Origin of the sequence: Flavobacterium sp., from assembly GCF_040402895.1 — a bacterium.
GTDB lineage: Bacteria > Bacteroidota > Bacteroidia > Flavobacteriales > Flavobacteriaceae > Flavobacterium.
In genome coordinates this window covers 346,029-403,699 of sequence record NZ_JBBALR010000002.1, presented here as the reverse complement: position 1 = coordinate 403,699, position 57,671 = coordinate 346,029, and the positions used below count along the sequence as shown (strand labels likewise).

Annotated in this window: 56 protein-coding genes and 1 tRNA gene (2 of these 57 cut by a window edge); 41 read left to right on the top strand and 16 right to left on the bottom strand. The window is 28.8% G+C overall.

Annotated features, from left to right (window positions below; genetic code table 11):
* The 10 genes from ABWP60_RS03945 to ABWP60_RS03900 all read left to right on the top strand — a co-directional run.
* Nucleotides 1-2,645, top strand: the 3' portion of a protein-coding gene (locus tag ABWP60_RS03945) for a DUF7619 domain-containing protein (protein ID WP_353148795.1). 13 nt of this gene lie to the left of the window's left edge; only the last 2,645 of its 2,658 coding nucleotides appear in the window; the start codon falls outside the window, past its left edge; the stop codon is at nucleotides 2,643-2,645.
* An 84-nt stretch (nucleotides 2,646-2,729) separates the two neighbouring features.
* Nucleotides 2,730-3,347 (top strand): RDD family protein, encoded by a 618-nt coding sequence (locus tag ABWP60_RS03940; protein WP_353148792.1) that lies wholly within the window; start codon nucleotides 2,730-2,732, stop codon nucleotides 3,345-3,347.
* A gap of 80 nt (nucleotides 3,348-3,427) precedes the next feature.
* Nucleotides 3,428-3,724: a GldL-related protein gene (locus ABWP60_RS03935; protein WP_353148789.1), complete on the top strand. Its 297-nt coding sequence runs from the start codon at nucleotides 3,428-3,430 to the stop codon at nucleotides 3,722-3,724.
* A gap of 10 nt (nucleotides 3,725-3,734) precedes the next feature.
* A complete protein-coding gene (locus ABWP60_RS03930; RefSeq protein ID WP_353148786.1) occupies nucleotides 3,735-4,034 on the top strand; it encodes a hypothetical protein in 300 nt (99 codons plus the stop codon).
* 171 nt (nucleotides 4,035-4,205) lie between these two features.
* Complete coding sequence (locus tag ABWP60_RS03925) at nucleotides 4,206-4,796, top strand: Riean_0653 family protein (protein WP_353148783.1); 591 nt, start codon at nucleotides 4,206-4,208, stop codon at nucleotides 4,794-4,796.
* Between the two features lie 99 nt (nucleotides 4,797-4,895).
* Nucleotides 4,896-5,378, top strand: a complete 483-nt coding sequence (locus tag ABWP60_RS03920; protein WP_353148781.1) for a hypothetical protein — start codon at nucleotides 4,896-4,898, stop codon at nucleotides 5,376-5,378.
* A gap of 310 nt (nucleotides 5,379-5,688) precedes the next feature.
* Entirely contained in the window at nucleotides 5,689-6,558 is an 870-nt protein-coding gene (locus tag ABWP60_RS03915) for a peptidase associated/transthyretin-like domain-containing protein (RefSeq protein WP_353148778.1), read from the top strand.
* 87 nt (nucleotides 6,559-6,645) lie between these two features.
* Complete coding sequence (locus ABWP60_RS03910) at nucleotides 6,646-7,197, top strand: hypothetical protein (RefSeq protein WP_353148775.1); 552 nt, start codon at nucleotides 6,646-6,648, stop codon at nucleotides 7,195-7,197.
* 185 nt (nucleotides 7,198-7,382) lie between these two features.
* Entirely contained in the window at nucleotides 7,383-8,264 is an 882-nt protein-coding gene (locus tag ABWP60_RS03905) for a hypothetical protein (protein ID WP_353148772.1), read from the top strand.
* A gap of 155 nt (nucleotides 8,265-8,419) precedes the next feature.
* Nucleotides 8,420-8,875: a hypothetical protein gene (locus tag ABWP60_RS03900; protein ID WP_353148769.1), complete on the top strand. Its 456-nt coding sequence runs from the start codon at nucleotides 8,420-8,422 to the stop codon at nucleotides 8,873-8,875.
* Nucleotides 8,876-9,041: 166 nt separating this feature from the next.
* Here the strand turns inward: ABWP60_RS03900 and ABWP60_RS03895 are convergent, their stop codons facing one another.
* A complete protein-coding gene (locus ABWP60_RS03895) occupies nucleotides 9,042-10,871 on the bottom strand; it encodes an ATP-binding protein (RefSeq protein WP_353148766.1) in 1,830 nt (609 codons plus the stop codon).
* A gap of 532 nt (nucleotides 10,872-11,403) precedes the next feature.
* On the opposite strand from ABWP60_RS03895, the gene ABWP60_RS03890 reads away from it, so the two are divergent.
* The 16 genes from ABWP60_RS03890 to ABWP60_RS03815 all read left to right on the top strand — a co-directional run bounded on the left by ABWP60_RS03890 (nucleotide 11,404) and on the right by ABWP60_RS03815 (nucleotide 27,756).
* Nucleotides 11,404-12,078 carry a response regulator gene (locus ABWP60_RS03890; RefSeq protein WP_353148763.1) on the top strand — a complete coding sequence of 225 codons (675 nt, stop codon included), beginning with the start codon at nucleotides 11,404-11,406 and terminating at the stop codon, nucleotides 12,076-12,078.
* A 160-nt stretch (nucleotides 12,079-12,238) separates the two neighbouring features.
* Nucleotides 12,239-12,871 (top strand): Riean_0653 family protein, encoded by a 633-nt coding sequence (locus tag ABWP60_RS03885; RefSeq protein ID WP_353148760.1) that lies wholly within the window; start codon nucleotides 12,239-12,241, stop codon nucleotides 12,869-12,871.
* Nucleotides 12,872-13,321: 450 nt separating this feature from the next.
* Nucleotides 13,322-13,702 (top strand): hypothetical protein, encoded by a 381-nt coding sequence (locus ABWP60_RS03880; RefSeq protein ID WP_353148758.1) that lies wholly within the window; start codon nucleotides 13,322-13,324, stop codon nucleotides 13,700-13,702.
* Nucleotides 13,703-13,734: 32 nt separating this feature from the next.
* Complete coding sequence (locus ABWP60_RS03875) at nucleotides 13,735-14,343, top strand: DUF1684 domain-containing protein (protein ID WP_353148756.1); 609 nt, start codon at nucleotides 13,735-13,737, stop codon at nucleotides 14,341-14,343.
* A gap of 144 nt (nucleotides 14,344-14,487) precedes the next feature.
* Nucleotides 14,488-15,048, top strand: a complete 561-nt coding sequence (locus ABWP60_RS03870; protein ID WP_353148754.1) for a hypothetical protein — start codon at nucleotides 14,488-14,490, stop codon at nucleotides 15,046-15,048.
* A 134-nt stretch (nucleotides 15,049-15,182) separates the two neighbouring features.
* Entirely contained in the window at nucleotides 15,183-15,650 is a 468-nt protein-coding gene (locus tag ABWP60_RS03865) for a hypothetical protein (protein ID WP_353148752.1), read from the top strand.
* 52 nt (nucleotides 15,651-15,702) lie between these two features.
* Complete coding sequence (locus ABWP60_RS03860) at nucleotides 15,703-16,407, top strand: hypothetical protein (protein WP_353148749.1); 705 nt, start codon at nucleotides 15,703-15,705, stop codon at nucleotides 16,405-16,407.
* Nucleotides 16,408-16,566: 159 nt separating this feature from the next.
* Nucleotides 16,567-17,832: an erythromycin esterase family protein gene (locus tag ABWP60_RS03855; RefSeq protein ID WP_353148747.1), complete on the top strand. Its 1,266-nt coding sequence runs from the start codon at nucleotides 16,567-16,569 to the stop codon at nucleotides 17,830-17,832.
* A gap of 141 nt (nucleotides 17,833-17,973) precedes the next feature.
* Nucleotides 17,974-19,008: an alpha/beta hydrolase gene (locus ABWP60_RS03850; protein ID WP_353148744.1), complete on the top strand. Its 1,035-nt coding sequence runs from the start codon at nucleotides 17,974-17,976 to the stop codon at nucleotides 19,006-19,008.
* Nucleotides 19,009-19,093: 85 nt separating this feature from the next.
* Complete coding sequence (locus tag ABWP60_RS03845; protein ID WP_353148741.1) at nucleotides 19,094-20,449, top strand: TlpA family protein disulfide reductase; 1,356 nt, start codon at nucleotides 19,094-19,096, stop codon at nucleotides 20,447-20,449.
* Nucleotides 20,450-20,700: 251 nt separating this feature from the next.
* Nucleotides 20,701-21,072 carry a BlaI/MecI/CopY family transcriptional regulator gene (locus tag ABWP60_RS03840; RefSeq protein WP_353078116.1) on the top strand — a complete coding sequence of 124 codons (372 nt, stop codon included), beginning with the start codon at nucleotides 20,701-20,703 and terminating at the stop codon, nucleotides 21,070-21,072.
* Nucleotides 21,069-23,078, top strand: a complete 2,010-nt coding sequence (locus tag ABWP60_RS03835; RefSeq protein ID WP_353148738.1) for an N-acetylmuramoyl-L-alanine amidase — start codon at nucleotides 21,069-21,071, stop codon at nucleotides 23,076-23,078. Before ABWP60_RS03840 ends, ABWP60_RS03835 begins: the two co-directional genes overlap by 4 nt.
* A gap of 42 nt (nucleotides 23,079-23,120) precedes the next feature.
* Nucleotides 23,121-25,037 carry a M56 family metallopeptidase gene (locus tag ABWP60_RS03830; RefSeq protein WP_353148735.1) on the top strand — a complete coding sequence of 639 codons (1,917 nt, stop codon included), beginning with the start codon at nucleotides 23,121-23,123 and terminating at the stop codon, nucleotides 25,035-25,037.
* Between the two features lie 148 nt (nucleotides 25,038-25,185).
* Complete coding sequence (locus tag ABWP60_RS03825) at nucleotides 25,186-26,016, top strand: peptidase associated/transthyretin-like domain-containing protein (protein WP_353148732.1); 831 nt, start codon at nucleotides 25,186-25,188, stop codon at nucleotides 26,014-26,016.
* 398 nt (nucleotides 26,017-26,414) lie between these two features.
* Complete coding sequence (locus tag ABWP60_RS03820; RefSeq protein ID WP_353148730.1) at nucleotides 26,415-27,293, top strand: peptidase associated/transthyretin-like domain-containing protein; 879 nt, start codon at nucleotides 26,415-26,417, stop codon at nucleotides 27,291-27,293.
* 1 nt (nucleotide 27,294) lies between these two features.
* Nucleotides 27,295-27,756, top strand: a complete 462-nt coding sequence (locus ABWP60_RS03815) for a thioredoxin-like domain-containing protein (protein WP_353148727.1) — start codon at nucleotides 27,295-27,297, stop codon at nucleotides 27,754-27,756.
* Between the two features lie 538 nt (nucleotides 27,757-28,294).
* On the opposite strand, the gene ABWP60_RS03810 is transcribed toward ABWP60_RS03815, so the two are convergent.
* On the bottom strand, nucleotides 28,295-28,510 hold the full coding sequence (locus tag ABWP60_RS03810) for a hypothetical protein (protein ID WP_353148724.1): 216 nt from the start codon (nucleotides 28,508-28,510) through the stop codon (nucleotides 28,295-28,297).
* Nucleotides 28,511-28,520: 10 nt separating this feature from the next.
* Nucleotides 28,521-28,898, bottom strand: coding sequence for a hypothetical protein (locus ABWP60_RS03805; RefSeq protein ID WP_353148721.1), 378 nt, complete (start codon nucleotides 28,896-28,898; stop codon nucleotides 28,521-28,523).
* Nucleotides 28,899-28,994: 96 nt separating this feature from the next.
* Here ABWP60_RS03805 and ABWP60_RS03800 point away from each other — a divergent pair, with 96 nt between their 5' ends.
* From ABWP60_RS03800 to ABWP60_RS03790, 3 genes are all read left to right on the top strand, one after another.
* Entirely contained in the window at nucleotides 28,995-29,921 is a 927-nt protein-coding gene (locus ABWP60_RS03800; RefSeq protein ID WP_353148719.1) for a hypothetical protein, read from the top strand.
* A 72-nt stretch (nucleotides 29,922-29,993) separates the two neighbouring features.
* Nucleotides 29,994-30,158, top strand: coding sequence for a hypothetical protein (locus tag ABWP60_RS03795; RefSeq protein ID WP_353148717.1), 165 nt, complete (start codon nucleotides 29,994-29,996; stop codon nucleotides 30,156-30,158).
* The gene (locus ABWP60_RS03790) at nucleotides 30,133-31,680 is read left to right on the top strand and encodes a recombinase family protein (protein ID WP_353148881.1); all 1,548 of its coding nucleotides are present in this window, start codon (nucleotides 30,133-30,135) and stop codon (nucleotides 31,678-31,680) included. The genes ABWP60_RS03795 and ABWP60_RS03790 overlap by 26 nt, the downstream gene beginning before the upstream one ends.
* On the opposite strand, the gene ABWP60_RS03785 is transcribed toward ABWP60_RS03790, so the two are convergent.
* Together ABWP60_RS03785 and ABWP60_RS03780 are read right to left on the bottom strand one after the other, a co-directional pair.
* Nucleotides 31,637-31,714: transfer RNA gene (locus ABWP60_RS03785), tRNA-Val, on the bottom strand. The genes ABWP60_RS03790 and ABWP60_RS03785 overlap by 44 nt on opposite strands.
* A gap of 78 nt (nucleotides 31,715-31,792) precedes the next feature.
* Nucleotides 31,793-33,007 (bottom strand): bifunctional folylpolyglutamate synthase/dihydrofolate synthase, encoded by a 1,215-nt coding sequence (locus ABWP60_RS03780; protein ID WP_353148714.1) that lies wholly within the window; start codon nucleotides 33,005-33,007, stop codon nucleotides 31,793-31,795.
* 125 nt (nucleotides 33,008-33,132) lie between these two features.
* Here ABWP60_RS03780 and ABWP60_RS03775 point away from each other — a divergent pair, with 125 nt between their 5' ends.
* The 6 genes from ABWP60_RS03775 (at nucleotide 33,133) to ABWP60_RS03750 (ending at nucleotide 39,024) form a co-directional block, all read left to right on the top strand.
* Entirely contained in the window at nucleotides 33,133-33,843 is a 711-nt protein-coding gene (locus ABWP60_RS03775) for a MotA/TolQ/ExbB proton channel family protein (protein WP_502904804.1), read from the top strand.
* A complete protein-coding gene (locus ABWP60_RS03770) occupies nucleotides 33,833-34,228 on the top strand; it encodes an ExbD/TolR family protein (protein WP_353148711.1) in 396 nt (131 codons plus the stop codon). Before ABWP60_RS03775 ends, ABWP60_RS03770 begins: the two co-directional genes overlap by 11 nt.
* An 85-nt stretch (nucleotides 34,229-34,313) precedes the next feature.
* On the top strand, nucleotides 34,314-35,333 hold the full coding sequence (locus ABWP60_RS03765) for a quinone-dependent dihydroorotate dehydrogenase (protein ID WP_353148708.1): 1,020 nt from the start codon (nucleotides 34,314-34,316) through the stop codon (nucleotides 35,331-35,333).
* 110 nt (nucleotides 35,334-35,443) lie between these two features.
* Entirely contained in the window at nucleotides 35,444-36,025 is a 582-nt protein-coding gene (locus tag ABWP60_RS03760) for a non-canonical purine NTP diphosphatase (protein ID WP_353148705.1), read from the top strand.
* 118 nt (nucleotides 36,026-36,143) lie between these two features.
* Nucleotides 36,144-38,117: a DEAD/DEAH box helicase gene (locus ABWP60_RS03755; RefSeq protein ID WP_353148702.1), complete on the top strand. Its 1,974-nt coding sequence runs from the start codon at nucleotides 36,144-36,146 to the stop codon at nucleotides 38,115-38,117.
* A gap of 142 nt (nucleotides 38,118-38,259) precedes the next feature.
* On the top strand, nucleotides 38,260-39,024 hold the full coding sequence (locus tag ABWP60_RS03750) for a carboxypeptidase-like regulatory domain-containing protein (RefSeq protein ID WP_353148699.1): 765 nt from the start codon (nucleotides 38,260-38,262) through the stop codon (nucleotides 39,022-39,024).
* A gap of 7 nt (nucleotides 39,025-39,031) precedes the next feature.
* Here the strand turns inward: ABWP60_RS03750 and ABWP60_RS03745 are convergent, their stop codons facing one another.
* On the bottom strand, nucleotides 39,032-39,688 hold the full coding sequence (locus ABWP60_RS03745; protein WP_353148696.1) for a TrmH family RNA methyltransferase: 657 nt from the start codon (nucleotides 39,686-39,688) through the stop codon (nucleotides 39,032-39,034).
* Nucleotides 39,689-39,862: 174 nt separating this feature from the next.
* On the opposite strand from ABWP60_RS03745, the gene purB reads away from it, so the two are divergent.
* Entirely contained in the window at nucleotides 39,863-41,206 is a 1,344-nt protein-coding gene (gene purB / locus ABWP60_RS03740) for an adenylosuccinate lyase (protein ID WP_353148693.1), read from the top strand.
* Nucleotides 41,207-41,275: 69 nt separating this feature from the next.
* Here purB and ABWP60_RS03735 read toward each other — a convergent pair whose 3' ends face one another.
* From ABWP60_RS03735 to ABWP60_RS03725, 3 genes are all read right to left on the bottom strand, one after another.
* Entirely contained in the window at nucleotides 41,276-42,589 is a 1,314-nt protein-coding gene (locus ABWP60_RS03735; RefSeq protein WP_502904803.1) for an ammonium transporter, read from the bottom strand.
* A 291-nt stretch (nucleotides 42,590-42,880) separates the two neighbouring features.
* Nucleotides 42,881-44,353 (bottom strand): IMP dehydrogenase, encoded by a 1,473-nt coding sequence (guaB, locus tag ABWP60_RS03730; protein WP_353148690.1) that lies wholly within the window; start codon nucleotides 44,351-44,353, stop codon nucleotides 42,881-42,883.
* Nucleotides 44,354-44,466: 113 nt separating this feature from the next.
* Nucleotides 44,467-45,330: a hydroxymethylglutaryl-CoA lyase gene (locus tag ABWP60_RS03725; RefSeq protein WP_353148688.1), complete on the bottom strand. Its 864-nt coding sequence runs from the start codon at nucleotides 45,328-45,330 to the stop codon at nucleotides 44,467-44,469.
* Between the two features lie 143 nt (nucleotides 45,331-45,473).
* On the opposite strand from ABWP60_RS03725, the gene capB reads away from it, so the two are divergent.
* Both capB and secDF read left to right on the top strand, forming a co-directional pair.
* Nucleotides 45,474-46,730 carry a cysteate-C-fatty acyltransferase gene (gene capB, locus ABWP60_RS03720; RefSeq protein WP_353148685.1) on the top strand — a complete coding sequence of 419 codons (1,257 nt, stop codon included), beginning with the start codon at nucleotides 45,474-45,476 and terminating at the stop codon, nucleotides 46,728-46,730.
* Between the two features lie 216 nt (nucleotides 46,731-46,946).
* Nucleotides 46,947-49,901 carry a protein translocase subunit SecDF gene (gene secDF, locus ABWP60_RS03715; RefSeq protein ID WP_353148682.1) on the top strand — a complete coding sequence of 985 codons (2,955 nt, stop codon included), beginning with the start codon at nucleotides 46,947-46,949 and terminating at the stop codon, nucleotides 49,899-49,901.
* A 70-nt stretch (nucleotides 49,902-49,971) separates the two neighbouring features.
* On the opposite strand, the gene ABWP60_RS03710 is transcribed toward secDF, so the two are convergent.
* From ABWP60_RS03710 to ABWP60_RS03680, 7 genes are read right to left on the bottom strand one after another with little or no spacing between them, the layout of a single operon-like run.
* The gene (locus ABWP60_RS03710; protein ID WP_353148679.1) at nucleotides 49,972-50,583 is read right to left on the bottom strand and encodes a WbqC family protein; all 612 of its coding nucleotides are present in this window, start codon (nucleotides 50,581-50,583) and stop codon (nucleotides 49,972-49,974) included.
* Between the two features lie 8 nt (nucleotides 50,584-50,591).
* Nucleotides 50,592-50,969 carry a four helix bundle protein gene (locus ABWP60_RS03705; RefSeq protein ID WP_353148676.1) on the bottom strand — a complete coding sequence of 126 codons (378 nt, stop codon included), beginning with the start codon at nucleotides 50,967-50,969 and terminating at the stop codon, nucleotides 50,592-50,594.
* Nucleotides 50,970-51,028: 59 nt separating this feature from the next.
* Nucleotides 51,029-52,609: a signal peptidase I gene (gene lepB / locus ABWP60_RS03700; RefSeq protein ID WP_353148673.1), complete on the bottom strand. Its 1,581-nt coding sequence runs from the start codon at nucleotides 52,607-52,609 to the stop codon at nucleotides 51,029-51,031.
* Between the two features lie 60 nt (nucleotides 52,610-52,669).
* Nucleotides 52,670-53,368, bottom strand: a complete 699-nt coding sequence (dapB, locus tag ABWP60_RS03695) for a 4-hydroxy-tetrahydrodipicolinate reductase (RefSeq protein WP_353148670.1) — start codon at nucleotides 53,366-53,368, stop codon at nucleotides 52,670-52,672.
* Nucleotides 53,369-53,413: 45 nt separating this feature from the next.
* On the bottom strand, nucleotides 53,414-53,980 hold the full coding sequence (locus tag ABWP60_RS03690) for a DUF5683 domain-containing protein (protein WP_353148667.1): 567 nt from the start codon (nucleotides 53,978-53,980) through the stop codon (nucleotides 53,414-53,416).
* Nucleotides 53,980-54,879: a ParB/RepB/Spo0J family partition protein gene (locus tag ABWP60_RS03685; protein WP_353148664.1), complete on the bottom strand. Its 900-nt coding sequence runs from the start codon at nucleotides 54,877-54,879 to the stop codon at nucleotides 53,980-53,982. Before ABWP60_RS03685 ends, ABWP60_RS03690 begins: the two co-directional genes overlap by 1 nt.
* Nucleotides 54,879-55,649, bottom strand: coding sequence for a ParA family protein (locus ABWP60_RS03680; RefSeq protein ID WP_353148661.1), 771 nt, complete (start codon nucleotides 55,647-55,649; stop codon nucleotides 54,879-54,881). The genes ABWP60_RS03685 and ABWP60_RS03680 overlap by 1 nt, the downstream gene beginning before the upstream one ends.
* A 150-nt stretch (nucleotides 55,650-55,799) precedes the next feature.
* Here ABWP60_RS03680 and idi point away from each other — a divergent pair, with 150 nt between their 5' ends.
* The 3 genes in view from idi to ABWP60_RS03665 are tightly spaced (at most 3 nt apart) and all read left to right on the top strand, a layout consistent with a single transcriptional unit that may run on beyond the window.
* A complete protein-coding gene (gene idi / locus ABWP60_RS03675) occupies nucleotides 55,800-56,324 on the top strand; it encodes an isopentenyl-diphosphate Delta-isomerase (protein ID WP_353148659.1) in 525 nt (174 codons plus the stop codon).
* Between the two features lie 3 nt (nucleotides 56,325-56,327).
* Nucleotides 56,328-56,738 (top strand): 6-pyruvoyl trahydropterin synthase family protein, encoded by a 411-nt coding sequence (locus ABWP60_RS03670; protein ID WP_353148656.1) that lies wholly within the window; start codon nucleotides 56,328-56,330, stop codon nucleotides 56,736-56,738.
* A protein-coding gene (locus tag ABWP60_RS03665) for a type I phosphomannose isomerase catalytic subunit (RefSeq protein ID WP_353148654.1) crosses the window boundary here: on the top strand, nucleotides 56,739-57,671 show its 5' portion. The gene runs 27 nt beyond the window's last position; the window shows 933 of its 960 coding nt (coding positions 1-933); the start codon lies at nucleotides 56,739-56,741; its stop codon lies off the right edge, out of view.

Genomic DNA, 57,671 nt, shown 5'->3' with positions numbered 1-57,671 from the left:
TCCTTTTTATAATTTTATCTTTTACAACATTTTGTAAATCACAAATCATCAATATTCCAGATGCAAATTTTAAAGTTAAACTTATAGGAGCAAACTCGTCTAACTCAATTGCAAAAGATTTAAATGGAAATTATTTTAAGATTGATACTAATAACGATGGAGAAATTCAACAAAGCGAAGCGAACAATGTATCAGAATTATATTTAAACACGTCGTTAAATGCAACTAATTATTATATCACAAGTGTTATTGGGATACTTAATTTCACCAATTTAACTAAACTAGACTTAAGAAATAATAGAGTTGTAAATTTGAATATTACAGGAATGCAATATCTTACTTATATCGATTGTAGTAATAACAGTCAATATTTGACATCATTAACTGTAGAAAACTTACCTGTTTTAGACACTTTATATTGTCAGAGTGCAGGAAGTAACACATCTACTCCATTCTATTCACTTTTAAATTTACCTTTAATTAAAACAATAAACTTTAATGGATGTAAATTTTATACTAACACACTCGACAATTTAATAAGTTTAGAAAACATTTATGGTTATGGAGGTTTAAAATCAACAGTTACAACTTTTGATTTGAGTAACAAACCAAACTTGAAAATAGTGGATTTAGCTCAAAACAATTTGACTAATTTAAATATAGTAACAAACAATATCATTGAGATATTAACTCTTTCAGGAAATGATTTAACTTCTTTCAACAAAACTTTATATACAAATTTAAATAAATTAGATTTAAGTTGGAATAAATTAAATGGCTTAGATGCTTCTGGAATGACCACATTAACGGAGTTAAATTGTGATAATGCCAGCACCTCTTTTACTTATAATTTTACAACATTAAACGTTCAAGGTTGTACCAATTTATTTAAACTGATATGTTCAAATAATGTTTTAACCACTCTAAATTTGAATGATTTAACAAATTTGAATTATTTAAAATGTTCTAGTAACAATGACATTTTTACAAATACTGGATTACAAACGATTTCTCTTAAAAACTGTGTTAATCTTAAAAATGTTATTGTAGACGGTAATCCCTATTTAACACAATTGGACTTATCATGTTCTAATAACTACAATGAAATAAGAGTGCAACAATGCACAAATCTTCAAAGAATCAACCTTAAAAACGGAGCTAATGAAAGTTCTATGTATTCAGGTTTATTTAGTTATTATTCATGTCCAAATCTAACTTTAGTCGGGGTTGATTTTAATGAGACTTTTACATTTTTACCAACAGCAATTCAACAAAGCCCTTTCTATAATTTTACTCCCAACTGCAGTTATAATACAGTTATCGGTAATGTGAAATTTGATATTGAGGGTGATGGGTGTCAAAATAATGCTGGAATTGAAGGAATTAAAATCAATTATAATTGTACAATCCCTAATTGTTTTAATTTTTCAGATTCACAAGGTAATTTTATTTTGTATACCCAAAATAATTCAGTTACAATTACTCCTGAAAATAATTTATATCCTCTATATGATTTTGGACTTACAGCTCCAATTGTTATAAACTTCAATCCAAATACAATTGTAGATTATGTAAATTTATGTTTAGCTCCTAACATTCCTCACCATGATATAGAAGTAACTATTCTACCAATTAATCAAGCTAGACCAGGATTTGATACCGATTATGAAATTGTATTCAAGAATAAAGGCAACCAAGTAGAATCAGGAACTATTAACCTTACTTTTGATGACACGGTTATGGACTTAGTGGTTTCTAATCCAACAGCAATTTTTTCAGCAAATAATCTACAATGGAATTATTCTAATTTAATGCCATTTGAAACTAGAACTATCGATTTCACTTTTAATATTAATTCACCAACCGAAACACCTCCAATTAATGCTGGTTCTATTTTAAATTATGCCGCAATAATAACTCCTAGTACTTCTGATGAAAATCCAAATGATAATAGTGCTATTTTAAATCAAACCGTAGTTAATTCTTATGACCCAAATGACAAAACTTGTTTGGAAGGAATTACAATTACTCCAAGCATGGTAGGCGAATATATTCATTATTTAATAAGATTTGAAAACAATGGTACCGCAAATGCACAAAATATTGTTGTTAGAGATGTAATTGATATTTCAAAATTTGATATTTCATCTTTAGTTCCAATAGCTTCAAGTGACAATGTAAAAACAAGAGTTATAAATAGCAATGTAGTTGAATTTATTTTTGAAAACATTAACTTGCCATTCGATGATGCAAATAATGATGGTTATATCGCTTTTAAAATTAAAACAAAACCAAATTTAGTTGTAGGTAATACTTTTAGTAATTTGGCTAATATTTATTTTGATTATAATTTCCCAATTATTACAAACAATTACACAACAACAGTTCAAAATACATTAAGCTTACAAGAAAATAATTTCATTAATGAATTTGTAGCTTATCCAAATCCTGTTAAAGATTTTTTAAGATTTAAAACTGAACACAGTATATTAAAAGTTGAAGTTTATGATATTGCTGGAAGAATTTTAAGTTCAAACTTGATTTCTGAAAATAAAATTGATTTAAGTGCACTTAAAACAGGTAATTATATTTTGAAACTTTATACAGATAAAGGAATAGATAGCACTAAAATAATGAAAGAATAACTATCTGATTTAACTCAAAATAAATATAAAAATTAAATATGAAATATGAAATATTTAATTTATTAACTTAACTAAAATTAAAAAATGAAAGAAACACCATTAAAACTTGAAGGAATTAACGATAATATTTACGCGAGTTTTGGACCGAGATTGGCTTCTTTACTGCTAGATGCAGTTATTATGATGCCTTTTATTTTTATTATTCAATATATTAATTCATCAAGCAAGTTCATGTTTTTTTATACATTAATTCCAAATTTAATTTTTGGTCTTTGGTATCATATTTATTTACCAAAAAAATATGGTGGAACACCAGGAAAAGTAATTATGGGATTGCAAATACTAAATCTTAATGGCAAATCAATAGGATGGAAAGAAGCTTTTTTAAGGCATCTTATTATTTTACTTTTGACCATATTTAGTTCAATATTAATGATTGATGCTTTGCTTTCTGTTGATGATGCCACTTTTCAAAATTTAAGTTGGATTAAACAATCTCAATATTTAATGTCACTTTCTCCAATATTATTCTCGATTTATACTTGGTTAACAAATATTTGGTCTTGGAGTGAGTTAATAGTTTTATTCACAAATCCAAGAAAAAGAGCATTGCATGATTATATAGCTGGAACTGTAATTGTAAAGAAAAGATATGTAGAGAGAATTCAAAAAGAAATGTATTCCGATATAACCAATTCTTAACACCTGGTCTGCTTCAAATAGCAGTTTGCAATAAAGGTAGAACTTAGAAAAATAGTACTTAAACAAAAAAGAAAAAAATTATGGAAACCGAAAAAAAGAATTTATTTAAAACAGCATTTGTAATTTCACCTATTTTAACAATTATCGGTGCAATGATGAAAATTTATCACTGGGAATATTCTTACATTTTTCTAATTGTAGGGATTTTATCAATTTTATTTTATGTTTTTGTTGGAATTTATGAAGTGAACAATTCAAATAGAATAAGTAGCTCTGAAAAAGTATTGTGGACAATTGGATTTATAACGTTTAGTTTTTTTGTTGGATTATTTTACTTGATTAAAAGACAAAAAATGATGGTTAATAAAATAAATTAAACCATTTAAGATGAAAACAATATTTTTATTAAGTATAATGGCTTTATTTTTTTTTAATGCTTGTCAAATAAATAAAAAAACAAAGGAACCCCAAATTATTAATAGTGTAAATTTAAATGCTAATCATATTTTAAACAATGAATTTAAGTTGGTTTATAATTCAATAGATACAATTTCTACCACATTTTTTATTAACAAAAAAATTATTGAAAAATCAAAAGTTAATTCTGTTTTAGATACTCTAAAAATGGAAAATTATAAAATAAACGTTGATAAACAGAAAAGAACTATAGAATTTACAAGGAAATAATTCTTCTGCCAACTTCAGTTTATAGGACAACACAGTGTTAAGCAACAAAATGTTAGCGTTAAGTTTTGACAGACTAGAAAATTAAGTATTAACTAAACAAAATAAACTATAACATATATATCGGAGAGCGTATTGCTTACGTTGAATGAAAAATACATAAACATATAAGATATGAAAACAATAACAAATAAACCTATAAAAAAAATATTTTACCTTACAATATTAAGTTTTCTATTCTTTGCTTGTACAAAAGACAAAACAGCAGAAACGGAAATTGATGTGTTACCTGAAATAACGGAAATCGGAGCAAATACTGCAGGAGTAGAAATAGATGGTCAAGTTTTGATACCCGGTGATGGAATAAATACCAACTATGGAGGTTCCAGTATAATAAAAGGTTTAGATGTCACAGTCGGTTCGAATTTTATAAGTTCAAATGGTAATGACCGTTTTGCATTGTTTATAAAAAATTTGAAAAGACCAAATGGATTTATATTGCTTATGGAGATTGGTATTTTAAATCAAACTGGAAGCATCTTTACAAGCAACAGCCCATTTTTACCTGAAATTTATGTAGGTAAAGTAATCAATGGGACTGTACAAAAACAATTTTATTCAAAAGAAAATAGTTGTGAAATAATAATAACTAAACTAGATTTTACAACAGGAATTATTTCAGGAACTTTTAAAGGAAATGTATTTGATGAAAATAATAATGCAATTGTTTTGAAAAATGGTCGATTTGATGTCAAAATAATATAACTACTAAAAAAAGTGGTTATAAGAAATTCGGTTTTTGGAAACAATATTAAGTTGATTTTTTTGCTTACGTCTAATGAAAAACACACAAACATATAAGATATGAAAACAATAACAAACAAACCTATGAAAAAACACACTTTAAGTTTATTAATTTTATTTTTAGTAATTAGCTGTTCTTTAGAATCAAAATTCAGCCTGCCGAATGATGAAAATATTAATCCTAAATTAATTGGAGAATGGTATATTGGAAAAGATAATGACGAAAAACTTACTATAATAAAGCATGGAGAAAAAACTTATAAATTATTGCTTACGGGCAAGGAAAAAACTGATGAAATAATTTCGTTCTCAAAGACAGTAAATGGTTTTCAAATTATGAATCTAAAAACAGAGTACGAAAATAAAATCACAAATGTTTTTTATGGTTTTAAAGTTGAGGGAAACACTCTTATCTTTTCTGAAATTAATAACAAATTGATAAATAAAGAGTTTAAATCTAAAACTGAACTTTTAAATTTTTTCAAGGAGAATATAAATAAAGATGATTTTTTTATAAATCAAACCGAATTAATTAGAAAATAGATAACGTTTTAAATGAACTTGGAATTAGGTAAGAAATAATTAAAACGTCGGACAAGAAAATTATTTATTAAATAAACAAATATAAAATTATGAACAGATTTTTTTACTTTAAGATTACATTTATAGCAATATCAGCGGGACTTTTCGCTGGCAAGATAGTTTATGGATTATTTGATATTGATTTTTCAAATACTGAAGCAATTACAAAATTAGTATTGAAATCTTTTGTAACTGCACTTTTAACAGGTCTGATATTAGGGATAATGAATATGTTTTTAAAAATTGGTAATTTCCAGAAAAAAGAAAATTCTTGAAATATATTATAAATCTAATTTTATTTTTTTGTGTATTTCAAGGAAATGCACAACAAAAAGTAATTTGCGATTCTATAACTAAGAATCCTATTTCTTTTGTTGCAGTAACTTGCCCTGAACAAAATATTGGTTTTTATAATTTCGAAAATGGTTATTTTCAAATAAATAAAAGTATCACTACTTATTCTTTTGAACACTTTTCTTACAAACCAAAAGCGAACCTAACGATTAATAATTTAGACACTATTTTTTTATCACCAAAAACAACCACGATTGACGAAGTTTTTGTGTCAAAACGCGATAAATTTATAAGTTTAAAAAGTTTAAAATATGACAACTATTTTAAAAGTTTTCCTGTAACCTGTATAAGTGAACTTGTCACATTTATACAAAATAAAAAGAATCTTTCTTATTTTATAGATAAAATTAGTATTCCTTTAAATAATTCAAAGTTTCCAAATATGGAAAAAATAAATTTGAAGAATTATTGCAGAATAAATATTTATAAAAAAAACAATTTGATTTTAGAAAAAATCTATGAAAGTGATGTTAAGATATTCAATTACACGCAAAAGGATAAGGTATCAATTGATATAAAAGAAGAAAATATAGTTCTGGACGAGAAAGGAATTTTTATAGGCTTAGAACTTATTGTATTAAACCCTGAAATCGAAAAATCTCGTATTTCACCTTTTTTAACTAGTATGGAATCTTCAAATTATTTTGCGAAAACTTACGTGAAGAAAAGTTTTGATAAAAAAATCAATGATTTATATGAACTAAACAAAGCAACAGAACATACATTAGGAAATAAACACAAAAACAAAAATTTAAATTTAGCATTGGAATTAGAATTATCCTATTAAATTTGAAAAAATAAAACTGACGTTTGTTAGATATATACAAGTTATAGGGTATTTTAAAATTCAACGACACTTAACAATATTTATAAAATGAAAAAGCTTTACGGATGTATGATTTGCTTAGTAATACTGTCATGCACAGTACATCGAAATATTCAAATTGAAAATAAAACCGAAATGCAATTGAAGGAATTTTATAGTGGAAAATCTATTGAGAGTTTTTTAAAAGTTAAAGATTTCAATGCTTTCAAAACTCTTAATGATAGTAATAGAATTACAATCCCACAAAATATAGTTTTTGATGAAAATGGTTTTGAAATTGAACATTTCAACGAAAAACTTTGTGCTAACCTCACACTGGATTTTCTCAAAAATTATAATTCAAAAACAGAATTGAAGCTAACAAAATATAATATTCGCGACTATCTGAAGAACTTCGTTTTAGTCGATTCAAAAAACCTAAAAATTGAAGATATTATTGAAGATAAGCGTATACGAATATTTGTCAATTCCGCAACCTACGGCGAAAAGCTAAATGTAAATCATGAGGCATTCGAAATTTACAATAATTACAAAGATAAGTTTAAAATTTATGTCGTCAATTTAGATGTCGGAACTTGGAATTCCAGTGGAAATAATTAAAACGTCGTACAACAGCCTTTACTCGCAATTGCGGACTTTTCGTTAGATTAGTCGCTTATTTTTCATAACTTCTTTTCGGTAACAGAAAATACTATGTTTTGAAATCCGTAACTGACGAGTAGCTGTAAAACTTTAGCAGAAAGTTTTGAAAAACCAATAAAAATGAACAAACTAAAACATACAAAATGAAAATAAATATTATTTTTTTCTTATTATTATTTCTTTGTTACGGTTGTAGCGAAGAAAATGATAATCAAAAAAGTGCAACTAATGATTTAAATGAAATTTATAAATCGTTAGACTTAAAAAATCCAGATATAATATTAAACGAAATTGCAATTGGCGAAATACAGCCATTAAGAATTTCAAATATACTTTCAGTAAATAATGCAAATGTTCCTCTATTTAGATATTATTTTGAATATTTACCAAATACAAACAAAATTTCGAAATTATTTACTTACAATAATAATCAATGTCGTGAAGAAATATCAACTATATTTTACAATTCATCAAATTTTATTAGTAAAGTTGAAACTCTTACTAAAGATTTTTGTCAGCAAAATGAATTTACAACAATATATAATTTTAATTATTCTGAAGGTGTATTAAAAAGTGTAATATCAAACAACACATCGTTTATTTACGAAAAATATTTTTCTTATTACCCAAATGGAAAAATTTCAACTATTTATTCTGTAGTTAAACCTAAATCTGACACAAGCCCTTTAAGACAATTTATCAAATCATATTTTACCTATGACTTAATTGGAAATGTTAAGACTATGGAAAATGACCAAACTGATTTATACAACATCAAAACAACATATGAGTATGACAATAAAACCAATCCACTGAAAGGTTTTTTTATAAACAATATCTTTGGTAGACCAATTCAGATGGCTGGAATTCTTTCCGAGAATAATATTATTTCTACTAAAGATGAATATACTAATTTCCCAAACATTCCACCAATAAATAACTATATCCAATATAATTATATGAATGACAACGTAATTAATTTTTCATATGGAGTAAATAGCACTTACTTTATAAATTACGAATAAACCTTCTGTCAAAAGCAGTTACACAAGATGCAAGGATTTAGTGGAATTGCCGTTTCGCAAGAAATTTTTTCTTTTGTATAAAATATCGGTTCCGAAGTTCGCAACCTCGTGAACCAGCGGGACCTTAGTGGCCAACTTAAAATAAAAAATCAAGTATGAAAAAACTAATCGAAAGACCGAACATTTCAGAAAACTTAAAAGCATCTTATGCTTATCAACAACTTGGAAAACTTTTAAATACCTTGGAAGTGAAAGAGTTGCCAGCAGAAACAGTTGATTTAATAAACCAAGAAATCGAACAATTAAATTCTATTGCTGGTATAGATATATATTTTCTCAAAGCGACAAAAGAAAAAGAAAATATAGTTATAAAATTGGTAGAGAAAAAACATAAAATTGTACCAAAAAATTATTACAAAAAGCTGTGGATGATTTTAGGTATGTCTGTATTTGGAGTACCCATGGGTGTTGCATTTGGTTTAAGTATTGGAAATTTGGGAATGTTAGGAATTAGTTTACCGATAGGTATGGCAATCGGAGTTGGAGTTGGTTCATATATGGACAAAAATGCTTTCAATGAAGGAAGACAGTTAGATTTTGAAGTTAAATAGTGTGCAATTAGGACTATTTATAGAAAGCTGGTCCGCTTACAATGGTTTAAGTCAATTGCGAGTTTTTTGGACATTATTTTAAACGAAAGTGTTTGAACAAAGTTTTCAGTAATTTTCAAAAGATAAGTTTGTATTTAAGGAAACTACATTAAAAAAATCGAGAGCTTTATAAACCTCCGATTTTTACTTTAAACTTAATTTGAGTTCCATCATTTATATTACTTATAATTTCAATATCGGAGTCAATTGATTTCGCTCTTTCTTTGATGTTTTTTAATCCTATTCCTTCCGTATTTAAAATTGGATTAAAACCTATACCATCGTCTTTTACTGAAATATTTAAATGATTATCAAATTCAGTTATTTGAACAAAACATTTTTTTGCTTCTGCATATTTAATAACATTTTGTAATAATTCTTGTAAAATTCTATAAATATTTATTTTAATAACTGAAGAGTGAATGTTCCAATCTATAGTTGATGAAATTTCTGAAATGAATTGAGTACTTCCAATGGCGTTATTATTTTGAATCAATTTTTCTAATAAAAAATTAAATTCGCCAACATATTTCGAAAAGTCAGAGTTTAAATCATGAGATAAATCGCGTACTTCTGTTTCTAATTTATGGAGTTCTTTAATATAATCCAATCGTTGTAACCTTGAAGCTTCATCAGAATTGTTATTGATACTTCCTAGCATCATTCGGATTCCATAAATTTTGTTAACAATCCCATCATGTAATTCTTTAGATAATTTTCTCTGTTCATGCTCTTTAGCTTCAACAAGACTTGTCTGAAATTCTTTCGTCAACAGGTATAATTCATTATCAGCATGCTCTTTTTGTTGAATTAAATTAAGCTCTTTTTTTCTAGAAATTCTATTTCTTATGATTAAAACAATCAGAAAAATAGCAATTGATATGGTTAAGCCTAATAATAAAAGTAAGTTTTTATTAGATAGTATCTTGTTTTCTTCAACCACTTTATCCGTTTCGTATTCAATTCGAGTAAATTTCTCTCTATTTTCACGTTGTTTTTTATTGATACTATCATTAATTCGAATATATTCCGTTTTATAATTTGAGGCATTTGGTTTATCTGCTACAGCTAAAAATTCCAATGATTTTAGAATCTCTTTGCCATTGTTTAATCGCTTTGAAATCATTAACGCTTTTTCAAATAATTCTTTTGCTTTAAGAGTGTCTTTTGTCAATAGATGGTATTCACCAAAATCTAATATTATATATAAACTACCCACCTCATCGTTTTCTTTTCTAGAGTGTTTTAAAGCTTCTTTAAAATAATTTTTAGATAAAGCATACTGTTTGTTTTTCATTAAAAAGTAAGCTAAATTACCGTAAACAGAATATTTTAATTTAGGGTAATTATTAAAGTCTCCTTTTTTTACAATCTGTTCTAATAATTTAATTGATTTGGAATATTCTCCCTTTTTATCATATGCTGCACAAATATCAATGGTATTCGTAATTTCATAATCATAAGAAGCATCTTTGTCTAAATCATTTTTTTTCATCTCATTTAGTACAGATGCACTTAATTTAAAATAGTCTAATGCTTTATCATATTCACCAAGTTCCAAATGATTTGAACCTTGTAAGGAATAACAACGATATTTTGAAATTAATTTACCATTGTTTTTAAGATAATTTAATGATTTTATTACCTCAATTTCACTCTCTACATAGTTACCTTCATAAAATAATAAATATGCTTTATTATATAAAACCTTTGCTAACCTATCTTGATTGTTAAGTTTTCTAAATATTTTTTCTGATTCTTTGTAATAATAGTAAGCACTATCTTTTTTATTTCCTAAATAACAATCTCCAATATAATATAGTGCTCGTCCTAAGTTTAGGGAATCTTCTATTTTAAGAGCGGTTAAATGAGCATTTTTAGATGCTGTTATTGAAAGTTTGTAATTTTTTAAAAAGTAGTATTGGTTTGATACATCAAATAAATATTGTACTTTCAAGGAATCATTTTCTAAATTTGATATACTATCAAAAAGAAACTTTAAATAATTGTTTTTTTTTGTTGAAGTAAAATTATCAAAATTATTGGGTATAATTTCTTTTTTAAAGTTTTCCCTATTTTCTTTATGATTACAAGAATAAATTAATAGTATCAGAAATATGACAAATGTGTTTCTCAATATTTATAAGTTTATTCAAATATAATAAAAGCTGTGAAATCACAGCTCTTATTATAGAATAAAATTTAGTCATTTTCTCCACTTGTTCTTAACTGGATTTGTGTCTAAGTGCTATTTCATAGGAAATACAAAAAAATGATATCAGGTTTTTTAATTTATATGTCTCATTATCTTTAAAATATACCACACATAAATAATCCTCAAAATATTGAAATCATTCAAATTTTCATTAATTGTGGTTAAAAAATCGACTACGATGTAGGTTTTTAACTTGATTTGTATAAATTTGGTACAAATTAGATTTCATTTTTATCTTTTTTACGGTTTATTTAATCAATTATTACGGTTAATTATGAAAAATAAAATAAATAACATATTGGTTATTGATGACCATCCGATGAATTCAGATGCATATATAAACTTGATAAAATCTAAAGATGAATTCAATGAAACTATTTTTCACAAAGCCACAAACTGTTTTTCTGCTTTTAAAATAATTAAACAAGCAGAGATAACAGAAACTCCTTTTGATGTGGCGTTAATAGATATCAGTATTCCTGAGTACAAAGAGCAAAAATTATTGTCAGGTACAGATGTTGCACTATTAATTAGAAACACATTTCCAGATTGTATTATCATCATGCTTACAATGCATAATGAATCTTTAATTTTGTTTAATGCTTACAAACAAGTTAATCCAGAGGGTTTTATCTCTAAAAATGATATTGATTTTGAAATGTTTCCAGGTATTTTTTATAAGATTGTTAATAGTGAAAATTATTATTCAGCTTCAATTAATAACGCTATTCAACAACTACTTAAGAGAACACTTAGTTGGGATGAATTTGACACACAAATTATACTTTTATTAGACAAAGGAATTCAAACAAAAGATTTGCCTCAATTCATAAATATTTCATTAAGTGCTATTGAAAAAAGAAAAGCAGTTTTAAAGAGACAAATTTTAGACCAAAAAACTTCGGATAAAGACTTGATTGCAAAATGTAAATTGTTAAAGTTGATTTAATTTTTTAAACCGTAAATCTTTCCTGTTAAAACCGTAAATATGATTTTACGTAATTATTAAATTTGTTAATTAAACTTATTCTTAATAATACTTATAAACACGTATATGTGTATAAATATTTTTTATATAAATTTAAAATCAATTTAATAGCAAAACTTTTATGAACAATTTCTTGACAATATTTAATAAAAATATAATTTTACTACTATTAACAACTTTCACTTTAAGCTGTTGCAATAAAGATAATGATAAACCAAAAACGGAAATTGACCAATTACCTCCAATCACCAAAATTGGCGCCAACACAGCTGGATGTATTATTAATGGAAAAGTTCTAATACCTAAAAATGGTGCGCAATCATTTGGTGGTCCAGCTCTATATGGATTAAATATTAGTGCAGGTAATAATTTTAATGCTCCAATTATTGGAGATGATTATTGGCAATTAGAAATTGCCAATAAGAAAGATTCAAATGGCGCAGGTATGATATTGTATATTAGAAATATGCAAAACGGTATTGGCAATTATGATGTCAATCAATCTAATGGAGAATTATATATTGATGGCCCTAATAATAATCAAATAATTGCAGGAATTAAAGAAAATGGTATTTACAAAACTTACTGGTCAGGAACAAATGCTGGTGAAATTAAAATAACACGGTTTGATTATTTAAATGGAATATATTCTGGAATTTTTAACTGTACATTGTATAACAAAAATATCCCTTCTGAAATTATTCAAGTTACAGATGGTAGATTTGACATTAATGTTGCTACTTTAAATCAATAAATTATGTAAATCTAAAATAAATAGAGAAAGCCATTACTTTTTGTATTTAACAAAACCGTAATTAATAGTTTTTAAAACCGTAAAATCACATTTTTCAAAACCTTAACTTGCACCCGTATTTTAGTTTATTAAGTCATACAAATATCATATAGTTTCTCGTAACTATAATAAGTATTAATACGTATAAAATACTATCTTTAAACTAGTTATGTTTGTAATGATATTGTATAGAATAAAATTATATTAAACAAAAATGAGTAAATAGATTCTAAACTTAAGCTAATCTTAAAGTTAAAATATGATGCTAATTTAGATTTTAGCATATAAAAGAGTTTACAGTAATATTAAAAAATTATCTTATGAAATCGCCATAAAAAAACTCGTTTGCTTGCAAACACCAATGAAATAAAGCGATACCATATGATCTTAAAAAACAATAAATATTTACATATGAAAACAAAAATTTATTTTTTCTTGACATTACTAATTATTACAGTTAGTTGTAACAAAAGCGAAGAAGTTATGAATTCGCCAAATACCAATGGAAATTACACCGGAATTTTTGAACGAAATGGAATTAGTTCAAGTGTTCAATTGAATTTATTGGATGGTTCATTTAATGGACAAAGCGCAACTCAAAAATACCCAGCACTTTGTAACGGGACCTATTTGATTTCAGGCAACACAATAACTTTTGATAGTAATTGCGCTTGGACTGCAGATTTTGATTGGTCTTTAATTTTAGACGGAGAGTGGAACTACAATATGAATGGAAATATTCTAATATTGACAAAATCAAATGGTGATAAATACACGCTAACTCAACAATAGTTCTTAAATAAAAATTATTAAAAACAATAACTATGAAAAAACACACTTTAAGTTTATTAATTTTATTTTTACTATTTAATTTTGCCTTTAGCCAAGAAAAATTCAATCTTGCAGCCGTCGAAAAATTTCAAAATGAATTGAACACTGAATATGCAAATCCAAAGACAAGTCCGTTGATGGAAGAAGATATATCGACGTTTAAGTCTTTAGATTTTTATCCCATAAATGAAAAGTTTTTTGTTGTGGCAAAATTCATTAGAACCGAAGATGAAAAACCATTCGAAATGAAAACTTCGACCGACAGAAAACCTATGTATGTAAAATATGGCGTAGCGTATTTTGATATCGAAGGTTCAACATTCAAACTCAATATTTATAAAAATATCGAACTTTCGAAATTAGAGGAATACAAAGATTATTTATTTTTACCTTTTTCAGATTTGAGTTCGGGTAATGAAAGTTATATTGGCGGAAAATATATTGACCTAAAAATCCCAAAAGGGGATACTATAACTATTGATTTTAATAAGTCTTACAATCCATATTGTGCATATAACTTCAAGTATTCTTGTCCAAAAGTACCTTTAGAAAATGATTTAAATATTGAAATTAGAGCTGGTGTAAAAAAATTCCACGACTAATGAAGTTTTTCAATTTACATACCTTATGATTTATCATTGTACAGTTGCACTTCAAAATAAAAGCAATAAATAATTAAAATTAGAATTGAATTACAACAGAAAACTGAGTAAAAATTAAAACCTAATAAAAATAAATTTTTAAGAATGAGAGTTTCAACTAAAATGATAATTACTTTATCAATTTGTTTATTTACATTTTTTTCAAAAGCACAAGACGCAAGTGTGGAAAAATCTGTTTTTGGTATTCAAACAAGTTTATTTGATATTTGGGTGCACAACGAAACGAAACTAACTAATCAAATTGCATTACGAAGTGAAATTGGGTTAAATAGTAATATTTGGGCCGGTAATTTTTATGATAAAATAGGATTTTTTATCACTCCAGTTATAATAGTTGAACCAAGATTGTATTACAATCTGAATAAAAGGGTAAGCAAATCGAAAAGAATAGATGGAAATAGCGGAAATTTTATTTCACTTAAAACAACTTATCATCCAGATTGGTTTGTAATTTCAAATTATGACAATCTTAATATTGTTAATGATGTTTCTATTATACCCACCTGGGGAATAAGAAGAAATATTGGAAAACATTTTAACTATGAAACCGGAATTGGACTTGGCTACCGATATATTTTTGCTAAGCAAGAAAACAAAAGCGATGCTGCTCTTAATTTACACTTGAGAATTGGTTATAGATTTTAAAAAAACCTAACGACTAATTGTAGTTTGCAATACTTTATCCATAGGTTTACTTTGAAACTTACTAAAATAAAATTGAGAATAAATTTATGTATCGTCAATTAAAATTAACAATTAACTTTTAAAAAATTAAAATTATGTTTAAGTTCAAAAAATCTTTTTTATTGTTATTTACTCTTTTTTTGGGATTATCATCTTGTACTAATAATGACAATAACCAATCTACTATTAATGTTGATACACCAATAGCGTCAACACTTATTGGAAAAGGAAGTATTTCAAACCCAAATATTCCACTTCAAAATACTTTAATTTCTAATCAAACACAATGGATTGCACTTTTAGCAACAATGAATTCCATAAATAATGTTTCTAATAATTTTACAGAAACAAATATCAATTTTATTCTCTTTGATGTTGTTGCAGTATTTAGAAATCCAATTTCAAATAGTACTTCAACTGTTGATATTACAAGTATTGTAGAAACCCAAACAAATAGAGTAGTAACGGTACAATATTTAATTAATGGCATTAGTGCCGATGTAGCCCAAACTTTTCATATTGTAAAAATACCAAAATCAATTAAACCTATTTCATTTCAATAATTCTTTGTTGTTGGCAGAAACCATATTTAAAAACCTTAAAAAAGAAAAATAAATGAAAAAAATTATCCTTATTTTCTCGATAATTATTATCAATTTAAGTTGTAGTAAAGATGATGAAAACTACATAAACATAAATGGAAAAGTTATTTATCAATCCACAAATAATTCAATTGCTAACGCAAAGTTACATGTTAAAACAAAAATATTAAATTCACCTGAATCAAATTGGTCCTATTGGTCAGAAATTGACAGTAAAGAAGCAATAACTGATAGTAATGGAAATTTCAATATTACTTTAAAGTCAGAAAATAGTTCTAATGTACTAGTATCAATATTTGTTGAAAACACGGATAACTATAATTCTTCTGATACTGGTTATGAAGTAAGTAAAAGCAATAACATCATCATTCCACTAACGAAGCTTGAAAAATTAAAAATTTATATTAATAATACTAATCCTTTTAATTCTAATGATACAGGTGGTTTTTATCTCAGTCAATGGCTTGGTAATGTTTCGTTGTTAAACTTCCAAAATTTTGGAAATCCGAATGAGACTTATGAATCACAACCAGGAATTTACCAAAATAGTACTTTTTGGAAAGGCACAAACATAAATTCGATTGTGAATTATAATGTTGAAGAAAATAAACCTTGTACAATTAGTTGGTCTTATACAAAGAATGGTATTTTAACTGAAAATATTTCTCAAATTCCAATTATTTCAAATCAAATTAATGAATTTCACATAAATTATTAAATATTATGGCTATCTGCCAACAGCAGTTACACAATATGCAAGGATTTAGTGGAATTACCGTTTCGCATTACATTTATCTTAAATAGAAAATATCCAGACACGAAGCCTTGCACTTCGTGTTGCTGCTAAACGTTGTATGCTATACCAAAAAAAACGAAAATGAAAAAAACGAATTTATTATTTATTTCTATTTTATTTATTTCCTGTAGTAGAAAAATAACGACAGAGCTATCAAATAAAATGATAGAATTAAAATCTGTAAATGGAATACCTAATAACTTTAGCAATTTGAATAAGTTAATTAATAATAAAGAAATAATACTTCTTGGTGAAGCAGCACATGGAGAAGGGAAAACCTTTGAAGTAAAAACCGAATTAGTAAAATATTTAATAGAAGAAAAAGGATTTAATACGATAGCTTTCGAAGGAATGGATTTTCTTCAAATGGAATATATTAATGGACGAAGTACATTAAAAAATAATTTAACAGACAACTTCGATAAAGAATGGTATAACTTTTGGAATCCATGGAACCCAGCCAAACAATTAATACCTTTTGAAAATTTCATTAAAAATAGCAAAATTTCATTTGTAGGAATAGAACCTTACGAAAATATTACTGCGATGATAAACACTAGTTTTATCAAAAATGAACTAGAAAAAAGTAATTGGGCAGATTTAAACAAAAATGAATTGCTCAAATTAGCTCCAATTTTAGAAAAAATCAACACAAATAAATCAGCATTATCTATTGAAGAATTTGATTATCTTACATTACAATTAGAAAATTTTATTAAAGAAAATGAATTTATTTATTTCAAAGATAACTTTTTCACACAAATGGTAGAAAATCTTATTACTCATGTTAAGATGAATTTCAATCCTAATACTTTTAGTAATGAAGATGAAGAAACAGCTTATTATGTTAATACTAGAGACCATCAAATGGCAAGGAATTTAATCTACTTTAAAGAAAGAAATCCAAAGGCTAAAATTATAGTTTGGCTTGCCAACTTTCATGGAGCAAAAAACCTAAGAGAAGTGACTTTTTCGGACGGTGACCCAAATATGTATTCTAAATTAAAAGTTTTCGGCGAACATGTTAAGAAAAAATATTCTGATAAAGTATATAGTATAGCAACTACTTCATTTAAAGGTTTTTCAAAAATGCCTTATAATCTTAAAGGCATTGAAGAAACAAAAATTATAGCACCAAAAGAATCTTTAGAATTTGAATTAGAAAAACAAAAATATAATTTTGGATTTATAGATTTTAATGGAGTAACTAAAAATAATCCTAAAAAATTAGAAGAAAAATTTAATAGCATCATGTTAGGACACACAAGTCAAAACGGAAAGTGGTTAAAAGTTTTTGATGGTCTATTATATATCAAAGAAAACGAAATAGCAATCCCGAGGGAATAAAAGTTCTGAATACAACAGTTGTTAAACAAGATGCTAGGATTTAGTGGAATTGCTGTTTCGCATTGAACTTTTAACTTAATTAGAAAATATTCAGTCACGAAGCCTTGCACCTCGTGTAGCTGCAGAACATTGACATTAATTATGAGAAAAAACAAGAAAACATACTTAATAATCATATTCACTTTAATAACACATTTTATTAAAGCTCAAGAAATATATTCCTATGAAAAACAAATTGATAGTATTGAAAACTACATATTTACTCAATTTGAAACAGAAAACAAAAATGACAATGTGATTTTAAGAGGAACATTAGTCGAACCCAAAACAAATTATACAAAAGTGGTAATAATTGTACCAGGTTCAGGAAAAGACACTAGAAATTCACATTATAAACTTACGGCGAAATTACTTGAAAATAATATCGCTGTTTATCGATATGATGAAAGAGGATGTGGTTTTTCATCTGGAAATTTCAATACATATTTTTACAATGTCAATGATATGATAAGTGATTTGAAGTCGGTCTATAAAGATTTAAAAAACAACAAATTACTTAAAGATAAAAAAATAGGCTTATTAGGTCATAGCTTAGGAGGAATGGTGACAATTAGTTTGGATGATAGTAATTTAATTCCTGATTTTTTTATTCAATTGGCATCTCCTGTTCAAAATAAAGGTGCTTTTTTGAAATATCAACTTACAACAAGTGTAAATAAATTTGAAAATGAACTTATATATGATTCATTAGAAGAAAAATTAAATGTAATGGATAAAATTAATAATGTAATTTTTGAAAATAGAACCGATGAAAATATAGAGTTGGTAAAAAAAATTCATAAAGTATCAAAAGAGATAGGTTACACAAAAAAGAGATATAAAAGATTTACATACGCAAATTTTTATTCAACTAAAGAGTTAATAAAAAAAGATTTAGAAAATGCTTATAAAAAGTGTACAACAAATCTATTATATATTATTGGAGAAAATGATAAATATGTTGATGCAAAAAGTGAAACAGAACTTCTAAGTAGTTTTAATAATAAGTATATCGAAATTGTGAAAATTAAAAGCTTAAATCACTATTTACAAAGTGGAACTGAAAATATTGAACATTTGTACGAAATAGAAGATGAAGCATTGACAAAAATCATAAAATGGACTAACAAGCAATAACTATTGCAAAAACATAAATACTATGAAATTCCTTTTAAATTCAATTACAATAATTTACTTAGCTTTAATTATACCGGGATTTTACATGCCTGGTAATAAAGAAAGTATTCATATACAAATAGATAAAAAAGATAAAATATTAAACACTGTTATTTTGGAGGAGTTTCAAAACGAGTTTTTTAATGAATTTTCAAAAATAAAGTCTAAAAGTGAGACAGAGAATTTAGATTTTGAATTGACTTTATCAACGCCTAAATTATTTCGTTTTTATTCCATAAAACCACAAACCGCTCCATTGCTTATTTTCATTCAGCCTGGAGATTCTGTTTATTATCATTTAGCAGAAAATAATTCTATCATTTTTGAGGGTAAAAATGCTTCCCACTATAATTTTTTTACAAAACTAAATTATTCAGGCTATAATTATCCTTTATACAATGAAAAAGAAGGAATATGGAAATTCAAAGAAGGTATTGAATTAATACACAAAAAGAGAATGGCTTTTTTAGAAGAATATGAAAAGACCAATGTTTGTTCCCATTTGTTTGTAAAAAGAATAAAAGAGGTTTTGAAATATGAATATTTAAATTGGTCACTTAATAGGTTTATGATTCCCAAAGAAGTGATGAGCAATAATCCAAAATATTTAGAGGTAATTGATTTTAAATTATTTGATAGAAATGACCAAGAAGACAATAGCTATTTTTATCTGGCTTTAGTTAATTATTTGCATTTCTTTTCAATTATAAATGACAATTCTGAGGCTAATTCAAAACAGAAACTTGAATTTCAGTTAAGTATTATTGATAAAAATTTATCAGGAATGACAAGAGAATATGCTATAACCAAAACACTTTCAGAATATCAAAAACGAGTAAATCAGGAAAATCAAGATTTTTTAAGAAAATCAGTAATTAAAAATTTAACCCAAATTAAAGAGAAAAAATATAGACAGGCACTGGAGCTAATCACACAAAAGTTAGAAGCTCTTGGTACAGAATTACCTCAAAACGTTTTAAAATCTCGATTGATTGATGTGGGTGGGAATAGTATTACACTGGAAGAAATCTTAAATAATAATGATATTAAAGTAATTGACTTTTGGGCGAGTTGGTGTGCGCCTTGCATTAATGAGATAAAAAAAAGTTATCAGAGTAGAAATAAATTGGCAATAGAGAAGAAGATAACATTTCTATACTTTTCTATTGACAAAAGCCAAGAAAAATGGAAAAGAAAAGTTGCTGAATTAAAAAAGTTTGGAATGGAAAAAAATCAATATCTTATTACTGAAGAGGCAAATTCAGTTTTAGCATCCTATTTTTCTATTAGTTCAATACCCAAATATGTTATCTTGAATGAATCAAACAAAATTTATATGAACAACGCTCCTTCGCCAAGTAGTGAAGAATTTGAAAAAGTAATTATTAAGCTATATAAATAAAAAACAATTTCAATTTTCTCCTACTATATTCAACTTAAATTTAATAATAATGAAGGAAATTCTTAATGAAACAAATAAATTATTTATTTTATTCGGCTTTTGTTTCAATCTTTCCTAAAAAATTGTATTTCATCTTCAATCCCTAACTTAAACCAAATAAATTAATCGCAAATGTTAAATTTTCATTCTACGCTTGTAGAATCAAAATTTTATTCTACATTTGTAGAGTAAATTCTAAATTTGTAGAAAAAATGACGTTATCAAACACTGAAGAACAATTAATGGAGCATCTATGGAAGCTTGAAAAAGCTTTTATGAAAGACTTATTAGAAGTTTATCCAGAACCAAAACCAGCCACTACAACCGTTGCTACTCTTTTAAAACGAATGATTGATAAAAAATTCGTGGCGTATAAAGAGTATGGAAATTCAAGAGAATATTATCCATTGGTAAAAAAAACAGATTATTTTTCAAAACATGTCAATGGACTAATTAAAAATTTTTTCAATGATTCTTCTTCGCAATTTGCTTCTTTTTTTACGAGGGAAACCAATTTAACAGCTTCTGAATTGGAAGAATTGAAAAAAATAATAGATGTTGAACTACAAAAAAAGAAAAAATGATAGACTTCTTATTAAAATCTACTATTAGTTTAATTGTGTTTCTTGGGTTTTATTATTTGATATTAGAACGAGAAAAAATCCATAAGTTTAATAGATTTTATCTTTTAATATCTATTTTAATTTCTTTGATAATTCCATTTGTCACTTTTGAATTCATCGAATTTGTTGAAACTGCTCCAGTGATTCAGTATGATGAACCAATAAATATTGAGAAAGCAGAGGTAGTTTTAAATCAAAACCCGATAATTGAGAAAGTAATTACTGCTAAAGAGTCTGTAGATTATTTACCCTATATATTTTGGAGTATTTATATATTAATAAGCTTGATTTTTTTATTTCGATTTGGTAAAAATTATTTCAAACTAATTGTAAAATCAAATATAAATCCAAGTGTAAAATATAAAAATGCGAATTTGATTTTGTTAGACGAAAAAATACTTCCTCACACATTTTTGAATTTTATATTTGTTAATTCCGAAGATTTTAAAAATAGAAATATTGAAGATGAATTATTTGCTCACGAAATGGTGCATGTCAACCAAAAACATACTTTAGATATTTTACTTATTGAGTTTTTGAAAGCCATATTTTGGTTTCATCCGCTTTTCTATTTATATAAAAAAGCCATTCAACTCAACCACGAATTTCTTGCCGATGAAGAAATTGTAACCACATATAATAATGTGCCCTATTATCAGAATTTATTGTTACATAAAAGCAACAGCAATACAACAATTTACTTAGCAAGCAATTTAAATTATTTAATCACTAAAAAACGGTTACTTATGATGACAAAAAACACTTCAAAAAAAATAGCTCTACTTAAAAAAGTGGCAGTTCTTCCAATCTTAGCAGGCTTAATTTACTTTTTCTGTATAGAAATTATAGCGCAAGAGAAAGTTATTAAAGTTAAGCAATCTGTAAAGGCTAATATAAATCAAATTAGTACAAATGAGCGTGAAGTTAAATATTTAACTTATAAAGTTTCCGACGAGGAATATTATAAAGATGTTATCTGCGTATATTATGAAGGTGTAAATCCAAATATACATAAGAACAAAAAATGGCCAGTAAAAAATCTGCTTTTTTCAAAAAAATATCAAGATTTAACTAAAGAAGAATTAGAAAAGTTGCAGTACTTAAAGTTTCGTCAAGAGCCAACTGTAAAAAAGTCACCTACAAAAAAAGAGATAAATGATTTTCTTAATGTAAATAATTATGCTATTTGGATAGATGGTGTAAATGTAAATAACTCAAAATTAAATTCATACAAGCCCTCAGATTTTGCAAGTTTTTGTGGTAGTGTAATTTTAAAAAATGCTAGAAGTAAAAAATATCCACAACCTTTTCAATATTCGTTTTATACTCACAAATACTATAAAGCTAAGAATATGGATAAATGGTTAAGTAGATATGGAGGAGATTCAATTGTTATGTTTTCAAGTAAAATGAAAGACAAAAAACTTATTAAAAATGAAAAAATGATTATTGTTATCGATGCGGGTCATGGTGGAAAAGATCCTGGTGCAAAAATTGATGAAGAACTTGAAAGTAAAATTGTAGAAAGTATTGCAAAAAAAATTAAAGCATTAAATGGTAGCGAAGATTTAAAAATTATTTTGCTTCGTGAAGATGATAGTTTTGTCAGTTTAAGCGATAGAGTAAATAAAATAAATCAAATTAATCCTGACTTGCTAATTTCATTACATTTAAATGCTTCAAAAAACCCTAATGAGAAAGGGGTAAATGCTTTTATTTCTAGTCAAAATGGGTTTTATGACAAGTCGTTAGAAAAAGCAAATCAATTAATTGAAAATCTTTCAAATAATAATTTAGTCAAAGGCGGAGTTAAAGATGCTAATCTTTATATTATTAAAAATTCAAAATGTCCAGCTGTTTTACTAGAAGTTGGCTATTTATCTAATGTAAATGACAAAGCCTATATTACAAGTGAAAGCGGGAAAGATGAAATCGCAAAAAACATTTTAGCATTATTTAGAGAATAGTGCTTTGTGAAAAATTGATTTTTAACTACAAAAAAAGAAAAAATGATAGACTTCTTATTAAAATCTGCTATTAGTTTAATTGTGTTTCTTGGATTTTATTATTTGGTATTAGAACGAGAAAAAATCCATAAGTTTAATAGATTTTATCTTTTAATATCTATTTTAATTTCTTTGATAATTCCATTTGTCACTTTTGAATTCATCGAATTTGTTGAAACTGCTCCAGTGATTCAGTATGATGAACCAATAAATATTGAGAAAGCAGAGGTAGTTTTAAATCAAAACCCGATAATTGAGAAAGTAATTACTGCTAAAGAGTCTGTAGATTATTTACCCTATATATTTTGGAGTATTTATATATTAATAAGCTTGATTTTTTTATTTCGATTTGGTAAAAATTATTTCAAACTAATTGTAAAATCAAATATAAATCCAAGTGTAAAATATAAAAATGCGAATTTGATTTTGTTAGACGAAAAAATACTTCCTCACACATTTTTGAATTTTATATTTGTTAATTCCGAAGATTTTAAAAATAGAAATATTGAAGATGAATTATTTGCTCACGAAATGGTGCATGTCAACCAAAAACATACTTTAGATATTTTACTTATTGAGTTTTTGAAAGCCATATTTTGGTTTCATCCGCTTTTCTATTTATATAAAAAAGCCATTCAACTCAACCACGAATTTCTTGCCGATGAAGAAATTGTAACCACATATAATAATGTGCCCTATTATCAGAATTTATTGTTACATAAAAGCAACAGCAATACAACAATTTACTTAGCAAGCAATTTAAATTATTTAATCACTAAAAAACGGTTACTTATGATGACAAAAAACACTTCAAAAAAAATAGCTCTACTTAAAAAAGTGGCAGTTCTTCCAATCTTAGCAGGCTTAATTTACTTTTTCTGTATAGAAATTATAGCGCAAGAAAGACCTAAAGCCTTAAATTTAGAAACAGAAAAAACAATTCCAACAGATAAAGATAAGATTAGAGACGCATATTACAGTGGTGTTTGGGTGAAAATATGTGATGAAAAAACGAATAAAAAAAGTGTAACCTTGTACGAAAAGTTATCTTTAGAAGATAAAAGAAAATATTTGGGTAACATTCCAGAAATTATGATTGAGAAAGAAATTCCTGAACCTTTATTTGAAAAAATGAAAACTAAAGATTTAGCAGTTTGTATTAATGGTAGAGTAAAAACTAAAGATGAAATCAAGAAATATAAACGAACTGATTTTAGTTATTATGCTACTAGTTTTGTTCACCAAAACCCTCGCTCTAAGCGTTTTCGGCAAATATACCAATATACACTTTTTACCAAAGAGTATTTTAATGAGAATTTAAAAAAGAACCATACTCATTTTAGTGGCGATACAATAAAAATAACCTGGGTTTCTTATGAAACGATTAAGAAAGATAAATTCATGAACAAAACTCCAATAGATACAGCTGTTTGGTGGGTTAACGGAAAAGAAGATTATAATGTATTTGTAAATGACAATAAAGAGGCGTTTGTTGAAGATGAAAAAATAAGACAAAAAAGAGATTTTGCTTATGAAAATATTATTATTACCATCATTGATAAAAAAAGAAACATAAATGTTACAAAAAAATATGAAGATTTAGATTTGAAAATAAAACAAAGATATCTTCATACTCATATGTTTTACCTAGTTGAGAAGAAAAATCCAACTAAAGAAATTTTTGAAAAATTTAAAAATGAAAAGAAGTATTTAATTTTCATTAACGATAAAAGAGTTGAAAATTCTGAGCTTGAAAAAATGAATAATACTGATATTTATTATTTTTCTGAAATGGTAAATCCACCTACTTCCACAAGAGAATATTTGTATTTTCTATATACGAAGGAGTTTTATAAAAAAGAACTGAGTGGTCAATTGAAAAACAAGTGTAAATCTAGAATAAAAATAATTATTACATAAAATAAATTGCTCAAAATCACCAATCTTTTAATTGGTGATTTTATGTTAAGTTAACGTTTCGCAAATTTTTTATCTTTAATGGAAAACAAACGGTTACAAAGTTTACCACTTCATTTGCGGTTGAAATGAATCACTAATTTTTAAATCTATGAAATACAAACATAAGTTACTATTTATTTTTCTTTTATTTTCTGAAGTGATGTTTTGTCAAAAATGTTTTACCATATTCGATAACGTATCTAAATCAAAAATAGCTTATGCGAATATATGGAAAGATAATAAAATCTTCGTTAATTCAGATTCATTAGGTTTCTTTTGTATAAATGAAAGCGAAATTAAATCAAAATATGAAATTTCTTGTTTTGGTTACAAGACACAATATTTAAATACCGAAAGAGATTCTGTTTTTTTAGATATTGATGAAATTATTATAGAGGAAGTAGTAATTAAAAAACCGCTTTTAAAGAATAAAATAAAGTATGGAAATTACAAAATAAGAAATGCTGGATTAGTTGCTACTTACGAAATGCAAATTGCTGAACTTGGTAAGGTTTTCTTAACAAATGATTCTATTCAACGCTATTTTAATAAGTTAAAAATCGCCACTTTCGCCTCAAATTCTAATCGAATTGTAGGAATCAAAATTTACTCACTAGATGATAATAAACAACCTAACATTCTAATAACAGATAAAATAATTATTAGTAACATTAAAAAAGGAAATCACATAACATCAATAGATTTGAGTAATCTCTCGCTATCTGTGCCAAAAAAAGGTTTCTTTATATCCATACAATTTTTATTATTAGAGCAAAATAAACAATATGGTACATATAACAAAGAATGGTTTTATTACGAACCTTCCATAGGTGCTAATATGGAATCAAAAGGGAATGAATATTATTATTTATCAGAAAAGGGTTCGTGGAAAAAAAATGAAAATTGTGATTTAAATATTCAAGTTGAATTAACAAATTAAAAAATAATAAACTAAAATTTTTCTGCCAAAATTGGTGTCAAGAAATGGCAGGTAAGACATTTATTTGAAATCAAAAAGTTCTATCAATTTAAAGTTTTGTGAATATTTATAAAGCCTTGGTTTAGTTTTATCGCTAAAAGTGAAGTCTCGAAAGGATGTAAGTAAGGTTAAAAAATAAGAAATGGATGAGAAAATATCAAAAATTAAATATCTTTACGATAATAAAATGTATTGTAAAATATTGGAAAAGTTTCTCCAAGTTCTTGTGAATTTAAATGTTGCTTTCATTTTTGGGAATAGGTTTAGGTTCTTGTGGATATGGTACAGGACCATGTTATTTAGAATAAATAATTATAATTATAGCTTTTAATAATTCAAGTTACTTATATATTTTACTTATGAGATTAATAATAATAAGTTTATGTTTTTTTGCAAATTATTGTCTTTGCCAAAATATTAAAGTTTTAGATTCAATAAATTTTGAATCTATTGAGGGTGCAAATATCTATTTTGAAAATAAAATTATTGCACAAACAGGGAGTAATGGAGAAGTATTTTCTTTAGTAAATTCAAAAAAAGCTAAAATTAGAGTTCATCATTTATCTTATAAAGATAAAGAATTTTCTTTAGTTAATGATACAATAATATATTTAGTGAAAAATAATAATTTAATTCAAGAAATTGAGATTTCAAATAATATTAAAAAGAATGAAATTTTTGTTTATCCCAAAATGTCAAATTTTACATTTTTAAATCTTCAAAAAAGTATAAATACAGTTCCAAATAGTGAAATTGCTTTATTTCAGCCATATGAAGAAACATATTCTAATTACTTTATTAAAGAAATATTAATTCATCCAGCAAAAGGGTTTTATGATAATGATGATAGTAATAAGTTTCTCCCATTTGAAGTTAATATATATAGAGTTGATACAATTAAGAAAGAGCCATTATATAAAATATTTAATGAAAACATAGTAGTTTGTTTAAAAAAAAATGAGGATAAAATTATTGTTCAATTGCCATATTATATCGATTACGACAAAAATGGTTTATGCATAGTAATAAAATCATATGACTCAAATTATTATTTTAATTTAACAAAAAATAAAAAAGCTCATTTATCTTTTAAATCAATTTATCTAAAGAACAATTCAAAAGTTAAATCTTTTACTAGATTGTCATTAGGTGATGGACAGTTTACAAATTGGTATTATCACTTAGACGATGAAGTTAAGTTAAATTATTATTTTGGTTTTAAATTAATAAAAAAATAAGATGAAAAAAATAATGATAATCATTAGTTGCATTTTTTTATTAATGTCATTTAAAAATGATGTTAATAAATTTGATGATTTAATAAACGAATTTGAAGGCAAAGTCGTTTATGTAGATATATGGGCAACTTGGTGTGCGCCATGTGTGAAAAGTATTCCAGATACAAAAAAAGTTAAAGAAAAATACAAAAATAAAAATGTCGAAGTAGTTTTTTTAAGTATTGATGGTGATAAAAAAAAGTGGGAAGAAGTTTCGAAAAAATTTAATATCCTTGATCGAAATTGCATTATTGCAGGATATGTTCAAGCTTCAAATAGTAAAAGCCTAAGTAATATTCAAATAAAAGAAATACCAAGATATTTAATTTTTAATAAGAAAGGTATTTTAGTAAATGATAATGCGCCTAGACCTACACAAAAAATTAAACTAGCTAAAGAATTAGAAAAATATCTTAAAGAATAATTTACTATATTGTTTCAACAATAGTTAGAAAACTCAATTGACTTTAAAAGTTTGAGCAAAATTTATTACATTTAGTTCTTAAAAATTTATTTATGAGAAAAATAATTCTAATTTTTTTATTGTTAATAACAATAGTAAACTTTATAATTCTTGCAATTGCACTAACTAATGATTCGTCAATTTTTTATAATAATAGGCTTGTAATTGTGATTTCATTTTTAACGTTTGGTGGATTTCTAAGACAACAAATATTAAGTTTTAACAAGAAGAATTTAATAAAAAGTTAAATAAAAACAGCAATTATTTATTTATTTTAAGTAAGATAAATTGTTGTTGTTTTTTTACTATTTATTTCAATTCGATTTCGTTAAGAATTACCCAAAAATGATTAGTTTTATCAAAGAAAATAATAATAAAATTAATCGCTTATAATAAGCATTTATAAGTGTTTACCTGTTTTTTTTACTTAAAATTAATCATAACCAGCAATAATCAGTGATAATCGATTATCACTGATTATTTTACTGTATTTTTTTTCTTAATTATAGTAAGTATATTTTTTCTTCTCTTGGTAGTTTGAATAAATATTGTAAATAGAAATTGCTACAGCAATAGTTACTGCACTTCCTATTAGAAAGTATGTCACTTTTCTATTCATTTCCATTTTTTCAGGTGTTGGAATTAAACCCATTTCGAATGATAATTGGTCTGGTGACAACATTTGTTGTCTGGAGGTTAGGATGGTTTCTTTCATTTTTTTTAGTTTATTTATAAATTATTATTTGGTTTGTATTTTGTGGATTTAATCCAAATTGTATATCTTTAATTTGATAGTATTGAATATTTTTAGTTCCTTTTAAATAAAATTTTGGAGGTGGAAGGTATTTTGTGTTGAATCCCATTTTTTCAAATTTGCTCAATTCTTCAATTAGAATATTACAATCTTTGTAAAATTTTATAAGTTTATAATTAACTTTTTGACCTTTACTATATGCTATTGTATCAGCATTTTCTTCTGTTCTTCTTTTATGCCCATGTTGATTTCTACAGGAGTCTGAACAATATTCTCTTTTAGATGATTTGTATTCTAAAATTTCATCTTGACAATCAGGATTTTTGCATATCTTTATTGGTCTTTTCATAATTATACATATTTTATGTTGCAAATATATTATTTTTTAGTTACATTTGTGTTTCAATAGATAAAAAGATTACATTTGTTGGATAAAAAATAAATTATGATAGTTAATCCGTTAGCCAAAATAAAAGAGAAAAAAATTCCTTTGATAAAATTAGGTGTGCCTTCTAGAACTTTTTTTCATTGGAAAAAAGAGAATATATTATTTGAAAACACAGAACCTGACGATACCAAGCAGAAAGTGTTTTTAAATTTAATGGATGCCACATGGCTTATGATTATTGTAGAATTTCGAAAATACAACCTAGATTTAAAAACAATTAAAACAATAAAAGACCAATTAATTATTGAATTAGACAGTCAAAAAATTATTGATAATAAAGCAATCCTTGAAAATGTTTTGGTTTCAATAGCAAAAGACTTTAACGCAAAACAAACAGAAGAACTTTTGCAAATTGATGTGGAATATATTGTCAATCATGTTATGAGTCCTTATGATAAGTTTTTAGTATTTACTAAATTAGGAAGTGCTTTAGGTAGAGTTTTATTAGGTTCTTTAGAATATATTATGGTAACTGTTGATGATAATGGAGTGGTAGAAACAAATGTTTTTTCAAGAAACGAATATTTTGAAGTTGAAGATAATAACTATTTTTTGTCGGAATTCAATAAATTTATCAATCATAAAAGTTGTTTTACGATTTCTTTAGTAACTATCTTAGAAAGTTTGCTAGAAAATGAACAACTCGAAAAGTTTCATTTTGAATTTGGACTATATAACAATGAAGAAATGAAAATATTCGATGCATTAAAACAAGACAATTGGAAAAAAATTACAATTGTGAAGCATAATTCTGGTGATTTAACCATAACAAATGAATCAGAGGTAGAAAAACGAGGTCAGCACGCCAAGGAAATAAAAAAGATATTGGGTTTAAAACAATATGAACAACTGGAAATTACTTATCGCAATGACCAGCATTTAATTATTAAGAATACAAAAAAAGAAATTATAAAAAAGTCCTAAGTATCCCTTAGCACACAACTGCCTAAAAGACAATACAAGTATATCTTACTTCTATTTTCTCATATAGGAAAAATGCAATTTGAAAAAGCAAAACAAATATTAAATCAAAACAAAGAAAAAAAGTACACGGACGAAGAAATAGTGCAAATAATACAATTGCTAGAAGTGTTTAAAGATGTCTGGATTGCCAATTTATTAAAATTAACTGAAAATGAAAAATGTGATTCTTTATGTTAGGGTATCAACCGATGAACAAGCAGGTAGAGGATACTCACTTCGTGACCAAGAGCAAAAATTATTGACATATTGTGAAAACAATAATTTAAATGTGTTGCATATTTTTAGAGAAGATTTTTCAGCCAAAACATTTAAGCGTCCAGAATTTAAAAAGTTATTGGATTTCTGTAAAAGAAACAAGAAGGATATTCACCAAATGATATTCATTAAGTGGGATAGGTTTTCTAGAAACACTGCCGAATCATATCAAATGATTGGAGTTTTTAATCAGTTAGCTATTCAAGTGAATGCAATTGAACAGCCCTTGGATTTAACAGTACCAGAGCAAGGTTTAATGTTGGCAGTATATTTGTCAATTCCAGAAGTTGAAAATCAACGTCGTTCATTAAATGTAATTTCTGGAATGCGAAGAGCTTTTAAAGAGGGGCGATATGTTGGAAATGCACCTAGAGGCTATTCAAACGGAATGGATGCTTCAAAAAAACCACTCTTAGTAATTAATGAGGATGCTAAATATATCAAAGAAGGTTTTGAACTTTTAGCGACTGGAATATATAATCAAAAAGAAGTTTTTAATAAATTAACAACAAAAGGATTTAAAAGTAGTATGACAGCTATAGCTTCTATTTTTAGAAATCATTTATATTATGGTGGTGTTTTTATTAAAGGATATAAAGATGAAGAAGAGACAGTTGTTAATGGGATTCATGAACCAATTATTTCAAAAAAACTATTTTTTAAAGTACAAGATATTTTAAATAACCGCTGTAAAGATTATCATACAGCACATAAAAAGGTAAATGAAAAATTCCCACTTAAAGGTTTTTTAATTTGTCCAATTTGCAAAACTCCTTTAACAGCCAGTTCCTCTAAAGGTAGGACTAAGCATTATACTTATTATCATTGTATAAGTCCCTGTAATGAAAGATATCGCCTTGAAGATGTAAATCTTTGGTTTACTGATTTTCTTAAATCAATTACTTTAGAAAAGCCGATACAACAACTTTTTATGGAAATGATTAAAGAAGCATTGATAAAACAATCAGGAAAAACTGAACTTAGTCCAAAGCATTATGAGAAAGTAAAAAGTATTGAAGAAAAAATAATTCGATTACAAGATTTATATATTGAAGGAAACATTGAAAAGTCTGAATATAAAGTTGCGAAGGAAAGATATAATTTAATTTATGAAGAATTAAAATCTTTGGAAATTGAAAATAAAGATTTAAAACAAGTTATTAAAACCTATGAATCAACCTTAATTAAGTTGGAATCTATTGAAAATCAATACAATATATCAGATATTGAAGAAAAAAGAAAACTAATTGGTTCGATATTTCCAAAAAAATTCCAATTTGAAAATAAAAAAGTTCGAACCGCAGATATTAACCCTTTGTTTTTAAAAATATCCAGTATTAACAGTGCTTCGCAAAGGATAAAAAAAAGACAGATTCAAAAAAAATTGAATCTGTCCGGGATGGTGGGCAATGAGGGGTTCGAACCCCCGACCCCCTCGGTGTAAACGAGGTGCTCTGAACCAGCTGAGCTAATTGCCCCAATAAAACACACTACTTTCGTAATGCGAGTGCAAATATACATCTGTTTTTGGTATTTGCAAATAAAAAACTAAAAAATTAAATTATTTCTGAAACTACGAAGTTACTCCCACCAATAAAAATCACATCTTCATCAGATGATTTTTCTAATGCTGCTTTGTAAGCTTTTGAAACAGAGGTGTATGTGTTTCCAATAAGTTGGTATGTTTTCGCTTTTTCTTGAAGTGTACTTGAATTTAAACCACGTTGGTTTTTTGGTTTACAAAAATAATAATTGGCATTTTTCGGGAATAATGGTAAAATCGTATCTAAATCTTTGTCATTTACCACACCTAAAACAATATGTAATTTTTTGTATGATTCTTTTTTTAATTGCTTCATAACTATTTCTAGTCCGTGCGCGTTATGAGCAGTGTCGCAAATTACTTTCGGATTTTCTTGCAAAATTTGCCATCTTCCTTGTAAATGAGTGTTGAGTACTACATTTGCAATTCCGTTTTTTATATTTTCTTCTGAAATCTTGAAATTGGATTTCAAATTTCGAAATACTTCAATAACCGTTTTTTTATTCTTCATTTGATAATCGCCCATAAGGCCACAAGGATAATTAGGGTGGGTTTCTTCTTGTGCAAAATAAATTTCTGAGTTGTTTTTTCTAGCTACTTCTAAAAAAACAGGTTTTGTTTCAGAAGTATATTCTCCAATTATAACTGGAATGTTCTTCTTTATTATACCTGCTTTTTCAAAGGCAATTTTTTCCAAAGTATCGCCTAGAAATTGCGTATGATCTTTTCCAATATTTGTAATTACAGAAAGTAAGGGGGTAATACTATTTGTAGCATCTAATCTGCCACCCATTCCTACCTCAATAATAGCAATATCTACCTTTTTTTCTGAAAAATATTGGTAGGCCAATCCAACTGTCATTTCAAAAAAACTTAATTCGGTTTTCTCAAAAAACGACTTATGATTTAAAATAAATTGATGTACATAATTTTTAGATATTTTCTTGCCATTTATGGTAATTCGTTCTCTGAAATCCTTTAAATGAGGTGAAGTATATAAACCGACTTTATACCCAGCTTCCATAAAAACAGAGGCGATCATGCTGCTTGTTGAACCTTTTCCATTCGTACCAGCTACGTGAATAGATTTGAAGTTTATTTCAGGATTGTGTAAATGTTTGGTCAGCAACAAGATATTGGTTAAATCTTCTTTATAGGCGGATGCACCTATGTTTTGAAACATGGGTAGTTGGCTAAATAGCCAATTTATGGATTCTTTATAGGTCATTTTTAGGTATTAATAAAAAATTTCATCTTCTGTAAAATAAAATCTACTTTTTTTAGTTTTATACTTTATAGAAAAATGTATCTTTAGTGCAAATTTCAAAAAATTAATTAAGAATAGTAGTACATATGATCGGATTTTTTTTACAAACCTCTGTTGATACAGTTGCACAAGCTGTAACAAATGTGGCAGATACAAATACAGCAACTGCTAACGAAGGAATATCGGTTTTTGAATTTATTTTAAAAGGTGGTTTTTTCTTAATTCCAATTCTAATTTTGATGATTTATACCATTTATTTAATAGTGGAAAGGTATTTATACATCACAAAAACTACAAAAAATGACGATTTTCTGCTTAAAGAAGTGCGTACGCACTTAAATAGCGGTAATATGAATTTAGCTGTTGGCGCAGCAGAACGTGTAAATAATGCGACAGCAAGAGTTGTGAAAGAAGGGATTTTAACAATCGGAAGACCTATTTCTGAAATTGAATCGAACATGGAGCGAATGGCTCAAATTGAATTAGGCGAGATGGAACGTAAAATGGGGCAATTAGGTTTAATTGCTGGTATGGCGCCTACTTTAGGTTTCGTGGGAACGATTTCGGGTGTAATTAAAATTTTCTACAGTATTTCTATTACCGAAAATATTAGTATCGGAAATATTTCTGGAGGATTATACGAAAAAATGATTTCTTCAGGAGCTGGACTTATCGTAGGTTTAATTGCTTATGCAGGTTATCATTTATTAAATGGGAAAATTGACCATTTTATGCTAAATGTTCAAAAACAAGTATTAGAATTTGTAAACATAATTCAGCGACCAAATGGCAATTAAAAGAAACAGACGTTTTCATGCAGAAGTTCATGCCTCATCAATGAGTGATATCATGTTCTTTTTGCTGTTGTTTTTTCTAATCATTTCAACATTGGCAAATCCGAATGTGATTAAAATGACGTTGCCAAAATCGAAAACAAACGAAAAAACAAACAAACAATTTATAAGTATTTCTGTAACGGAAGACAAGGCGTTTTTTATTGATAAACAACCTGTCAGTTTTGAAGAATTGGAAAAAGAATTGCTAGCCAAAATTGGTACAGATAAAGAACAAACCGTTGTAGTTAGAATCCCGTTTAATTTGCAAGTGCAAGATTTAGTGGATGTACTTCAAATAGGAGTGAAGAATAACTTGAAGTTTGTGATTGCTACTAATCCGAAGTAAAAGTACTTTTTATTTCATATTTGCTTTTTATTATTTGTGTAATCTGTCATTAAAAATTACTTTTGCAGAACAACACATTCACATTATGTATAAATTACTTTTACGTCCAATTCTTTTCTATTTCGATCCTGAAAAGGTACATTATTTTACTTTTTCATTGGTAAAATTCATCTCTAAAATTCCATTTGTAACTTCAATAATAAAAGCAATTTATGTTGTAGAAGACAAACGTTTAGAAAGAGAAGTTTTCGGATTGAAATTTAAAAACCCAGTTGGATTAGCAGCAGGATTTGATAAAGACGCGAAATTATTCAATGAATTATCGGATTTCGGATTTGGTTTTATTGAAATTGGAACGCTAACCCCAAAACCACAAGACGGAAATCCAAAGAAAAGGTTGTTTCGTTTAAAATCCGATTCGGCAATTATTAACCGAATGGGATTTAATAATGGCGGAGTGGAAGCAGCAATATCAAGATTAAAAGAAAATAAAGGCGTTTTAATTGGTGGAAACATCGGTAAAAATAAAATCACACCAAACGAAGATGCAACGAATGATTACGAAATCTGTTTTGAAGCTTTATACGATTATGTTGATTATTTTGTAGTCAATGTGAGTTCTCCAAACACACCAAATTTACGCGAACTGCAAGAAAAAGAACCTTTGACAAAATTGTTGCAGACTTTACAAGATTTGAATAATTCGAAAGTTAAAACAAAACCAATTCTTTTAAAAATCGCACCGGATTTAACAAACGAACAATTAGTAGATATTATTGCTATTGTAAACGAAACTAAAATCGCAGGCGTAATCGCCACCAATACCACTATTTCTCGTGACGGATTAACATCTGAAAATAAAGAAGAAATGGGCGGATTATCTGGTAAACCATTAACAAAACGATCCACAGAAGTGATTAGATTTTTATCTGAAAAAAGCAATAAATCCTTTCCGATTATAGGCGTAGGAGGTATTCATTCTGCTGATGATGCTATCGAAAAATTAAATGCTGGGGCGAGTTTAGTGCAATTATATACGGGTTTCATTTATGAAGGCCCGCAGTTGATAAAAGATATTAATAAAAAAATATTGAAAGCCCTATAATATTTCGCAACACAGATTGGAAAAATTATATAAATTTTTAAAATTTCTTAAATCTACGTTAGAGATAAAAAATCAGTTAAATCCATTTAAATCCGCGTACCCATCAACATATGAAATTAGTCTTCGCATCCAACAACAAAAACAAAATTGCTGAAATCCAGCAACAAGTCGGGTTGCAATTTGAAATTGTCTCATTAGAAGATATTGGTTGCTTTGTGGATATTCCGGAAACAGCAGAAACGATTGAAGGAAATGCGATTTTGAAAGCCAATTATGTAACGGAGAATTTCGGTTTACCTTGTTTTGCTGATGATACTGGTTTGGAAATTGAAAGTTTAAATAACGAGCCTGGGGTGTTTTCTGCGCGTTATGCTGGTGAACAAAAGAATGCTGAGGATAATATGAATTTGGTTTTGCAAAAATTAACTACTGAAACCAACAGAAAAGCTCAGTTTAAAACTTGTATTGCTTTAAATATTAATGAAGAGCAATATTTGTTTGAAGGCATTGTAAAAGGTGAAATCACTTTGAAAAAGTCAGGAAATCAAGGATTTGGCTATGATCCAATTTTTCAACCAGAAGGTTTTTCAACTACTTTCGCCCAAATGACAATGGAGCAAAAAACGGTTATTAGTCACAGAGGAATTGCAGTCCAAAAATTGATAAATTTCTTATCTAATTTATCTGACTAACTGTAAATTCATTGTTAAAATGCTATTACATTATCGTAACTTTCTGAAAATCAAATAAAAACAAATTAGTTTAATCCGTTTTTTAAATCTACCTTTGCACCCAATTTAAAAATATATAATGAATAAATTTGAGCAATTAGGGTTAAACGAATCGTTGTTAAAAGCAATACGTGATTTAGGATTCGAGACCCCGTCGGAAGTACAGGAGAAGGCTATACCACTATTATTGGAAGATGATACAGATATCGTGGCTCTTGCCCAAACAGGAACAGGAAAAACCGCAGCTTTTGGTTTTCCGCTAATCCAAAAAATTGACCCATTCAACAAGCAAACACAGGTTTTAATACTTTCTCCAACAAGAGAATTGTGTTTGCAAATTACAAACGAGATTAAATTATACTCAAAATACATCGACGGTTTATATACTGTTGCAGTATACGGTGGCGCGAGTATTCATGATCAAGCGCGTGATATTAAGCGAGGCGCACAAGTAATTGTGGCGACACCGGGTAGAATGCAAGATATGATTAACAGAGGCATGGTGAATATTAAAAACATCAGCATCTGTGTTCTTGATGAGGCAGACGAAATGTTAAACATGGGTTTCTATGAAGATATTACAAGTATCTTATCAGACACGCCAAAAGACAAAAACACATGGTTATTCTCGGCTACCATGCCGCAAGAAGTAGCCAGAATCGCTAAAGAATTTATGAGAAACCCGCAAGAAATTACGGTAGGTCATAAAAACTCGAGTTCAGCAAACATTTCTCACGAATATTATTTAGTTAATGCACGTGATAGATACGAAGGATTGAAAAGATTAGCAGATGCGAATCCAGATATTTTCTCCGTAATTTTTTGTAGAACAAAAAGAGATACTCAAGCGGTTGCAGAAAAATTAATTGAAGACGGGTATAATGCTGCTGCATTACACGGAGATTTATCGCAAGCACAACGTGATGGCGTAATGAAATCGTTCCGTGGTAGACAAATTCAAATGCTAGTTGCGACTGACGTGGCAGCTCGTGGAATTGACGTAGACAACATTACTCACGTAATCAATTATCAATTACCAGACGAAATTGAAACCTATACACACCGTTCGGGTCGTACAGGTCGTGCCGGAAAATCAGGTACTTCGTTTGTAATTATTACAAAAAGTGAAATTAGAAAAATTCACTCTATTGAGAGAATTATCAAAACTAAATTCGAAGAAAAATCTATTCCTTCAGGAATGGAAATCTGCGAAATTCAGTTGTTACACTTAGCCAACAAAATTAAAGATACAGAAACAGATCATTCAATTGATACGTATTTGCCCTCAATTATGGAATTGTTACAAGACATTCCTAAAGTAGAATTAATCAAGAAAGTAATTTCTGTAGAATTTAATCGTTTCTTAAATTATTACAAAAAATCTAAAGATTTAGCTTCTCAAGAGGGTTCATCAAGTAGAGCTGAAATCCCATCTGATGGAACGGTTAGATATTTTATCAATATTGGTACAAGAGATGATTATGATTGGATGACGTTAAAAGATTATTTACGTGATACTTTACAAGTTGGTCAAGACGACGTATTTAAAGTAGACTGTAAAGAAGGTTTTTCTTTCTTTAATACCAATGCCGATTTAGCTGAAAAAGTAATGGAAGTTTTAAATGCGGTGAATATTAACGGCAGAAAAATTAACGTTGAAATTTCTAAAAACGAAGGTGGAAGAAGTTCAGGACGCAGAGACCATAACGGAAGAAGTGGTGGTGGAAGATCAGGCGGAAGCGGATTCTCAGGAAGACGTGAAGGTGGAAATTCTGGCGGAGGTTACAGAGGAAACCGTGATGGAGGAAACCGTGAAGGTGGAGGCTACAGAGGAAATTCTGGTGGTGGAAATCGTGAAGGTGGTTTCAATCGTGAAGGGGGAAGTGGTTTCAGACCAAGAACTTCATCAACTGGAGGAAGCGATAGAAGAAGTTCTGATTCTCGCGATAGCGGAAGAAAAGGGGAAGGTCGTGCAAACGAGGGTCGTTCAACAGAAAGAAGAAGTTCTGGGTTTGAAGGAGCAAGAAGAACGCCAAGAAGATCAAACGACTAATTTTTAGTTTAAATAAAAAAATCCCGATTCGTGTATTCGTTTCGGGATTTTTTATGTTATAAAATCAAACTTTATATAATCTTATGTTAACACGATTCACTATTTAAAATTAAATCATATTTTTGTAGAAATATACTTTCAGATGAAAAAAATAGCTTTTCTTATTTTACTTTTAAATGCTGCGTTTGGGTTTTCTCAATCCGACACATTGCAAATAAAAGTGAAAGGAAAAATTATGGATATAAAGTCCAAAATGCCAATTGAAAGAGTCACGATTTTAAATAAAAATACATCCTCAGTAGTTTTAGCTTCTGAAAATGGTGATTTTGAAATTTCGGCGAAAACTAATGATAGATTGTTGTTTTCTCATTTGGGATACAATTATGCTGAGGTTGTAGTGAATCAAAAATGGTATTCCGAGGTTCAAACTATTTTTTTGTGTCTTAAAGAAAATGAAATTGAAACAGTTTTGGTAACCAGTTATACCTTAACAGGATATTTAGAAATTGACACAAAATTAATTCCAGTAAATGAGAATTATCGCTACAATATTGCAGGTTTAAATTTAGGTTATGAACCTGGAATGAAAGCCAAAAACGCTACAGAAAATTTATTAAAATCATTGTCAAATCCAGTAGATTTAGTGTATTCTTTATTTAATTCTAAAGAAAAAGATTTCAAAAAATTAATAAATTTAAAAAATGATACGCATTTTGCTTCTATTTTAAGTAATAACACCAATCGAGAAGTTTTGGTTATGTTATTGCAATTAGATAAAAATGAAATTGATAAAATATTGGAGAAATGTAATTATTCTAAAAATTTCATTAATACTGCAAGTGATTTACAAGTATTAGATGCTTTGGCAACTTCGTATAATGATTATAAAGTTTTGAAAAGAAAATAGTTTATTACTATTCCACAAATTGCTTTTCTATATACGCTACATCTTTAATTGTTTTTCTGGTCCAATCCAAACGTTTTTCTAACACTTCTTCTTCTGTGAGCTGCCAGTTGATATCCGATTGCCGCAATCTATTTGTAATATCTTGAATAACCAGTGCTGCTGAAACAGAAATATTTAAACTTTCAGTAAATCCAACCATTGGAATTTTAATAAAACCATCTGCTTCTTTCATTACTAATTCAGAAAGTCCATCAATTTCAGTTCCAAAAAATATTGCCGATTTTTTAGTTACATCAAAGGCATCTAACATACACGAATCGTTATGCGGTGTGGTAGCAATGATTTGATACCCTTGTGCCCGTAGACTCGCGATACAACTTGTCATGTCTTGATGTTGAGTAATGTCTACCCATTTTTCAGCACCCATTGCAATTTGTTTATCTATCGCTTTACCGTAACGTTGTTCAACAATATGTAAATTTTGAATGCCAAAAACCTCACAACTTCTCATGACAGCACTAGTATTATGAAGTTGATATACATCTTCCATTGCAATAGTAAAATGATTGGTTCTGTTTTTTAAGACTTCAATAAATCTGTTTTTCCTGTTTTCAGACATAAAGTTTTCTAAATATTCTAATAAAGCGAGTTTGTTTTTTTGCATTTCTTTTTAATTTGCCGCAAAGTAACAAAAATTCTATAAAAGAAAATGGTGGAATTGTTGTCCCTAATTTTTGAATATATTTTATTTTAAAATTAATTTTTCAAAAAACACCTAACTAATTTCGGAATACTAAGCACTAATTACTAAATTTGCAACTTTAAAAAACACAACATCATGCAATTAACTGAATTAAATGCCGTATCACCAATTGATGGACGCTACAGAAGTAAAACAAAATCGTTATCCGCTTATTTTTCGGAAGAAGCGTTAATTAAGTATAGGGTTTTAGTTGAGGTAGAATATTTCATATCTATGTGTGAATATGATGTGCCTCAATTACAAGGTGTAGACAAAAATTTATTTGGAAAATTGAGAGGGATTTATGAAAATTTCTCAACTGAGGACGCACTTTGGATTAAGGAAACCGAGAAAACAACCAACCACGATGTAAAAGCGGTTGAATATTTTATTAAAAAGAAATTTGACGAATTTGGATTGGAAAAATTTAAAGAATTTATTCACTTCGGATTAACGTCTCAAGATATCAACAATACGGCTATTCCGCTTTCTACAAAAGAAGCATTTGAAAATGTATATTTACCAAGTTTAATTGCGATTGTTCAGAAGTTAAAAGAACTTTCTGTAGAATGGGCAGCTATTCCATTATTAGCTCGTACGCACGGCCAACCTGCATCGCCAACGCGTTTAGGAAAAGAAATTTTAGTTTTTGTAGAACGTATTGAAGAGCAAATGCGTTTGTTATTTAATGTGCCATTTGCAGCCAAATTTGGTGGCGCAACAGGAAATTACAACGCACATAAAGTTGCCTATCCTAACCATGATTGGAAGGCATTCGGTTCGAAATTTGTGGAAGAAAATTTAGGATTACGTCATTCGTTTCCAACTACACAAATTGAACATTATGATCATTTTGCTGCCTTTTTTGACGCATTAAAGCGAATAAATACGATATTAATTGACTTAGATAGAGATATTTGGACCTACGTTTCAATGGATTATTTCAAGCAAAAAATTAAAGCAGGAGAAATCGGTTCTTCAGCTATGCCACATAAAGTGAATCCAATTGATTTTGAAAATTCAGAAGGAAATTTAGGGATTGCGAATGCTATTTTCGAACATTTATCAGCAAAATTGCCACTTTCAAGATTACAACGTGATTTAACAGACAGTACTGTTTTAAGAAATATTGGTGTGCCCATTGGACATACGCTTATTGCCTTTGAATCCACATTAAAAGGATTGAATAAATTATTGTTAAACGAAGTAAAATTCGCAGAAGATTTAGAGAAAAATTGGGCTGTAGTAGCAGAAGCCATTCAAACCATTTTAAGAAGAGAGGGTTATCCAAATCCATACGAAGCGCTAAAAGATTTAACAAGAACCAATACGATTATCAATAAAGAATCCATTCACGCGTTTATTGACACCTTGCATGTTTCTAACGATATTAAAACAGAATTAAAAGCGATTACACCAAGTAATTATTTGGGGATATAATTTTTATTCTGAATTTGTTTCAGAATCTAATATTCGAAAATCCTGCTAATTTATTTTAGTGGGATTTTTTTATAGGAATTCACCATGTTGTGTAATATCTAAGCCTAGTTCTTCCTTTTCAGTACTTACACGTAATGGTGTAATTTTGTTTACAATAAAAAATAAAAAGTACGACATTCCAAATGAAAAGACAGATACTATAATTAAAACAATAACATGGTTTATAAATAATTTGGTTTCACCAAAAAACAATCCTTGGTTTTCAATGGCTGGATTAATTGCTTTTGATGCAAAAACAGCAGTTAGAAGCATGCCAACCATTCCGCCTACACCATGGCATCCAAATACATCCAAAGCATCGTCAATTTTCCCCTTTGGAAAATTAATAACCACTATATTACTAACTATACTACTTACAATTCCAATAAAAATTGCGTGCGGCATACTTACATATCCTGCAGCTGGAGTGATGGCTACTAAGCCAACAACAGCGCCTATACATGCACCCATGGCAGATATTTTATGACCAAGAATTTTATCCCAAAATACCCAAGCCATTGAAGCTGAAGCCGCTGCAATAGTGGTGGTTGATAATGCTTGTACTGCCAAACCGTTTGCTCCTAAAGCGGAACCTGCATTAAAACCAAACCATCCAAACCATAATAAGCCTGTTCCTAAAAGTACATAAGTTATACGGGCCGGACTTGTTTTTTGATTTTTTCTTTTTCCCAAAAACATGGCGCCCGCTAGTGCAGCCCATCCTGCACTCATGTGAACTACAATACCACCAGCAAAATCTAATATTCCCATTTTAAAGAAAATTCCATTTGGATGCCAGGTACAATGCGCTAAAGGAGTGTAAATAAAAATAATAAATAAAACCATAAACAATAAATACGCCCAAAAACGAATTCTTTCTGCAAAGGCACCTGTAATTAGTGCGGGTGTAATAATTGCGAATTTTGCTTGAAAAAGTGCAAATAATAATAATGGAATAGTAGGTGCTAATTCCCAAGAAGAATTAATGCCTACATTGTTGAAAAAAATATTTTTAGAAGGATTTCCAATAATTCCATAAATTGATTCTCCAAAAGATAAACCAAATCCAATAATTACCCAAAGTATGCTGACAATAACCATAGCCATGAAGCTTTGAAGCATGGTACTAATAACATTTTTCTTACCAACCATTCCGCCATAGAAAAATCCCAAACCAGGTGTCATGAGTAAAACTAATGCCGAAGCTACAATCATCCAAGCTGTGTCTCCAGTGTCAAATTTTGGAGAGTTAAAAGCAATTGCTTGAGTAGCATTGTTATTTATTACTAACGTTGTGATTAATAATAGTAACAATATTGTGGCTAAAAAATATTTTCTTATCATGTGATATCATTTCAAATAGATTATAAAATTAAGTCAGACAATTTTATTACACAACTTTAAAAATATTTTTGTTGAATTATAAAAACGGAGTCGTAATTTCTGTGAAATTATAATTTTTGATTAAAAAAAATGATAATAATGAACTTGGTTTAAAAATTAATATATATTAATTTTCTATAATATTTAGGAAGTATTGATGGTGTCATAAAAAAATCCATTCCAATAAATCGGAATGGATTTTTACTTTTCAGACCTGGCAGGTTTCCAAAACCTGTCAGGTCTGATATTATACTATCTCGAATAATTCGGAGCTTCTTTAGTTATTGTAACATTATGTGGATGACTTTCGCTAATTCCGCTTGACGTTAATCGCACAAAACGGCTTGTAGCTTGTAAAGTTTCAATGTTTTTTGCCCCACAGTAGCCCATTCCAGCACGAAGTCCGCCAATAAACTGCTGCATGCTTTCGTTTAGTTCACCTTTGTAAGGCACGCGACCTACAATTCCTTCTGGAACTAATTTTTTCACGTCATCTTCCACATCTTGGAAATACCTGTCTTTTGAACCTTCTTCCATAGCTTCTACAGAACCCATTCCTCTGTAAGATTTGAATTTTCTTCCTTCAAAAATTATAGTTTCTCCCGGAGATTCTTTCGTTCCTGCTAACATCGAACCTAACATCACACAAGAAGCTCCTGCAGCTAATGCTTTTGGAATATCTCCTGTATATCTAACACCACCATCTGCAATTACTGGAATTCCAGTTCCTTCTAAAGCGGCAGCCACTTCTAAAACGGCAGAAAATTGAGGAAAACCAACGCCTGCTACAATACGAGTCGTACAAATAGATCCAGGTCCAATTCCAACTTTTACAGCATCAGCGCCATTTTCTGCTAAATATAGCGCGGCTTCTGGAGTAGCTATGTTTCCAACTACAACATCTAATTCAGGAAATTTATTTTTTACTTGTTTTAAAACGTCTACCACGCCTTTTGTATGTCCGTGAGCCGTATCAATAATTACAGCATCAACACCTGCTTTTACAAGGGCTTCTGCTCTCTCTAGCGCATCGGTTGTAACGCCTAAAGCGGCAGCTACGCGTAAACGACCAAATTTATCTTTATTAGCGTTTGGTTTTTGTGTTAGTTTGGTGATGTCTCTAAAAGTAATTAATCCAATTAATTTAAAATCGGCATCAACTACGGGAAGTTTTTCAATTTTACTTTCTTGAAGAATTTCTTCTGCAGCGGCTAAAGTAGTTCCTTTTCCTGCAGTAACTAAATTTTCTGAGGTCATTACTTCTGTAATCGCACGACTATTTTCTTTTTCAAATCGTAAATCTCTATTGGTAACGATTCCTTTCAAAATCCCTTTTTCATCTACTACAGGTATTCCGCCAATACCAAATTCTCTCATTGCATTTTTTGCGTCTCCTACATTTGCAGTTAAAGGTAATGTTACAGGATCTATAATCATTCCGCTTTCCGCACGTTTTACTTTTCTAACTTCTGCCGCTTGTTGTGCAATAGTCATGTTTTTATGTAGCACACCAATACCACCTTCTTGCGCCATAGCAATAGCCATTGCACTTTCTGTAACGGTGTCCATTGCAGCGGAAACAATTGGTGTGTTTAAGGTAATGTTTTTACTAAATTTGGATTGAATAGAAACTTCTCTTGGAAGAATTTCTGAATAATTTGGAATTAAAAGAACATCGTCATACGTTAGTCCTTCTCCTATAATTTTTGTAGAATGTGCTTTCATGCTGCAATTGTAGTTAAATTGCGAGCAAATATAAGAAAAAGTTAGTTGTAAAACATAATTTAATTCAAAACAATTTTAATTTATCTAATAAATCAATGCTTTGAGTTTACATGTTAATGAAATGCGCCAAACAATTTAGTCGCTTCGTTATAGGCACTTTCAAAGCTCATTGGGCTAATATTGGTGTTTTCTTTTTTGGTAGTAAAATAGGATAATAACTTTTCGGTAGGCATATTTCCGGTTAAGTCGTCTTTAGCCATTGGGCAGCCACCAAAGCCTTGAATGGCGCCATCATATCTTCTGCAACCGGCTTGATAAGCGGCGTCAATTTTTTCAAACCATTTGTCTGGCGTGGTATGTAAATGCGCACCGAATTCAATATTAGGGTATTTGGGTATTAAATTGCGAAATAAATAATCAATAACTTCAGGTGTAGAAGAGCCAATTGTATCTGACAAGGATAAGATTTTTACGCCCATCTTAGCTAATCTTTCTGTCCAGTCACCTACAATTTCAACGTTATATGGATCGCCGTATGGATTTCCAAATCCCATTGAAATATAAGTCACAACTTCTTTATTAGATTTGTCAGCTATTTCTAATATTTCTTGTAATGTTATCAAACTTTCAGCAATGGTTTTGTGTGTGTTTCGCATTTGAAAATTTTCAGAAATTGAAAAAGGAAAACCAAGATATTGTATTGCTTTATGTTTTGATGCGGCTTCGGCTCCTTGTGTATTGGCAATAATGGCTAATAATTTACTTTGTGTTTGCGACAAGTCTAATTGGTCTAAAACTTCAGCTGTGTCTTGCATTTGTGGAATGGCTTTTGGCGACACAAAACTACCAAAATCCAGCGTATCGAAACCAACTCGTAATAAAGATTGCATGTATTGTACCTTTTTTTCGGTAGGAATAAACGTTTTTATGCCTTGCATGGCATCGCGTGGACATTCGATAATTTTTATTGCTTTCATAAGAATGTCAAAGGTAAGTAAAACTTTATTTTTTTCAAATATGTTTTTTATTGCAACCAAATTAAACGTTAGAAGTGTTTAAAAAAAATTATTAAAAACGTTTTTTTATTTATACTTTTGCACCACTAATTAAGTAAGAAATTATGGTTAAAGATTTATTTGAAAGAATACAACAAAATAAAGGACCATTAGGAAAATGGGCTTCACAAGCAGAGGGTTATTTTGTTTTTCCTAAATTGGAAGGCGAATTAGGTCCAAGAATGCAGTTTCAAGGTAAAAATATATTAAACTGGAGTTTAAATGACTATTTAGGTTTGGCCAATCATCCAGAAGTTCGTAAAGCAGATACTGAAGCAGCAGCTCAATACGGAGCGGCTTACCCAATGGGTGCTCGTATGATGAGTGGACACACCAAATATCACGAACAATTAGAACAAGAATTAGCTGCTTTCGTAATGAAAGAATCGGCTTATTTATTGAATTTTGGTTACCAAGGAATTTTATCTACAATCGATGCTTTGGTTACCAGAAATGATGTTATAGTTTATGATGTAGATGCCCACGCGTGTATTATTGACGGCGTTCGTTTGCATAGTGGAAAACGCTTTACTTACAAGCATAACGACATTGAAAGTATGGAAAAAAACCTACAACGTGCTACAAAATTAGCTACCGAAACCGGTGGTGGTATTTTGTTTATTACAGAAGGAGTTTTTGGAATGCGAGGTCAACAAGGTAAGTTAAAAGAAATTGTAGAAATGAAGAAAAAATACAATTTCCGTTTGTTGGTTGATGATGCGCACGGTTTTGGTACACTTGGAAAAACAGGAGCAGGAGCTGGTGAGGAGCAAGGGTGTCAAGATGGAATTGACGTTTACTTTTCAACTTTTGCAAAATCAATGGCAAATATTGGTGCTTTCGTAGCGGCTGATAAAGATGTTATCGATTATTTAAAATATAATTTACGTTCTCAAATGTTTGCCAAAGCTTTGCCTATGATTCAAACAATTGGTTCATTAAAGCGATTAGAATTATTGCGTAATTCTTCAGAAATTAAAGATAAATTATGGGTAAATGTTAATGCGTTACAAAACGGATTAAAGGAAAAAGGATTCAATATTGGCGATACAAATACTTGTATTACTCCAGTTTACTTAGAAGGTTCTATTCCGGAAGCAATGATTATGGTAAATGATTTAAGAGAAAACTACGGAATATTCTTGTCTATTGTAGTGTATCCAGTGATTCCAAAAGGTATGATTTTATTAAGAATGATTCCTACTACAACACATACCTTAGAAGATATTGATGAAACATTAACGGCTTTTGAAGCCATACGTGAGAAATTAGAAAACGGGACCTATAAACAAATTGCTGAATCAACAATCACGGACAAATAGAAAATACTATTTTTTTAAAATAAAAAGCGTTGATAGTTTCAACGCTTTTTTATTGTTCTTATTTTGAGGGACTTAAATACGTAAAGAATGATTAATTTATTACAATGTTGATTAAATATTAAAAAAAATCAATTTTAGATGAAAATAAAATTGTTTTATCCTTTATGAAATGATATATTTGTCCGTTTTTAAAGAAAATAACTTAAATTAACTATAATGCAGAACAAAGGACTAATTAAATTCTTCGCAATCATTTTTACGATTGCTTGTATCTATCAACTTTCTTTTACGTTTGTTGCTAACGGAATTGTAAAAGATGCGAAAGAATTTGCGAAAGGAGATTCTCAAAAAGAATTAAACTACTTAAAAGATTTAAAGAAAAAAGACGTTTTTTTAGGCTTTACTTATGAAGATGTTGAGAAACAACAAATTAACAAAGGATTAGATTTAGAAGGTGGAATTAACGTTACTTTAGAAGTTTCTGTTAAAGACGTTTTAAAAACATTATCTAACAATTCTAAAAACCCAACTTTCAACAGAGCTTTAGAAAGAGCAACAAAAGAGAGAAAAGGAAATCAAGATTATTTAGATGCCTTTTTTGACGCTTTTGCTGCAGAATCTAACGGAACTATAAAAATGGCTTCAGCTGAAGCATTCTACAATAGAACTTTTGAAGAAATTCAGTTAAACATGACGGATGATCAAGTAAAAGTTATTTTGAAAAAGAAAGTAGCTGAATCTATTGAAAGTGCATATAAAGTATTAACAAAACGTATCGACAAATTCGGAGTAGCGCAACCAAACATTCAAAAAATTGGTGAGACTGGAAGAATTTTAGTGGAATTACCAGGTGCTAAAGACTTAGATAGAGTTGAAAAATTATTATCTCAAACCGCACAATTAGAATTTTGGGAAACTTTAAAACCAGAAGAATTAGGTAATTTCTTTACTGCTGCAAATGATGCTTTAAAAGCAACGGAGAAAAAACCAACTAAAGCTGTTGCTGTTGCGGATACAACTAAAGCGGTAGATGCAAAATCTAAAGTAAATGAATTATTAGGTGATAAAAAAGATACTGCAAAAAAACCAGCTAAAGATTTAGGACCATTATTTGAAAATGCAATTCCTAGTCCGTCTGGATTAATTGGATATAATGTTAAAGATACGGCTAAAATTAACTCTTATTTAAAAAGAGCTGAAATTAGAGCTTTACTTCCTGCAACGGCTTCAAACGCAAAATTTGCTTGGGGAAAAACAACAACTAAAACAGGTGATGTTACAGAATTATATGTTTTAAAAGGAACTGTAGACGGAATTGCACCATTATTAGGTGGCGCCATTACAGATGCTAGTGCAGATTTTGACCAATTTGGTAAACCAGCAGTAAGTATGCAAATGAATCCAGTTGGATCTAGAAAATGGGAACAATTAACAGGTGATATTGCTAAAAACGGAAATCAAGTTTGTATTGTATTAGATAATATAGTGTATTCTGCAGCTACTGCAAAAGCAGCAATTTCTGGTGGACAAACACAAATTTCAGGTTCTTTCACTTTAGAAGAAACTGCCGATTTAGAAAACGTATTACGTGCAGGTAAATTACCAGCTAAAGCAGATATCGTTCAAAAAGCAGTAGTTGGACCGTCTTTGGGTCAAGAGGCTATTGATAATGGTATTTTGTCATCAATCATAGGTTTATTATTAGTTTCTTTCTGGATGGTTTTCTATTATGGAAGAGCAGGTTGGTATGCTAATGTAGCCTTATTATTAAACTTAGTATTGTTATTTGGTGCCATGGCTAACTTTGGTTTTGTATTAACTTTACCGGGTATTGCAGGTATCGTATTAACAATGGGTACGGCTGTGGATGCGAATATTATTATTTATGAAAGAGCAAAAGAAGAATTAAGAGCTGGCTTGTCATTAGAAAATGCAGTAACTACTGCTTTCGGATGGAAAGGAGCTATGCGTTCTATTATTGATGCGAATGTAACGCACGTTTTAACAGGTGCTATTTTATACATCTTTGGAGAAGGAATGATTAGAGGTTTTGCCATTACTTTGTTGATAGGTATTTTAACGTCATTATTTACTTCAATCTTTATAGCCCGTTTCTTTATTGATGCAGATATTGCCAAAGGAAGAAGTTTACAATTCTCTACAAACATTACTAAAAACTGGTTTACAGGTTTCAACTTCGATTTCTTAAAAATTAAGAAATTCACCTATGCATTCTCGTTAATTGTTTGTATTATCAGTTTTGTTTCTTTCTTTACGAATGGATTCGACCAAGGTATTGATTTTGTAGGAGGTAGAACTTTCCAAGTGCAGTTTGACCAAAAAGTATCTTCAGAAGAAGTTTCTAATGCGCTTTCCACTGCTGCCTTTTTTGATAGAGCTGAAGCGAAAACATTTGGTAATGACAATCAGTTGAAAATTACTACAAAATATAAAATCGACAAGCAAGGTGTTGAGGTTGACAAAGAAGTAAATGAAAAATTATATGCAGGTTTGAAAAAATTCTTTGCTAAAGAAATTTCTTACGATCAGTTTACTAACACCCAAGAAGGAAAACAATTTGGGGTATTACAAGCTATGAAAGTTGGACCTTCTATTGCAGATGACATTAAAACAAATGCATATTGGGCAGTATTAGGGGCAATGTTATTAGTGTGTTTGTACTTAGTAATTTCTTTCAGAAAATATCAATATTCACTTGGAGCTATTGCTGCGGTGGCGCATGATGTTATTTTTGTATTAGGAATTTATTCTTTATTATACAAATACATGCCGTTCCATATGGAAATTGACCAACATTTTATTGCTGCTATTTTAACAGTAATTGGATATTCTATGAATGATACCGTAATTGTATTTGATAGAGTTCGTGAATTCTTAGGTGGAAAATCACACCATGGTAATTTTAATAAAATTGTAAACGACTCTGTAAATACTACATTATCTCGTACCTTAAACACTTCTTTAACGATGATTATGGTATTAGCCATTATGTTTGTATTTGGAGGCGATTCAATACGTGGATTTATCTTTGCCATGTTAATTGGTATTATTGTAGGAACCTATTCTTCATTATTTATTGCAACACCAGTATTAGTAGATACGATGTCTGCATCAGATAAAAAACAAATTGAAGCAGAACATAACGCATAATGTTGTGTTATTATATATAAAAACGTCCCGATGAATATCGGGACGTTTTTTTTATAAGTTTAAGAAGAAATTATAAATGTTGCTGTTTTAAATAATCTACCGCATATCTACCTTCATTAAATAATAAATCTAAAATGGATAAATTATTTATGAATCCGAACTTGTTATCAAAAACTTGAGTGTATGGTTTTATTTGAGTGCTGTCTTTTTTGCCATTAACTAAATAACGAAAATCAGTTTTATCCGTAACTTCATGAAAATATTCCGTTGTTTTCTCAAATGGAATGGAAATTCCTAAAGCCTTATTTATTCTTTCAAATAGTTCAAAGTTTACATCTAACATAAACTCATATTTTTTTTCGAATATGGGTTGGAAATCATCTATAAAATATTCGTAAAATGGCGAATTCTTATAAGCGGCTTCAAGTGACTTAAAATGATTTTTTTGCCAATTGTATTGATGGTCTATTTTTATATCTTTAAACGCACATTTTGTGCCGTCATGCTTTACCGAAATGTTCAGCATCTGCATTCCGTTCGGACTATAAATGTACATTCGGTTTCTATTGGTTTGCTTTTGAAAGGTATCTTCTACTTCAAATGTAACCGATTCAGCATGAATCATCGCTATGTAATGACTTATCGACGGAAAGTAAGTAGGATAAAGTAATATGTTATTCATTAAGAAGGTTAGTTGTTTTTTGTTGATTCGTTTAGCTGAAATTTTCTAAGCGAATTAATTTTATTTGATAAGCTTTCAATTAAATTTCTAAAATTTAAGTAATCAGATTCGTTAATAAAATCTAATTCATAAGAAATAATAATTTGATTTAAAACTTCAATTAATGAACTATAAGCCATTGTTGAAAAGTGAGCTTTGTCTTTTGGGGTAATTCTTGCTGATCCTTCAGCTAAATTAGAGCAGACTGAAATTGACGCTCTTCTCAATTGAGAAGTTAGTCCGAATTTTTCATTTTCAGGATAGCGTGAAGTAATTTGATAAATTATTTTAGTCAGTTTTTTGGATTCTTTCCAGACTTCTAATTTTTCAAATGAATATACATACATAAATCACCTAATTTAAACAGTTTACCGATTCAACAACTCACAACTTTACGAATATACCGTTAAAGTAAATCTGCTTCTTTTTTCTTTTTCTTGCCTCTATACCAATCCCATGCAAAATAGCCAGCTAAAGCAATTAAGAAAAATTTGAAATACGATTCAGGTTGTCCTTCTCCGCTAACGGTTGTAAAGAAACGTTCGGTTCTAAATTTATTTAGTAAGCCTTTAGCATTCCAATCAATACTCATCCAAATAAAAATGGGTTTACCAACAATATGATCTGCAGGCGTGAAACCGAAATAACGCGCATCTAACGAATTATGTCTGTTGTCTCCCATCATCCAATAATAATCTTGTTTAAAGGTGTAAGAATTAGCTTTTTTTCCGTTTATTTTAATTTCGTTGCCTATTACTTCAAGCTTGTTTCCTTCATACTCAGTGATGATTAACTTATATAAGGGTAATGTTTCTTTATTTAAAGCAACTGTTTTACCAGCTTGTGGAATATAAATTGGACCAAAATTATCTCCATTCCAATTGTTCGTTACAGATGTTTTTCCGTCTTTGAAATCAGGGAATACACCGTCTTCTGCTTTTTTGTTTATCATCCTTTTTACAGAAGTGATGCCGCTAATTGATTTTAATTTTTCTGCGTTTTCAAAAGTTAATGCTTGAACGTAAAGCGTGTCGCTAGTTATCATTCCTGCCGGATCAGTAACATGCATTTCTTTTAAAATTGTTTCAAAATCAATTGGGGTTTTCCCATCGGTACTAATTTTATAAGAATATTGAGGTTTTGCTCTTTCAGGTAGTATTAATTCTTTGCCATTTATAAAAACAATACCGTCTTTAATTTGCAAACTGTCGCCGGCAATACCTACACAACGTTTTACGTAATTTGTTTTTTTATCACGAGGTTTGTCAATTCTTTCTGTTGCAGGTAAATACATATTTGAAAGTGTATCTCTTGGCCAGTTAAAAACTACAATATCGTTATTTTTTATTTTTTCTAATGCAGGAAATCTAAAATATGGTAATTGTGGCTTACTTAAATAGGATAGTTTTTTTACAATTGGAATGGAGTCGTGAACCATTGGTGCCGCAACTGGAGTCATAGGTGTTCTTGCGCCATAATGAAATTTACTTACGAATAAGAAATCACCAATTAATAACGATTTTTCTAACGAGGAAGAAGGAATCACAAAGGGTTGAATAAAATAGGTGTGTACAAATGTAGCTACAATTAAAGCAAAAGTTAAAGATCCTAAAGTGTCTAAAGTTTTTGTTGCTGGTTTGGTATCGCGTTCAGCTTCATAAGAAACGTCTTGGGTGTAATTTATATAACCAATATAAAATCCGAAAGTAATAACGCCCAACCACATATCTGCTGTTGATTTTTTGCCGAAAGTTCGCAACGTTTCAATCCAAATTACAGGTAAAATTAACAAGTTAATTACAGGTAAAAAAAGTAAAAATACCCACCACTTTGGTCGGTTTATAATTTGCATTAGAACAATTCCGTTATAAACAGGAACGAAGGCTTCCCAGGTTTTTCTACCTGCTTTTGTGTACAATTTCCAAGTACAAATTGCGTGTAGTATACTAATTATTAATACTGTAATAATCCAAGCTGTCATTTCCATAATTTTGTTTTTTTGTAAATCGTAAATCGTAATTCGTAATTCGTAATTTGTAAATTTTAATTAAATCCCCAAAACGTCTTTCATAGTAAAAACGCCTTTTTTTCCAACTAGCCATTCTGCAGCTATGATCGAACCTAAAGCAAAGCCTTCTCTACTATGTGCGGTATGCTTTATTTCTATTTGATCCACTTTGCTATCATAAAAAACAGCATGTGTACCAGGAATGTTTTCTATTCTTTTTGCGTCAATGTAAATTTCATTTTCAATTGGATTTTCCAATGTCCAATTTACATAATCTGTGTTTTCTATGATTCCATTTGCCAAACTTATTGCTGTTCCGCTAGGCGCATCGAGTTTTTGAGTGTGATGAATTTCTTCCATAGAGACATGGTATTCTTTAAGGTTTTTCATCATTTTAGCTAAATAATTATTTAGCTCGAAAAAAATATTTACTCCTAAACTAAAATTAGAAGCATAAATAAAACTTCCGTTTTTTTCTTTACATAAGCCCACCATTTCATTATAATTTTCTAACCATCCGGTAGTTCCTGAAATTACAGGAATATTTTGGTTTAAGCATTCTGAAATATGATTAACAGCTGAAGTTGGAACGCTAAAATCTATTGCGATATCGGCTTTTGATAAGCCTTCAAAAGTGTCCGATCTATCTTTTCTTAGTACAATTTCATGCCCACGTTCTAAAGCAATTTTTTCAATTACTTTTCCCATTTTACCGTATCCTAATAATGCTATTTTCATTTTGATTAGTTGTTGTTTTAAATAAAATGTTACGTGAAAAAATTGTTAAAATTGATAGGTTAATGTAAATCCTACATTTTGATTAAACGTATACGGATTGGTATGTAAATCTGGTTTTAATGATAGATCGTCATTTACATTAAATTGCAATAAATGAGCGTCTACATTTGCTTCAACAATATTTAGAATATATAATCCAGCAGTAATAAGCACAGATAAGTCTCTGTTTTTTTGATAGAATTTTTGCCCTCTAATTACACTTTCGGTACTTAACTTTCCATAAGTAGGATCAGAAGTATCAATTGCGCCCCCATTCGCTAATCGTTTTTTGTATTCGTCACGGTACTGATTGTGTTTTTTATTATTATCCATAATAAAATAAACCCCAGCACCAATAGCACAGTAAACTATAGGAATTTTCCAATATTTTTTGTTGTATGCTTGACCTAATCCTGGTAAAATAGCAGAATAAAATGCTGCTTTTGCGGGCGATAATGGATTAATGTCGGATTTTACAATATCTTTAGTTTCAATTTTTAATTCTCTCTTTTGAGCCACAGAAAATGTAGCACTTAAAAAAAATAAAATAAATATATAAAGAAACGGTTTCACTAGTTGTTGATTAATTTTATGATTCGGTTAAAATCTTCTTCCGAATGAAAAGGAATGGCTATTTTTCCCTTACCATTTGTGGCAACGCTTATATCTACTTTTGCACCAAAAAAGTCGGCAAAAGTTTTCTTTTTTTCAGTTGCAATTTCAAATGATTTTGTAGCAGTTGTTTTTCTTGTTTTAGGTTTTAATCCTTCTTGATATTTTTTTACTAACGCTTCCGTGTCTCTTACAGAAAGGTTTTGAGTTACTACGGTGTGGTAAATATTGCTTTGCGCTTCTTGGTCTTCGATGTTAATTAATGCTCTACCGTGTCCCATCGAAATAAATCCGTCTCTCATTCCTGTTTGAATAATCGGATCTAATTTTAATAATCGTAAATAATTTGTAATGGTTGAACGTTTTTTACCTACACGCTCACTCATTTCTTCCTGAGTTAAATTTACTTCTTCAATTAATCTTTGGTACGAAATGGCCACTTCAATTGGATCCAAATCATGACGTTGAATGTTTTCAACCAATGCCATGACAAGCGATTCGTTATCGTTTGCTAATCTAATATAGGCAGGAATAGTAGAAAGGCCTAATAATTTTGAAGCACGTAATCTTCGTTCTCCAGAAATTAGTTGGTATTTATTAAATTCTAATTTTCTAACAGTAATAGGTTGAATAACGCCAACTTCTTTAATAGATTTAGCTAATTCTTGAAGGGTATCTTCATTGAAATTAGTTCTAGGTTGAAATGGATTTATTTCAATAAAATTAATATCAAGTTCTATGATACTTCCTACAACTTTGTCTGCATTTTTATCTTCTACAGATTTAATGTCATTTGAAGGATCGCTTAAAAGCGCCGAAAGTCCTCTTCCTAATACAGGTTTTTTTACTGCTTTTGTCATTACTTACTACTGTTTTTCTTGATAATTTCCTCTGCTAAATTTAAGTAATTTGCAGCCCCTTTGCTAGTGGCATCATAGTTTATTATACTTTCCCCAAAACTAGGTGCTTCACTTAATTTAATATTTCTTTGAATAATTGTCGAAAAAACCATATTGTTAAAATGCTTTTGAACTTCTTCAACTACTTGATTTGACAATCTTAAACGGGTATCGTACATAGTTAATAATAGTCCTTCAATATCTAAACTTGGATTGTGAATTTTTTGTACACTTTTTATGGTATTCAATAATTTTCCTAAACCTTCTAATGCAAAATATTCACATTGAATTGGAATTACAACACTATCTGCTGCTGTTAACGCATTTAAGGTTAATAAACCTAATGAAGGTGCGCAGTCAATAATTACATAATCGTATTCTTCTTTAATCGCATTTAATGCTTGCTTCAGCATGTATTCTCTATTTTCTTTGTCAACCAATTCAATTTCAATGGCAACTAAGTCAATGTGTGCAGGTATTATCCAAACATTTGGGGCACTAGTAGGTATTACACCTTCTTTTGCGGTATTGCTGTGTTCTATTATTTGATAGGTACCAATTTCTACATTTTCCACGTCAATTCCTAAACCAGAACTTGCGTTAGCTTGAGGGTCGGCATCTATTAATAACACTTTTTTCTCTAATGCACCAAGTGATGCAGCAAGATTAATTGAAGTGGTTGTTTTTCCTACACCTCCCTTTTGATTGGCAATTGCAATGATTTTACCCATTTTTTATTTTAAAATTTTAGAAGTGTAAAAATACAATTTTTTATGGTATTACCAACCAATTTTATTAACATTACGTTAAAGTCCTTATTTAAAGATATCTTTGCAATAAAAATTATTTTTTTTGTAAATTTGACAATTAAATTAGTAAGAGTGATAGAAGAAAAAGTAATTTTAGTTGATATAAATGACAATCCAATTGGATTGATGAATAAACTTGAAGCACATGAAAAAGCAGTATTGCATAGAGCATTTTCTGTTTTTATTTTAAATAATAACAATGAGTTGATGTTGCAGCAGCGTGCACATCAAAAATATCATTCTCCTTTATTGTGGACCAATACTTGTTGTAGCCATCAACGAGAAAACGAAACTAATATTCAAGCGGGTACTAGACGACTTCGAGAAGAAATGGGTTTTGAAACAGAATTAAAAGAAATGTTTCACTTTATTTATAAAGCACCTTTTGATAATGGCTTAACGGAACACGAACTAGATCATGTGATGCTGGGTTATTATAACGAGATACCAGAAATCAATAAAGAGGAAGTAGAAAGTTGGAAATGGATGAAGATAGAAGATGTAAAAAATGACATGATTAGGAATCCAAATCTATATACAGTTTGGTTTAAAATAATATTTGAAGAATTTTATCATCATTTTGATAACAATATATAAAAAATGAAAGTAACAGTTAGTAGGAAAGCACATTTTAATGCGGCTCATAGATTATTTCGAAAAGATTGGTCTATGGAAAAAAATAATGCCATTTTCGGTAAATGCAACAATCCAAATTATCATGGGCACAACTACGAGTTAATTGTAAGTGTTACTGGAGAGGTGGATCAAGAAACAGGTTTTGTTATTGATGTAAAAATTTTATCAGATTTAATAAAAGAGCACATTGAAAACGCGTTTGACCATAAAAATTTAAATTTAGATGTTCCGGATTTTGAAAATTTAAATCCAACTGCCGAAAATATTTCAGTTGTAATTTGGCAAAAATTAAGAGAACACATTAATTTAAATCTAAATTTAGAAGTGGTTTTATACGAAACACCTCGCAATTTTGTAACCTATAAAGGCGAATAAATGTTATTTTATCCCTTGCTTTTTGAACCCATTTTCAAAGAACGAATTTGGGGAGGCACCAAACTAAAAGAAGTTTTAGATAAATCTTTTACAAGCAACCAAATTGGTGAAAGTTGGGAATTATCAATTGTAGAAAACGATATTAGCGTAGTTTCAAATGGTGAATGCAAAGGATTGAATTTAAATCAATTAATTGAAAAATATCCTACAGAAATATTAGGTGTTAATTCCATTCAAAATTTCGGAAATAATTTTCCATTACTTTTTAAGTTTATCGATGCTAAAGAAGATTTGTCTATTCAAGTACATCCAAATGATAATTTAGCAAAAGAGCGTCACAACTCTTTTGGTAAAACAGAAATGTGGTATGTAATGCAAGCTGATGCTACTGCAAGATTGGTTGTTGGATTTAAAGACAAAACAAATAAAAAAGAGTATCAAGAGCATTTAGATAATAAAACAGTAGTCACCATCTTAAATGAAACACCTGTAAAAGAAGGCGATGCTTTTTTTCTAGAAACAGGAACAGTTCATGCTATTGGTGCTGGTGTATTAATTGCAGAAATTCAACAAACTAGTGACATTACCTATCGGTTATACGATTGGGATAGGGTAGATGCAAATGGTTTAAGTAGAAAGTTGCACACTGATTTAGCACTTGATGCGATTAACTTTGAACCTACAAATACTAAATTAAACTATGAAGTCGTTAAAAATAAGTCAGTTAATTTAGTAGCATGCCCTTTTTTTAAGACCAATATTTTAGAAATTTCAGGAAAATACAATTGGAAAAAAACGAAAGAATCGTTTACGGTTTTTATGTGTACAAAAGGAAGTTTTACTGTAAAAATGCTTCATTTTCAAACTGAATTTAAAATAGGAGATACCCTATTAATACCAGCAATACTAGATGGTTTTGAAATTATTGGCGAA

What these genes read in the sequence shown, in the direction of transcription:
- capB (WP_353148685.1), top strand. Translation starts at nt 45,474, where the DNA reads ATGGTTAAAGATTTATTTGAAAGAATACAACAAAATAAAGGACCATTA.
- secDF (WP_353148682.1), top strand. Translation starts at nt 46,947, where the DNA reads ATGCAGAACAAAGGACTAATTAAATTCTTCGCAATCATTTTTACGATT.
- ABWP60_RS03800 (WP_353148719.1), top strand. Translation starts at nt 28,995, where the DNA reads ATGATAGTTAATCCGTTAGCCAAAATAAAAGAGAAAAAAATTCCTTTG.
- ABWP60_RS03735 (WP_502904803.1), bottom strand. Translation starts at nt 42,589, where the DNA reads ATGATAAGAAAATATTTTTTAGCCACAATATTGTTACTATTATTAATC.
- ABWP60_RS03870 (WP_353148754.1), top strand. Translation starts at nt 14,488, where the DNA reads ATGAGAGTTTCAACTAAAATGATAATTACTTTATCAATTTGTTTATTT.
- ABWP60_RS03845 (WP_353148741.1), top strand. Translation starts at nt 19,094, where the DNA reads ATGCCTGGTAATAAAGAAAGTATTCATATACAAATAGATAAAAAAGAT.
- ABWP60_RS03940 (WP_353148792.1), top strand. Translation starts at nt 2,730, where the DNA reads ATGAAAGAAACACCATTAAAACTTGAAGGAATTAACGATAATATTTAC.
- guaB (WP_353148690.1), bottom strand. Translation starts at nt 44,353, where the DNA reads ATGAAAGCACATTCTACAAAAATTATAGGAGAAGGACTAACGTATGAC.
- ABWP60_RS03770 (WP_353148711.1), top strand. Translation starts at nt 33,833, where the DNA reads ATGGCAATTAAAAGAAACAGACGTTTTCATGCAGAAGTTCATGCCTCA.
- ABWP60_RS03760 (WP_353148705.1), top strand. Translation starts at nt 35,444, where the DNA reads ATGAAATTAGTCTTCGCATCCAACAACAAAAACAAAATTGCTGAAATC.
- ABWP60_RS03775 (WP_502904804.1), top strand. Translation starts at nt 33,133, where the DNA reads ATGATCGGATTTTTTTTACAAACCTCTGTTGATACAGTTGCACAAGCT.
- dapB (WP_353148670.1), bottom strand. Translation starts at nt 53,368, where the DNA reads ATGAAAATAGCATTATTAGGATACGGTAAAATGGGAAAAGTAATTGAA.
- ABWP60_RS03885 (WP_353148760.1), top strand. Translation starts at nt 12,239, where the DNA reads ATGAACAATTTCTTGACAATATTTAATAAAAATATAATTTTACTACTA.
- purB (WP_353148693.1), top strand. Translation starts at nt 39,863, where the DNA reads ATGCAATTAACTGAATTAAATGCCGTATCACCAATTGATGGACGCTAC.
- ABWP60_RS03910 (WP_353148775.1), top strand. Translation starts at nt 6,646, where the DNA reads ATGAAAAAGCTTTACGGATGTATGATTTGCTTAGTAATACTGTCATGC.
- ABWP60_RS03765 (WP_353148708.1), top strand. Translation starts at nt 34,314, where the DNA reads ATGTATAAATTACTTTTACGTCCAATTCTTTTCTATTTCGATCCTGAA.
- ABWP60_RS03935 (WP_353148789.1), top strand. Translation starts at nt 3,428, where the DNA reads ATGGAAACCGAAAAAAAGAATTTATTTAAAACAGCATTTGTAATTTCA.
- ABWP60_RS03855 (WP_353148747.1), top strand. Translation starts at nt 16,567, where the DNA reads ATGAAAAAAACGAATTTATTATTTATTTCTATTTTATTTATTTCCTGT.
- ABWP60_RS03815 (WP_353148727.1), top strand. Translation starts at nt 27,295, where the DNA reads ATGAAAAAAATAATGATAATCATTAGTTGCATTTTTTTATTAATGTCA.
- ABWP60_RS03705 (WP_353148676.1), bottom strand. Translation starts at nt 50,969, where the DNA reads ATGTATGTATATTCATTTGAAAAATTAGAAGTCTGGAAAGAATCCAAA.
- ABWP60_RS03850 (WP_353148744.1), top strand. Translation starts at nt 17,974, where the DNA reads ATGAGAAAAAACAAGAAAACATACTTAATAATCATATTCACTTTAATA.
- ABWP60_RS03825 (WP_353148732.1), top strand. Translation starts at nt 25,186, where the DNA reads ATGAAATACAAACATAAGTTACTATTTATTTTTCTTTTATTTTCTGAA.
- ABWP60_RS03795 (WP_353148717.1), top strand. Translation starts at nt 29,994, where the DNA reads ATGCAATTTGAAAAAGCAAAACAAATATTAAATCAAAACAAAGAAAAA.
- ABWP60_RS03790 (WP_353148881.1), top strand. Translation starts at nt 30,133, where the DNA reads ATGAAAAATGTGATTCTTTATGTTAGGGTATCAACCGATGAACAAGCA.
- ABWP60_RS03710 (WP_353148679.1), bottom strand. Translation starts at nt 50,583, where the DNA reads ATGAATAACATATTACTTTATCCTACTTACTTTCCGTCGATAAGTCAT.
- ABWP60_RS03680 (WP_353148661.1), bottom strand. Translation starts at nt 55,649, where the DNA reads ATGGGTAAAATCATTGCAATTGCCAATCAAAAGGGAGGTGTAGGAAAA.
- ABWP60_RS03805 (WP_353148721.1), bottom strand. Translation starts at nt 28,898, where the DNA reads ATGAAAAGACCAATAAAGATATGCAAAAATCCTGATTGTCAAGATGAA.
- ABWP60_RS03820 (WP_353148730.1), top strand. Translation starts at nt 26,415, where the DNA reads ATGAGATTAATAATAATAAGTTTATGTTTTTTTGCAAATTATTGTCTT.
- ABWP60_RS03875 (WP_353148756.1), top strand. Translation starts at nt 13,735, where the DNA reads ATGAAAAAACACACTTTAAGTTTATTAATTTTATTTTTACTATTTAAT.
- ABWP60_RS03860 (WP_353148749.1), top strand. Translation starts at nt 15,703, where the DNA reads ATGAAAAAAATTATCCTTATTTTCTCGATAATTATTATCAATTTAAGT.
- ABWP60_RS03810 (WP_353148724.1), bottom strand. Translation starts at nt 28,510, where the DNA reads ATGAAAGAAACCATCCTAACCTCCAGACAACAAATGTTGTCACCAGAC.
- ABWP60_RS03925 (WP_353148783.1), top strand. Translation starts at nt 4,206, where the DNA reads ATGAAAACAATAACAAATAAACCTATAAAAAAAATATTTTACCTTACA.
- ABWP60_RS03830 (WP_353148735.1), top strand. Translation starts at nt 23,121, where the DNA reads ATGATAGACTTCTTATTAAAATCTGCTATTAGTTTAATTGTGTTTCTT.
- ABWP60_RS03780 (WP_353148714.1), bottom strand. Translation starts at nt 33,007, where the DNA reads ATGACCTATAAAGAATCCATAAATTGGCTATTTAGCCAACTACCCATG.
- ABWP60_RS03725 (WP_353148688.1), bottom strand. Translation starts at nt 45,330, where the DNA reads ATGAAAGCAATAAAAATTATCGAATGTCCACGCGATGCCATGCAAGGC.
- ABWP60_RS03745 (WP_353148696.1), bottom strand. Translation starts at nt 39,688, where the DNA reads ATGCAAAAAAACAAACTCGCTTTATTAGAATATTTAGAAAACTTTATG.
- ABWP60_RS03905 (WP_353148772.1), top strand. Translation starts at nt 7,383, where the DNA reads ATGAAAATAAATATTATTTTTTTCTTATTATTATTTCTTTGTTACGGT.
- ABWP60_RS03880 (WP_353148758.1), top strand. Translation starts at nt 13,322, where the DNA reads ATGAAAACAAAAATTTATTTTTTCTTGACATTACTAATTATTACAGTT.
- ABWP60_RS03890 (WP_353148763.1), top strand. Translation starts at nt 11,404, where the DNA reads ATGAAAAATAAAATAAATAACATATTGGTTATTGATGACCATCCGATG.
- ABWP60_RS03920 (WP_353148781.1), top strand. Translation starts at nt 4,896, where the DNA reads ATGAAAACAATAACAAACAAACCTATGAAAAAACACACTTTAAGTTTA.
- ABWP60_RS03685 (WP_353148664.1), bottom strand. Translation starts at nt 54,879, where the DNA reads ATGACAAAAGCAGTAAAAAAACCTGTATTAGGAAGAGGACTTTCGGCG.
- ABWP60_RS03840 (WP_353078116.1), top strand. Translation starts at nt 20,701, where the DNA reads ATGACGTTATCAAACACTGAAGAACAATTAATGGAGCATCTATGGAAG.
- ABWP60_RS03670 (WP_353148656.1), top strand. Translation starts at nt 56,328, where the DNA reads ATGAAAGTAACAGTTAGTAGGAAAGCACATTTTAATGCGGCTCATAGA.
- lepB (WP_353148673.1), bottom strand. Translation starts at nt 52,609, where the DNA reads ATGGAAATGACAGCTTGGATTATTACAGTATTAATAATTAGTATACTA.
- ABWP60_RS03900 (WP_353148769.1), top strand. Translation starts at nt 8,420, where the DNA reads ATGAAAAAACTAATCGAAAGACCGAACATTTCAGAAAACTTAAAAGCA.
- ABWP60_RS03755 (WP_353148702.1), top strand. Translation starts at nt 36,144, where the DNA reads ATGAATAAATTTGAGCAATTAGGGTTAAACGAATCGTTGTTAAAAGCA.
- ABWP60_RS03930 (WP_353148786.1), top strand. Translation starts at nt 3,735, where the DNA reads ATGAAAACAATATTTTTATTAAGTATAATGGCTTTATTTTTTTTTAAT.
- ABWP60_RS03750 (WP_353148699.1), top strand. Translation starts at nt 38,260, where the DNA reads ATGAAAAAAATAGCTTTTCTTATTTTACTTTTAAATGCTGCGTTTGGG.
- ABWP60_RS03865 (WP_353148752.1), top strand. Translation starts at nt 15,183, where the DNA reads ATGTTTAAGTTCAAAAAATCTTTTTTATTGTTATTTACTCTTTTTTTG.
- ABWP60_RS03835 (WP_353148738.1), top strand. Translation starts at nt 21,069, where the DNA reads ATGATAGACTTCTTATTAAAATCTACTATTAGTTTAATTGTGTTTCTT.